The following is a 57,671-nucleotide window of genomic DNA, read 5'->3' on the forward strand; positions in this document are numbered from 1 at the left end:
CTGGCCGCCGCCATGGTCTGCACCCTGGGGCGCTACGTGAAGGATCTGGCCCACAGCCGCGCCATCCTCATCGCCATGACCATCATGCTGGTGCTGGGGCTCTGCCTCGCCATCGGCCAGGAGCTGAAGCCGGATCCGGCCCTCGCCCACCTCACCAGCGAAGCCGGCAACTGGGAAGGCAAGGAGAGTCGCTTCGGCCCCGTACTGTCCAGCATCTGGGAAGTGGCCACTACCGCCGCCTCCAACGGCTCGGTCAACGCCATGCACGACAGCTTCACCCCCCTCGGCGGCATGGTCGCCATGATCAACATGCTGCTGGGTGAAGTGGTGTTCGGCGGCGTCGGTGCCGGCATCTACGGCATGATGCTGTTCGTTCTGCTGACCGTGTTCCTGTGCGGCCTGATGGTGGGGCGCACCCCCACCTATCTGGGCAAACGGCTCGGTATCACCGAGATGAAGTGGGTGGTCGCCAGCATGCTGGTGATGCCGGTCGGGGTATTGGTGATCGGCGGCATTACCCTGCTGATGCCGGACTCCGCCACCGTCATCGGACACGATGGCCCACACGGCCTGTCACGGCTGATCTATGCCTACGCCTCGGCCGCCGGCAACAACGGCTCCGCCTTCGCCGGCTTTGCCGCCGCCGACAACTGGCAGTGCATCGCCATCGGGCTGGCCATGCTGCTCGGCCGCTTCGGCTACATCATTCCGGTGCTGGCCATCGCCGGCCAGCTGGCCCGCGCCCCGCGTCAGGAGCGAAGCGAGGGGGATTTCCCCGTCAGCGGCCCGCTCTTCATTACCCTGTTGATCGTCACCGTGCTGCTGATGGGGGGTCTCTCCTTCCTGCCGGTGCTGGCGCTGGGCCCGGTGGCGGAGCACCTGAGCCTGCTTGGAGGTGCCTTCTGATGCTGCACACTCCACTGATCTGCGTGACCAACTATTCGATGCTGGGAGCTTTCCAATGAGCAAGTCCGCTTCAATGAGCACCGACACCCTCAAGGTGAAGGGCAAGAAACAGAAATCACAGATCCTGCAGGCCATGGTGGAAGCCCTCTATCGCTTCAACCCCAGGGCGCTGCTCGGCAGCCCCATCCTGTTCACCCTCTGGCTGGCGGCCGTGATGGCGACCCTGGAGTCGCTGCTGGGGCAGCCGCTCTCCGGCGTCGCCCCTTCGCTGGCCTGGCAGCTGACCGCCTGGCTCTGGCTCACCCTATGGTTTGCCAACTTCGCCGAGACCCTGGCAGAGGGGCGCGGCAAGGCACGGGCCGACAGCCTGAAGGCCGGCATGAGCCAGCTCAAGGCACGCCGGGTCACCACCCCGCAGGATGACAAGGGCGAGTGGGTACCGGCCACCAGTCTGCGCAAGGGCGATCTGGTGCTGGTGCGCAGCGGCGAGATGATCCCGGCCGACGGCGAAGTGGTCGCCGGCATCGCCTCGGTCAACGAGGCGGCCATCACCGGCGAATCCGCCCCCGTCATCCGCGAGTCCGGCACCGACCGCAGCGGCGTGACCGGCAACACCACCGTCGTCTCCGACCAGATCTGGGTGCACATCAGCAACAACCCGGGCGAAAGCACGCTGGATCGCATGATTGCCCTAGTGGAAGGGGCCAAGCGGCAGAAGACCCCCAACGAGATGGCGCTGGACGCCCTGCTGGTGGGGCTGACCCAGATCTTCCTGCTGGTGGTGGCCACTCTGCCCTGGTTCCTCGACTACAACGGCACCCAGGTGCCCCGGCTCTATCTGCTGGCGCTGTTCATCACCCTGATCCCGACCACCATCGGCGGTCTGCTCTCCGCCATCGGCATCGCTGGCATGGACCGGCTGGTGAAGCTCAACGTGATCGCCAAGTCGGGCCGGGCGGTGGAAGCCGCCGGCGACGTGCGCACCCTGCTGCTGGACAAGACAGGCACCATTACCTTCGGCAACCGGATGGCGGACGAGCTGATCCCGGCCCCCGGCGTGGATCCCTCCCTGCTGGCCCAGGCCGCCATGCTGGCCTCGCTCGGTGACAACACGCCGGAAGGCAAATCCATCCTGACCCTGGCGGGCAAGAGCCACACCAGACCTAGCCAGCTGGAGAGCGACATCCTCATCCCCTTCAGCGCCGAGACCCGGCTGAGCGGGCTGGATCGCAACGGCCATCACTATCGCAAAGGGGCGGTAGACGCGGTGCTGCGCTACCTCTCGCTCGATCGCAAGGCGGTGCCCGAGCTCATCCTCAAATCGGTGGACAACATCGCCCGCCAGGGCGGTACCCCGCTGCTGGTCTGCACCCACGAGAAGCTGCTGGGGGTAGTGTTCCTCAAGGACATCATCAAGCCGGGCATCAAGGCACGCTTCCAGATCCTGCGCCACATGGGGATCCGCACCGTGATGATCACCGGTGACAACCCGCTGACCGCCGCCGCCATCGCCGCCGAGGCCGGGGTGGACGACTTCATCGCCGAGGCGACGCCGGAGAAGAAGCTGGCCTACATCCGTCAGGAGCAGGCCGACGGCCGGCTGGTCGCCATGTGCGGGGACGGCGCCAACGACGCCCCGGCGCTGGCCCAGGCCGACGTGGGGCTGGCCATGAACGAGGGGACCCAGGCCGCCAAGGAGGCGGGCAACCTGGTGGATCTCGACTCCAACCCCACCAAGCTGCTGGACGTGGTGCTGGTGGGCAAGCAGCTGCTGGTGACCCGTGGCGCCCTGACCACCTTCTCCATCGCCAACGACGTGGCCAAGTACTTCGCCATCCTGCCGGCCCTGTTCATCGCCGCCTATCCGCAGCTGGGGGCGCTGAACCTGATGCAGCTGGGCAGCCCGGAGAGCGCCATCCTGTCGGCCATCATCTTCAACGCCCTGATCATCGTCGCGCTGGTGCCGCTGGCCCTGCGCGGGGTCAGCCTGAAGGGAACGGCGGCCAGCCTGCTGCGCCGCAACCTGCTGATCTACGGCGTCGGCGGCCTGATAGTGCCCTTCATAGGTATCAAGCTGATCGACCTGGTCATCACCGGCCTGGGACTGGTGTGATGAAAACGCCGCGCGATGGTATCCACGGCCAGATCGTGCACCCATACATCGGCATCAAGTTGATCGACCTGGTCATCACCGGCCTGGGGCTGGTGTAACGGCATCACCGGATGCGGGGCAGGCCCGCATCCACCCAACACATTTGGAGCAAACACATCATGATCGCAATCAGAACCATGCTGACCCTGACCCTGCTGCTGGGGGGGGCATATCCGCTGGCCGTCACCGGGCTGGCCCAGCTGCTCTTCCCCTGGCAGGCCAACGGCAGCCTGCTCACCAACGCCAAGCAGCAGGTGGTCGGCAGCGCCCTGCTGGCCCAGAAATTCGAGCGGGCCGACTACTTCCACTCCCGCCCCTCCGCCAGCGATTTCGCCACCATAGGTGGCGGCGGAAGCAACCTGGGGATGAGCTCGCCGCTACGGGCCGAGTTTGCCGCAGCGGCGGCCAGGGCGCAGCCGGAAGCCAGGGTCCCCGCCCTGCTGACCCGCTCCGCCTCCGGCCTCGATCCCCATCTGCCCCTCGATGCAGCGCTGGCCCAGGTGGATAGGGTCGCCGGGCAACGGGGGCTGGATCCCGTTCAGTTGACGGAGCAGGTCAAGTCGGCGGCACAAGCTGGTATCCTTGGCCCGCAGGTGGTCAACATTCTCCAGTTGAACCTGCAACTCGATCATCAAAAGGGCGCCTGAGGGCGCTCCTTGCCGTTCGGGAAGGCTCCCTTTCGACAACGGGGACAAGCATGAGCAATGAGGTCACGGCCGCAGTTCGGCCGATGCAACGGGAGCACGGGGATGCGTGATGAAGTGAGGGCAGACGCCCTGCTGGCGAGCCTGGAGCAGGAGCACAGGGGCAAGCTGAAGGTGTTTCTCGGCGCGGCCCCCGGCGTCGGCAAGACCTACGCCATGCTGCAGGCGGTGCGGGAGCAGGCCAGGGAGGGAGTCGACATCCTGATCGGGGTGGTGGAGACCCACGGCCGCCAGGAGACCCTGGCCCTGCTCGACAAGCTCGCCATCCTGCCGCGCACACTGCACCTGCACCGCCAGCAGCGGCTGGAGGAGATGGATCTGGACGGTCTGCTGGCGCGAAAGCCCGCCATCGCCGTGGTGGACGAGCTGGCCCACAGCAACGCCCCCGGCAGCCGCCACGAGAAGCGCTGGCAGGATGTGGAGGAGCTGCTCGGTGCCGGCATCGATGTCTACACCACCCTCAACGTGCAGCACCTGGAGAGCCTCAACGATCTGGTGTGGCAGCTGACCGGGGTCAGGGTCAAGGAGACTCTGCCGGATCAGGTGCTGCTGGAGGCCGACAGCCTGGTGCTGATCGACCTCCCCCCCAAGGAGCTGCTCGGCCGTCTCAAAGAGGGCAAGGTCTATGTGCCCCACCAGGCCAAGGCCGCCCTGCAGTCCTTTTTCTCTCTGAACAACCTGACCGCTCTGCGCGAGCTGGCGATGCAGACCGCCGCCAGCCACGTGGAGGGGGATCTGCAGTTGCAGTGGCAGGCCGCCGGCAAGACCACACTGCCGCTGCGGGGCAAGCTGATGGTCTGCATCGGGGATGAGCACGGCGCCGCCCTGGTGCGTTACGGCCACCGCTTCGCCCAGCGCAGGCAACTGCCCTGGCTGGTGGTGCACATCGACAGCAAGGGGCAACGCTCCCCCGAGCTGGAGCAGGCGCTGGCGCTCGCCTCCCAGCTGGGGGCCAGGGTGCTGACCCTCTCCAGCCCGGCCGTGGCCGATGCCCTGCTGGAGACCGCCGAACAGCAGCAGGTTTCCCAATTGCTGCTCGGCAAATCCCGCAACCCGCCCTGGCGTCGATCCCTGGTACAGCATCTGCTCAAACAGGCGCAGGGATTCGAGATCACGCTGGTGGATACAGAGAAGCGCAAGCCCGGTCTGACCCTGCCAACGGCAGGCCCGGGTGAGCTTCGCCAGAGCCTGCTGGCGGTGGCCATCATGGGGGGGACCTCGGCCGCGGTCTGGGCCCTCTCCCACTGGCTGCCCCCCGCCTCCCTGCCCATGCTGTTCGTGCTGGGGGTACTGGCCACCGCGCTCACCACCAGCCTGGTCCCCGCCATCCTGGCCGCGGTGCTGGGCTTCGTTGGCCACAATCTGCTGTTCACCTTCCCCTACTTCTCCCTGAGCGTGGCCAGCCACAGCGACCTGCTCACCCTGTTCGTGCTGCTCATCGTCGGCATCGCGGCCGGGCGCCTCGCCTCCCGCCAGCGTCAGCAACTGGTCAGTCTGCGCGAGACCCAGCAACTGGGTAACGCCCTGCTCTCCCTGAGCCAGGGACTGGCCACCGCCAGCAGCCCGGTGGACGTGCTGAGACAGGGAACCCAGGCCATCGCCCTCGCCCTTGGGCAGCCCGTGTTCGCGCTCGATGGGGATTACCAGTACCGGGCCGGTGACACCCAGACCGGGCCGGGCCAGACCGACAAGGCCGCCATTGACTGGTGCCTGGCCCAGAAGCAGAGCGCTGGTGCCCATACCGCCACCCTCAACGCCGCCGAGGCCCAGTATCATCACCTCGGCGATGACCTGGTGCTGGGCATCCGGCTGGCCAGCCCGCTCACCTCCGCTGCCGAGCACCAGCTGCAGGCCCTGCTCACCGATATCCGCGCCGCCCTGGCGCGGATCGATCTCAACGAGCGGCTGGCGGACAGCCAGTTGCAGGCGGAGACCGACCGGATGCGCGCCGCCCTGCTCTCCTCGGTCTCCCACGACCTGAAGACGCCGCTGGCCACCATCATGGGGGCCGGCAGCACCCTGCTGGAATACGGGGACCGGATAAGTGCGGAGGACCGCATCGAACTGCTGCACTCGGTGCAGGACGAGGCGCGCCGCCTGCACGGCTATGTGCAAAACCTGCTGGACATGACCCGCATCGGTTCACCGGATTTCCAGCTGAAACGGGACTGGGTCGACCTGGCGGACCTGGTGGAAAGCGCCCGCCGCCGGCTCGACTCCTCCTGGCGCCAGCACAAGCTGCTGGTGCACTTCGATCAGCAGATCCCCCGGCTCTATGTGCACGGCGCCCTGATCGAGCAGGTGCTGGTCAACATCCTCGACAACGCCTCCCGCTACTCGCCGGCCGGCACCCCCATCGAGTTCAAGGTGATGCTGGCGGATCCCGACCTCATCATCGACATCATCGATATCGGGGTCGGCATCGCCGAGTCGGATCGGGACAAGATCTTCAATCTGTTCTACACCCAGCCGGTAGGCGACTGCGGCAGCCGCGGCACCGGGCTTGGCCTCGCCATTTCCCGCGCTATGATAGAGGTCCACGGCGGCCGCATCTGGGCATTCGCCGGCCCCAACGGCAACGGCACCTGCATGCGCATCTCCCTGCCGCTGGCCCTCAACGCACCGGCGGCCTGATGGTCGCCGCCCTTTTCAATCAGCAAACGGGAGGCTGAATGGCTCACATACTGGTCATCGACGACGAGGCGGCCATCCGCCGTTTTTTGCGGATCAGCCTGATCGCCGAAGGACATCAGGTGAGCGAGGCGGTCGGCGTCACCGAGGGGATGGCGCAGTATCGCCACCTCAACCCCGACCTGGTGATCCTGGATCTGGGCCTGCCGGACGGTGATGGCATCCAAATCCTGCACGCCATCCGCGAGCACCACGCCAATCCCGTGCTGGTGCTCTCGGCGCGGGACTCAGAACAGGAGAAGGTGCGGCTGCTGGATGCGGGGGCCAACGACTACATGAGCAAGCCGTTCGGCGTCGGGGAGATGATGGCCCGTATCCGGGTGCTGCTGCGCCAGCGAGTCGGTGCCACCAGCGGCGAGTGTCGACACTTCCCCCACTGTGGCCTGACCCTGGACAGCAGCAGCCACAAGGTGACCCTGCAGGGCGAGGAGATCCCCCTCTCCCGCAAGGAGTTCGCCCTGTTGCAGGCGCTGGTGTGCCACCCCGGCAAGCTGGTGCAACAGACCCAGCTGCTCATCGACATCTGGGGGCCAAGCCACAAGGAGGACACTCACTACCTGCGCATCGTCATCGCCAGTCTGCGCAAGAAGCTGGGAGATAACCCCCAGCAACCCACGCTGATCGAGACCGAATCCGGTATCGGCTACCGCTTTATCGGCAGCTGATGTTGCAGCAAGAAGCTGGGCGGCAACATTCCCAGCAACCCACCCTGCTCGAAACTGAAGCCGGCATCGGCTACCGCTTTATCGGCAGCTGATGTTTCACGTGGAACGACGCCAACCGCAGCACAAGGCCAGCAGACCGCATCCCCCGAGCAGCAGACCGAGATCCTGCAAGCTGGCTGCAATCCCCAGTCCCAGGCTGAGCAGCAGGTAGTAGCCAAGCCCAAACAGGGCCCCGGCACTGCCCGCCACCTCCCGATAGGCCAGCAGCGCCTGGCTCAGCACATTGGGGATAGCTAGCCCGAACGCCACCACCACCACCATCATGGGCAACAGGAACCAGAGCGATGCCTGACTTGCCCACACCAGCCAACTCGAACCCGACGCCAGCACGGCGGCGAGCCGTATTAACGAGGCAGGCGTCCAGCCACGGCCCAGCAGACGCTTGTTGAGCAGGCTGCCCACCAGGGTCGCCAGCGCCAGCACGATGCCGGAGTAACCAAATTCCCCCGCGCTCAGCCCCAGACCGGCAAACAGAAACGGCGCCAAGCTGTAGTAGCCGAACAGCATGGTGTTGAACAGGGCGACCAGGGCGGCGCTGCGCCACAAGCCGGTATCACGTACCATCCGGCAGGCCAGCGGCCAGAGTGCGACCCTTTGGGTGGTGGCCGGGCGGGTTTCCGGCAGTTGCCAGCAAGCCATCAGCAACAAGCCGATTGCCAGCGCCAGCAGGGCGCCGAGTACCCCTAGATAACCCAAGCCATCAGCCAGCAGGCCACCGCTCACCAGCCCCAGCGCAGGGCTCAGGGAGAGTGCGATGCCCATCACCGAAAAGACCCGCGCCAGATCGCTGCCCTGATAGCTGTCGCGCAGCATGGTCTGGGTCACCACGGAACCCACGGCGGCACCGAAGGCCGCGATGACCCGGGCCAGCAGCAGGGTTTCAAATTGAGTGGCCAGCAACGCCAGCAGGGTGCCGGCGCCATAGGTCAGCAGCCCCGCCAGCATGGCGGGACGCCGCCCGATGAGATCGCACAACCTGCCCCAGCAGACCACGCCCGCCGCAAACGCCAGAAAATAGACCGACAGGGTCTGGGACGCCTGCCCCTCGCTCACCCGAAACTCAGTGGCGATATGGGTCAGCACCGGACTGTAGATGGTCTCCACTATCTGGGGAAACATCATCAATCCGACCACCAGCCAGCGCGGTGGCAACCTGTTGTTCATGACACACCTCCTTCACAAGAGGTCGCCATTCTAGAGAGGGATAACATGTCCGATTACAATAAGGCGGACTATAAACAGCAAGAATCGGACACATGGCCTTTATTCTTCCCGATCACCCCTTTGATCCGGACCAGCACGACGGCAGCGCCATCGGTATTGCCGCCGCCCTCGGCTGGCACGACTCCGGCCGCCATCAGCACCAACGCCACCAGCTGCTGTTCGCCCAGGCAGGCTGCATGACCATAGAGCTGGACGATCAGGTCTGCCTGCTGCCGCCAACGCGAGCGGCCTGGTTGCCAGCGGGTCTGCCCCACCGGGTGTTGATGCGCGGAGTTGTGGCCTATCGCTCCCTCTACTTCCAGCCGGAGCCCGCGTTGCCAAACGAGATGGCGGTGCTGGCGGTCAACCCGCTGCTGCGGGAGATCATCGAGCGGATGGCACTCTGGCCCTGGGACAAGCCGGAAGCAGAGCAAACCTGCACACTGGCATTATTGAAAGAAGAGCTGGCGCAAGCGCCGCGGGAATCCTGGCAGTTGCCGCTGCCGTCAGACGGGCGTCTGACCGGCTGGCTGCAGGAGATAAAGCGGGGTGACACCCTGCCCGATCGGCTCAACCGGCTGGCCGAACGGGTGGGTGCCAGTGACAAGACCATAGGCCGCATCTTCATGCGGGAGACCGGCATGAGCTACCAGGCCTGGCGCCAGCAGTGGCGACTGCTGCGGGCCATGGAACTGCTGGCCGAAGCCGAGCCCATCAGCCGGGTGGCCGCTGCGCTGGAGTTCGCCAGCGACAGCGCCTTCATCGCCTTCTTCAGGCAGCACACGGGGCAGACCCCCTTGCGCTACCTCAACTCTCGGGGTGAGTCGCATCGGCCGAGCTCGCCTCCACCACCAGGGTCTCCAGGGCCAGCGGCTTGAGGTTTTGAATGGCCTCTGCCACCACGTCATGGGAGGCCTGCTGCTGCAAGGCCAGCATCTCCTGTTGCAGGGCGGCGCTGTCCAGCTCGGGTCTGGGGTTCTCGGCGGCCATGGCATTCAGGCTCAGGCTGCTGGCAATCAGGGTAGCGATCAGGATCTTCATCTGGTGTGCTCCGGTGTGGTTGAGATGACCAGATAGCTATTCCAATAGTTGTGCCAGATTTATAACAGTATGATTTTATTGATATAAATGATTTTTTGATGCTGTCACTCCCCTTCCTGAATCGAATGTTGGTTATTTTAAAACCTATAAATGGTTTTTTTTACCACCTCCATCATGGCAACCCTGTTCCACGTGAAACGCCCCGTTTTTTTGATCGACACCCGCTTTTGAAGTGAGCTATGGTGCTAGCTCCCCCCTTAACTGACTCTGGATTTGCCACCGAATGGAATTCTCCTTGTTCGGCGAGAAGTTCACTCGCCACGCCGGTATTACCCAACTCATGGACGACCTCAATCAAGGGCTGCTGAATCCCGACGCCATCATGCTGGGAGGCGGCAATCCGGCCCCCATCCCCGCCATGCTGGAACGCTTTCAGGCCGAGGCCAATACCCTGCTAGACAACGGCGAACTGATCAAGGCCATGGCCAACTACGATGGCCCCCAGGGCAAGGACAGGTTTACCAAGGCGCTGGCCGCCCTGCTCAGCAAGGAGCTGGGCTGGGAGATCTCCGCCCGCAACATCGCCCTGACCAATGGCAGCCAGAACGCCTTCTTCTATCTGTTCAACCTGCTGGCCGGCGAGTTCGCCGACGGTCGCAAGAAGAAGGTGCTGTTCCCCCTGGCCCCCGAATACATCGGCTATGCCGACTCGGCCCTCTCGGACGATCATTTCGTCGCCTACAAACCCACCATCGAGAAGCTGCCCGACGGCCAGTTCAAATACCACGTGGATTTCGAAAGCCTGCAGGTGGGCGACGACATCGGGGTGATCTGTGTCTCCCGGCCGACCAACCCCACCGGCAACGTGCTCACCGACGAGGAGATCGAGCACCTCGATCAGATCGCCCGTGACAAGGGGATCCCGCTGCTCATCGACAATGCCTACGGCGTGCCCTTCCCCGGCATCATCTTCAGCGACGCCAAGCCGTTCTGGAACGCCAACACCATCCTCTGCATGAGCCTCTCCAAGCTCGGCCTGCCGGGCACCCGTTGCGGCATCGTCATCGCCGACGAGAAGATCATCCGGGCCATCACCAACCTGAGCGGCATCATCAATCTGGCGCCGGGCAGCCTGGGTCCGGCCATCACCATTCCGATGATCGAGAGCGGTGACATCATCACCCTGAGCGAACAGGTGGTGAAACCCTTCTACCAGCAGAAAGCCACCTTCGCGGTCCAGCTGCTGCGCGAGGCCATTCCGGATCCGCGCTTCCACATCCACAAGCCGGAGGGTGCCCTCTTCCTCTGGCTCTGGTTCGAAGACCTGCCGATCCACTGCCAGGAGCTGTATGAGCGACTGAAGGCGAAGAACCTGCTGATCGTGCCCGGCCACTATTTCTTCCCCGGCATCGACGACCCCGAGTGGCGCCACAGCCAGGAGTGCATCCGCCTCAACTATGCCCAGAGCGAAGATCTGGTGCGTCGTGGCATCGCCATCCTGGCCGACGAGATCAACGCCCTATACGCCGGTTGATTCCCCCTTCGGCATGAAAAAAAGAGGCCTGCAGATGCAGGCCTCTTTTCTATCAGGTGGTCAGCGATGTTGTTTAACCGGGCAGTGCCAGCTGATCGGGTTTGCCGATGGGGATGGCGCGGGGCTTGAGCGCTTCCGGCAGCTCCCGGGCCAGCTCTATGGTCAGCAGACCGTGCTCCAGCCTGGCCCCCTGCACTTCCACGTGCTGGCTCAGCTTGAAGGCGAGCTCGAAGTCCCGCTCGGCGATCCCCTGATGGAGGAATTGGCGCTCGCCCATGGTGGCGACCTTGCGCCCCTTCACCTTGAGGGTGCCGTTTTCGGTCTCCAGCTCCAGCTCATTGCGATCGAAACCGGCCACGGCAACCGTGATGAGGTAGCTGTCGTGATCCCGCTTTTCGATGTTGTACGGGGGGTAGGCCGAGGTCTTCTGATCGAACAGGCCTTCCAGCTCGCGGGCCATCCGCTCGAAGCCGACGGCATTGGAATAGAGATGAGAAAAATCGAGGTTACGCATGATCCTATCCTTCTATAAAGCAACAGGGTTTACTCTCCACGGGCCCGCCATCGGCACCCGGGAAACATCAGCAATGCAACGAGGTCAGGCTGTCAGCCGTTGATCTCGATCTTGCGGGGCTTCATCGCCTCGGGCACTTCGCGCACCAGGTCGATGTGCAGCAGACCGTTCTTGAGGTCGGCCCCCTTCACCCGCACGTAGTCGGCCAGCTGGAAGCGACGCTCGAAGCCGCGTTCAGCAATGCCTTGGTAGAGGTAGTTGCGCTCGGTGTCGGCCTGCTTGCTGCCCTTCACCGTCAGCAGATTTTCCTGGAAGCTCAGCTCCAGCTCTTCCTGGGTAAAGCCCGCCACCGCCATGCTGATGCGGTAGTCGCTGTCACCCAGCTGCTCGATGTTGTAGGGGGGATAGCCGGCATTGCCATTGCTGGCCGCAGATTCGATGAGAGTAGCCAGACGATCGAAGCCGATGGCAGAACGATAGAGCGGAGAAAAGTCGATAGAACGCATAGTATTACCCTCTTGTGAGCGATAACGGATTGTTTGCCCTCCTGATGGACGGGCGCCTGGTCGAAACCTCTGTCGAGCGTTCCGGCCTTGTTATCTATATAGGGGCCAGCATTTGGCTTTCAAGGGGTAAAAACAAAAGAAATGCAGGCCATCAAGAATGGCCCGATTAGATCGATAATAGGCCTGCGGGCCACTCATGATCCATCCCTCATCCCTCCATACTGGCCGTGTCCCCAACGAGAAACCGGAGCACGCCATGAAGATTACCCAGGTTCGCAACGCCACCCTGCTCATCCACTACGCAGGAACCCGCTTCCTCATCGACCCCATGCTGGCCCCCAAGGGGAGCTACCCCGGCTTCGAAGGCATGGCCAACAGCCATCTTCGCAACCCCCTGGTCGAGCTGCCGCTGCCCATGGCGACCCTGCTGGAGGTGGATGCGGTGATCGTCACCCATGACCATCTGGATCACTGGGACGATGTCGCGAAAGCGAAGATCCCCAGGCACCTTCCCCTGTTCGTGCAGCATCAGAAAGATGCCGACACCATGAGGGGATGCGGCTTCGAGGATGTGCGCCTGCTGGGCGAGTTCGCCGGCATCCGCCTGCAACAGACGGAAGGCCGGCACGGCAGCGACACCATCATGGCCCTGCTGGGGGATCGCCTTGGCGAGGTCAGCGGAGTGGTCTTCTCCCATCCCGCCGAAAAGACCCTCTATCTGGCCGGCGACACCGTCTGGAATGCCCAGGTTGAACAAGCGCTGCACCGGCACCAACCCGAGGTCGTCGTCCTCAACTGCGGCGATGCCCAGGTGACGGGTCTGGGCGCCATCATCATGGGCAAGGAGGATGTGGCCGCCGTCTATCAGGCCGCCCCGCAGGCCACCCTGATCTCCAGCCACATGGAGGCGGTCAATCATGCCCTGCTGTCCCGGCGGGAGCTGCGTGACTACCTGGACAGCCAGGGGATGGCCGCCCGGGTAAGGGTGCCCGAGGATGGCGACACCATGGTGCTCTGAGCGAGAGGCCGGGCACCACATGGCTCTTCGGCTTTCTGTTGCTGCCCCGTATGATGGGGATCCGAGTGCAAAGGAGTCTGCCACCATGCCCCGTCCTCTCATCGTCGCCGTCATCACCTTCGATCGCTTCAGCCCCTTTCACTGCTCGGTGCCCTGCCTCATCTTTGGCGACAAGATGATGCCGGGCCAGTCGTTGTTCGAGCTGAGACTCTGCGCCGGGGATGACACGCGGCAACCCGCCTCCTCCCAGGGCTTTCGCATGGAGGCCGACTATGGCCTGGAGGGTCTGCTGGAGGCGGATATCATCATCATCCCCTTCTGGCGCGATCCGGCCGAGCGCCCCGCCCAACCCTTGCTCGATGCCCTGGTTGCCGCCCGGATCAGGGGAGCCCAGATCGTGGGGCTCTGTCTCGGCACCTATGTGCTGGCCTATGCTGGCCTGCTGGACGGGCGCGGTGCCGCCACCCACTGGGAATTTGAACAGGAGTTTGTCCAGTGCTTCCCCCGGGTGCGGCTCGATACCAATGCCCTCTACGTCGACGACGACGGGCTCATCACCTCGGCTGGCACCGCCGCCAGCCTGGACTGCTGCCTCTATCTGGTTCGCCAGCATCACGGCAGCCAGATTGCCAACAAGCTGGCCAGGCGGCTGGTGGTGCCTCCCCACCGGGAGGGTGGCCAGGCCCAGTTCATCGATCAGCCGGTACCCGCCTCCACCCGGGATGCCAGGATCAACCAGCTGTTCGATCACCTGCGCCTGCACCTGGCCGCGCCCCACACCCTGGACAGCCTGGCGGAACATTGCATGATGAGCCGACGCACCTTTAGCCGCCGCTTCCAGCTCGCCACCGGTCTCTCCCTCGGGGAGTGGCTGATGGCGGAGCGTCTGCGCCGCAGCCAGACGCTGCTGGAGTCCAGCTCCCACACCGTGGAACGCATCGCCGAACTGGTGGGGCTCGGATCTGCCACCATATTGCGCAAGCACTTTCGCGCCCGCTTCGGAGTGTCGCCGCGGGAGTGGCGCCGCACCTTTCGCGGTGACAGAGTCTAGGTCCCACATGTTTCACGTGGAACGCGCCCTTTTCCTTGCCCCAGAAAACAAAAAGCCGCTCACGAGGAGCGGCTTTTGATGGTTGTCGGACCGTCTGTTAGACGTCGAGGTTGGCAACCCGCAGGGCGTTGGTCTCGATAAAGTCGCGACGGGGCTCAACGGCATCACCCATCAGGGTGGAGAAGAGCTGGTCGGCGCCGACCGCATCGTCGATGGTGACACGCAGCATGCGACGGGCTTCCGGATCCATGGTGGTTTCCCACAGCTGCTCCGGGTTCATCTCCCCCAGCCCTTTATAGCGCTGGATGTAGATGCCACGCTTGCCTTCGCCCATCAGCCACTCGACCGCTTCCACGAAGCTGGCGACCGGCTTCACCTTCTCACCACGCTTGATGTAACCGCCTTCCTCGATCAGGTTGGCGATCTCCTTGCCCAGGGAGACCAGCTGACGGTACTCGGAGGATTGCAGGAAGTCATAGCTCAGCGGATATTCACGGTCGACCCCGTGCTGGCGTACCACGGCGTGGGGCACGAACAGGCTGCGCTCCTCGTCGCGGCGTACCTGCATCTGGTACTGGATACCGTGGTTGCTCTCGTTGAGCACGGCTTCCATGCTCTGGCACCAGGTCTGCAGATCGCTCTCGCTGGCCAGCAGGGTTTCGTTCAACTCAGGCTGATAGATCAGCTGGGTCAGCACGGCTTCCGGGGCGCGGCGGGACATGCGGGTGATGAGGTGAGTCACGGAGCGATGCTGGTTGACCAGACGCTCCAGCGCCTCGCCACCGATGGCCGGGGCAGATTCGTTGACGTGCAGGGTCGCACCGTCCAGCGCCATGGCGGTCTGGTACTGCAACAATGCGTCTTCGTCTTTCAGGTACTGCTCCTGCTTGCCCTTCTTCACCTTGTAGAGCGGCGGCTGGGCGATGAAGACATAGCCACGCTCGATGATTTCCGGCATCTGACGATAGAAGAAGGTCAGCAGCAGGGTACGGATGTGCGCACCATCGACGTCCGCATCCGTCATGATGATGATGTTGTGATAGCGCAGCTTGTCCGGGTTGTACTCGTCGCGACCGATGCCACAGCCCAGGGCGGTGATCAGGGTACCCACCTCCTGGGAGGAGATCATCTTGTCGAAACGGGCCTTCTCCACGTTCAGGATCTTGCCCTTGAGGGGCAGGATGGCCTGGTTCTTCCGGTTGCGACCCTGCTTGGCGGAGCCGCCAGCAGAGTCCCCTTCCACGATGTAGAGTTCGGAGAGCGCCGGGTCTTTCTCCTGACAGTCCGCCAGCTTGCCGGGCAGACCGGCGATATCCAGCGCGCCCTTGCGGCGGGTCAGTTCGCGGGCCTTACGGGCCGCTTCACGGGCACGGGCCGCATCGATGATCTTGTTGACCACGATCTTGGCGTCGCCCGGGTTTTCCAGCAGGAAGTCCGCCAGCTTCTCACCCATCGCCTGTTCCACGGCGGTCTTCACCTCGGACGAGACCAGCTTGTCCTTGGTCTGGGAGGAGAACTTGGGATCCGGCACCTTGACGGAGATGACGGCAATCAGGCCTTCACGGACGTCGTCGCCGCTGGCGGCAGACTTGGCCTTCTTGCTGTAATCCTCCTTGTCCATGTAGGAGTTCAGAGTACGGGTCAGCGCGGTACGGAAGCCCACCAGGTGGGTACCACCATCCCGCTGCGGGATGTTGTTGGTGAAGCAGTAGACCCCTTCCTGATAGGCGTCGTTCCACTGCATGGCCACTTCGACGCCGATGCCGTCCTGCTCAGTGGTGAAGTGGAACACCTTGGGATGGATCGGAGTCTTGTTCTGGTTCAGGTACTCGACGAAGGCCTTGATGCCCCCTTCGTAGCAGAAGTGCGCCTCGCGGCCGTCGCGCTCGTCCATCAGGCGGATGGAGACGCCGGAGTTGAGGAAGGAGAGCTCGCGCAGACGCTTGGCCAGGATCTCGTAGTGGAACAGGGTGTCGCTGAAGATGGTCGGGCTCGGCCAGAAGCGTACTTCGGTCCCGGTGCCGGTGCTGTCGCCGATCTGCTTGAGGGGTGCCTGCGGCTCGCCCAGGTGATAGGTCTGCTCGTAGACGTGACCGTTGCGGCGGATGGTCAGCAGCAGCTTGTCGGAGAGCGCGTTCACCACGGAGACGCCCACACCGTGCAGGCCGCCAGACACCTTGTAGGAGTTGTCGTCGAACTTGCCGCCCGCGTGCAGCACCGTCATGATGACTTCGGCGGCGGAGCGGCCCTCTTCCGGGTGGATGTCCACCGGAATGCCACGACCGTTGTCGCGCACGGAGACGGAGCCGTCGGAGTGGATCTTGACCTGGATATCGGAGCAGTAGCCAGCGAGCGCCTCGTCAATGGAGTTGTCGACGACCTCGAACACCATGTGGTGCAGACCCGATCCATCGTCCGTATCGCCGATATACATCCCCGGGCGCTTGCGGACCGCATCCAGGCCCTTCAGCACCTTGATATTCGAGGAGTCGTAAGTATTTTCACTCATAGCTTACTCTCTGCCTTCTCTAACGTTTCGGAGATCTTGCCTTGTTCCACGTGGAACAGCTTGCAGTCACTCGCATCCATCATGTCTGCGAGCTGGCCGGTATCGATGGCGGTAATGAACACCTGAGACGCACACTGCTTCAGCCTTGCGGCCAGCAGACGACGCTTGTCGACATCCAGTTCAGAGGCAAAATCATCAATTAAAAAAATACAGCCGCGGCTGCTATGTTGATTCAAATAGAGCCCTTGGGCCAGCCGCATGGCACAGACCAGCAACTTCAACTGACCCCTGGACAAAATATCTTGAGCGGGAACGCCGTTCGCCTTGAGCCGCACATCCGCCTTCTGCGGACCGACCCCAGTGTACCCCATGGCACGATCCCGTTCGAACCCCGCCTCCAGCAACTCATTGAGAGGCGTGTCTTTTTCCCAGCCTCGATAGAATCCAAGGCTGATGTCGAATTCCGGCAGGAAATCTGCCGTCATCTCCTTGATCAGGGGGGTAATGGCCTGACAATAACTGGCGCGAAAGCCCGCCAGTTCACCGCCCAGACGCACCAGCTCCTGATCCCAGAACGCCAGCTGGCGATACTGGGTGCTCTGGCGCAGCAGGGCATTGCGCTGCTTCAGCAGACGCCGTACCCGCCCCCACAGAGAGAAGAAGGTCGGCTCCTGATGGAAGACGCCCCAATCCAGCCAGGCCCGGCGTGCCTGGGGCCCGCCGGTCAGCAGGCTGAAACCATCGGGGTGGATCAGCTGCACCGGCAACAGCTCGGCCAGATCGGCCAGACGCTGAGCCTGGGCACCGGCAATCTTGAGCTGGGTCTCGCCCCCCTTGTCCTTGGCAAGCCCGATGGGCACCTGACGCCCCTCCAGCTCGCACTGGGCAAACAGGGTGAAGGCCCGCTCGCCCTGGCGGATGACCCGCCCGGTCAGGTGCGTGCGAAAAGATCGGCCGAGACCAAGGTAATGAATGGCTTCCAGCACGCTGGTCTTGCCGCTGCCGTTGCTGCCGACCAGGATGTTGAGGCCGGGCGACAGCGCGAGACTGGCGTGCTGGATGTTGCGAAAGTCGCTGAGCTGGAGTTTGACCAGAGACACGACTAGATCCGCATCGGCATCACCACATACTGGGCATCTTGGCTGTCAAAATCCTCAATAATGGCGCTGCTGATGGAATCGCTCAGGCTGATCCGGATCTGGTCACATTTTAACGTATTCAACACGTCCAGCACATAGGAGACGTTGAAGCCGATCTCCATCTCGCCGGCCTCGTATTGTACGTCAAGCAGCTCTTCCGCTTCTTCCTGTTCCGGGTTGTTGGCGGTGATGCGCAGCAGGTTTTCCTGCAGATTGAGACGCACCCCACGGAATTTTTCGTTGGAGAGGATGGCGGCGCGGGCAAAGGCCTGGCGCATGTCCTCACGACCGGCGATCAGCGCCTTGTCGCTCCCTCTGGGGATCACGCGACGCCAGTCCGGGAAGCGGCCATCCACCAGCTTGGAGGTGAAGATGAAACCGTCGAGGGCGGCACGCAGGTTGCTGCGACCGACTTGCAGGCGCACCGGCTTGTCTTCCGCCTCCAGCAGGCGTACCAGCTCCAGCACCCCCTTGCGCGGCAGGATGACCTGATGATCGGGCAGCGATTCCCCCACCACCTCGCGGCGGCAGGTGGCCAGACGGTGACCGTCGGTCGCGACCGTGCGCAGGCCGTGGCCCTCGCTCTCGAACAGCATGCCGTTCAGGTAGTAACGCACGTCCTGGCTGGCCATGGAGAACTGGGTGGCGTCGATGAGCTTCTTCAGCTCCAGCTGGCTGATGTCGAACTCGAGCACGGACTCCCAGTCCTCGATGTTCGGGTATTCGGTCGCCGGCAGGGTCGACAGGTTGAAGCGGGAACGGCCGGACCGGATGATCAGCCGCTCGCCCTCGGTATTGAGACGAATGTCCGCCCCTTCCGGCAGGCCGCGGCAGATGTCCAGCAGCTTGCGCGCCGGTACTGTGGTGCGGCCATCCTGGCTGTCGCTGTTGAGATAAACCTGTCCGATCATCTCCACTTCGAGATCGGTCCCGGTCAGCGACAACAGACCATTGCTGACATCGAGCAGGACGTTGCCGAGGATCGGCAGGGTCGGCCGGCCACCCAGGGCACCGGACACCAGTTGCAGAGGACGTAACAGGGCCTCACGGCTAATTTCGAGCTGCATCTGTGCTCTCCGTTGTTATTGGGAGGAAAGGGTTCGGATCAGGTTGGAATATCCGGGCTGCATCTGTGCGCTCCGTTCCGTTATCAGGACGAAAGTGTACGGATCAGGTTGGAATAGTCTTCCTTGATGTCGTGACTCTCCTCCTTCAGCTGCTCGATCTTGCGGCAGGCATGAAGAACAGTGGTGTGGTCACGGCCACCGAAGGCGTCCCCGATTTCCGGCAAACTGTGGTTGGTCAGCTCCTTCGCCAGGGCCATCGCCAACTGGCGCGGACGGGCAACGGAGCGGGAGCGGCGCTTGGACAGCAGATCCGCCAGCTTGATCTTGTAGTACTCCGCCACCGTCTTCTGGATGTTGTCGATGGTGACCAGCTTCTCCTGCAGGGCCAGCAAGTCTCGCAGCGCCTCGCGCACGAAGTCGATGTTGATGGCACGGCCGGTGAAGTTGGCGTTGGCGATGACCCGGTTGAGGGCCCCTTCCAGCTCACGGACGTTGGATCTCAGTCGCTTGGCGATGAAGAAGGCCACTTCGTCCGGCAGGTGGATCTGGTTCTCGTCCGCCTTGCGCATCAGGATCGCGACGCGCGTCTCCAGCTCCGGCGGCTCGATCGCCACGGTAAGGCCCCAGCCGAAGCGGGACTTGAGGCGATCCTCGACACCGTTGATCTCCTTCGGATAGCGATCCGAGGTCAGGATGATCTGCTGGTTGCCTTCGAGCAGCGCGTTGAAGGTGTGGAAGAACTCCTCTTGGGAGCGCTCCTTGTTCGCGAAGAACTGGATGTCATCGATGAGCAGGGCATCGACGCTACGGTAATAACGCTTGAACTCTTCAATGGCGTTATTCTGCAGCGCCTTCACCATGTCCTGCACGAACCGTTCGGAGTGCATGTAGATGACTTTGGCGTCTTTCTTGCGATCCTTGATGGCGTTGCCGACGGCGTGCAGCAGGTGGGTCTTGCCCAGGCCGGTGCCACCATAAAGGAACAGCGGGTTGTAGGCCCCGCCCGGATTGTCGGCAACCTGACGGGCGGCCGCACGAGCCAGCTGGTTGGACTTACCCTCGACGAAATTCTCGAAGGTATAGTTCACATTGGTGTTGCTCTTGTGGTTCGGCTCGGGCTTGGTTTCGGCCTTGCTTTCCCAGCTCTTGGGAGAGTTATTCACAGGATCGACACCGCGCGCCGGAGCCCTGGCGGCCGCGACGGGATGGGGACGATTGCCGATGTCGAAACGCAGGGTAGGCGCATCCGCTCCGCACAGCTCGTTGATGATGCCGTTGACCCGGAGCAGGTACTTGTCGCGTACCCAGTCCAGAACGAAGCGGTTCGGTGCATACAGGGTCAGAGTATTGTCACTCAACTCCGCTTGAAGCGGCCGGATCCACATGCTGAATTCTGCCGAGGGCAACTCATCTTGCAGCCGGTTAAGGCACTGCTGCCATAGCGAAGCAGTCACTCTAGACTCCCGTCAATTGATTAAGTAAAGACCGGCTATTCTACGTTTTTAGTGGCTGGATCTCCAGTTGCCGCCGCACGGATCCAGCAAATAAGATCCTTGACTTTCAAGGATCCAACGCCCCAGGATCTGATTTCATCCCCAAAGTTACCCACAGCCGGATATCGGCAATGTGGACAGAATGGCGCGCTGCGGCCATAGTTATTTTATATAACCAAATATCATTTATTTTTTATATTTTATTCCAATAACATCAGCGCCAACCCGTGATTACAACTAAAAATACAGCACTACAGAGAGAGGAATCCCCATGAAATCCACCATCAAACTGATTTCCGGCGCCGCCATTCTGCTGGCCAGCCTGTCCGGCCAGGCCATCGCCCAGGAAACCATCAAGGTCGGCATGTCCGGCAAATATTTCCCGTTCACCTTTGTCAAGCAGGACAAGCTGCAGGGCTTCGAGGTGGACATGTGGAACCAGATCGGTGAGCGCACCGGCTACAAGGTCGAGTTCGTGACCGCCAGCTTCTCCGGCCTGTTCGGCATGCTGGAAACCGGCCGCGTCGACACCATCTCCAACCAGATCACCATCACCGACGAGCGCAAGGCCAAGTACGCCTTCTCCCAGCCCTATGTCTATGACGGTGCCCAGATCGTGATCCGCAAGGGCAACAACACCATCCACGGCATCAAAGACCTGGAAGGCAAGAAAGTCGCCGTCAACCTGGGCTCCAACTTCGAAGAGCTGCTGCGCAAGAACGACCCCAACAAGAAGATCGATATCCGTACCTATGACTCCGCCTTCGAGCAGGATGTCGCCCTGGGCCGCATCGACGCCTTCGTGATGGACCGCGTCTCCACCGCCCAGCTGATCAAGGAATCCAAGCTGCCGCTGCAACAGGCCGGTGCACCGTTCGAAACCATCGAGAACGCCCTGCCCTTCCTGAAGACCCCGGAAAAGCAGGCCGTGCTGAAGAAGGTTGACGATGCCCTCACCGCCATGCGCAAAGACGGCACCCTGACCAAAATCTCCGAAAAATGGTTCGCAGCGGACATCACCAGCAAATAAATGATGGAATTTGACCTCGAGTACACGCTAGGGCTGTTTCCCATCCTGCTCAAATACCTGGGCACCACGATGGAAATGGCCCTGTGGGGATTCGTATTGGCACTCGTACTGTCGCTGATCCTGGCGATAGTACGGGTGTTTCGCGTTCCCGCACTTCACTGGCTGGCGATGCTGTATATCTCGTTCTTCCGGGGTACACCGCTGCTCGTCCAGCTGTTCCTGCTCTATTACGGGCTGCCGCAGCTCTTCCCCATCTTCGTGGGGATGGATGCCTTTACCGCCGCCATCATCGGCCTGACCCTGCACTTCGCCGCCTACATGGCAGAGTCGATCCGGGCAGCCATTCTCGGCATCCACAAGAGCCAGATGGAAGCCGCCCTCAGCATCGGCATGAGCCGGCTGCAGGCGATGCAGCGGATCATCCTGCCCCAGGCGGCCCGCATCGCGACACCATCGCTGATGAACTACTTCATCGACATGATCAAGAGCACCTCCCTGGCGTTTACCCTGGGAGTGGCGGAGATCATGGGCAAGGCCCAGATGGAAGCGGCCTCCTCCTTCAAGTTCTTCGAGAGCTTCATGGCGGTGGCGCTGATCTACTGGGTGGTGGTCATCTTCTTCACCCGCTTGCAGCATCTGCTGGAAGTGCGGCTGAACCGTGCTTATTAAAGGAGGCCTGTCATGATCAACCTAACGGGTCTCTCCAAGGCCTATGACGGAAATCAGGTGCTCAACGGCATCGATCTTGAGGTAAAGAAGGGGGAGATTGTCGTCATCATCGGCCCCTCCGGTACCGGCAAGTCGACTCTGCTGCGCTGCCTCAACCTGCTGGAAACCCCGGATGCAGGGCGGCTCGTCATCGATGACCTTGCCGTGGATCTGGCCAAGGCCAGTGACCAGCAGGCCATCGAACTGCGCAAACGCGCCTCTTTCGTGTTCCAGAACTACGCCCTGTTCTCCAACAAGACGGCGCTGGACAACATCGCCGAGGGGCTGATCACCGTCTGGAAACAGCCGAAGGCGGAGGCTCGTGCCACTGCCCTGGGCATCCTCAAGGACATCGGCCTCGCCGAGAAACAGGATGCCTACCCGGCCTCCCTCTCCGGCGGCCAGCAACAGCGCGTCGGCATCGGCCGGGCCATGGCGGCCCACTCCAAGGTGATCCTGTTTGACGAGCCCACCTCCGCCCTCGATCCCGAGTGGGTCGACGAGGTGCTGGGCCTGATGAAGCAGCTCGCCCGCCAGCACCAGACCATGGTGGTGGTGACCCACGAGATCGAGTTTGCCCGTGATGTCGCCGATCGGGTGATCTTCATGGAAGGAGGCCGGATCGTGGAGCAGGGCCCGCCGGATCAGATATTGGTCGATCCGCAGGATCCCCGTACCAGGGAGTTCCTGCGCAAAGTACTTAAATAGCTCTCTCTTTGGCGGCCTGGCCGCCTTTTTTCTTGAGGGATCCTTGTTTAACCCCGGGTTGCCAGTATAATTCGGGGCCCTTGATCCTCCGGATCCTGCCAGATTATCCCGCTCGGTCGACGAACGGGGCGAGATGGAAAGGAACGGCGGATTGACGAGAAGCTGAACTCTGTTTAGAATTCGGCCTCTTTTGCTAGTCGTCACACGCTATAGCTGGCGCGTCGGCTAAGTGTGACAATCAAAACTGTACAGAAATACGGAATCGAATCATGAAACGTACTTTTCAACCGTCCAACCTGAAGCGCAAGCGCTCTCACGGTTTCCGCGCTCGCATGGCTACTGCCAACGGCCGCAAAGTTCTGGCCGCTCGTCGTGCCAAGGGTCGTGCCCGCCTGGTAGTCTAATGCCTACCCAGCACACCTTCTCTCGGGAGTTACGTCTGTTAACTCCCGAACACTTCAAACGCGTTTTCGCCGAGCCTGTCCGGGCCGCTTCTCCGCAAATTACGCTTCTTGCTTGCCCCAACTCCCTCGAACACCCCCGTCTTGGCCTCGCCGTGCCCAAAAAGGCGCTCAAGCGTGCCGTCTGGCGCAACCGTGTAAAACGAGTGGTTCGGGAAAGTTTTCGCCTCAATCAAGCCAATCTGCCCGCTATCGACATCGTCGTGATCGCCAAGGGTGGCGTGAAGGAGATGGACAACGAAGCGCTGTTCAAGTTACTGGAAAAGCTATGGCGCACTCTGTCACGCCGTTGCAATGGGTAGCAATCAAACTGATACGTCTGTATCAGCTAATCATTAGTCCCCTGCTCGGGCCGCGCTGCCGTTTCACCCCGACTTGTTCCCAATTTGCGATAGAAGCAATCCGACTTCACGGTTTCATAAAAGGCGTTTGGTTAGCCAGCAAACGTCTATTAAAATGCCATCCCTTATCCGAGGGTGGTTATGACCCGGTTCCGCAACCAAAGCGAAGAAACTGAAGACTATGGAATCACAACGCAATTTACTCCTGATCGGTTTGCTGTTCGTGAGCTTCTTGCTCTGGCAACAGTGGGAGTCCGACAAGGCTCCGAAGCCGGCCCCGACTACCGTGGCCCAAACCGAACATTTCGTACCTGAAGCCGGTCAGACCGGTGATATTCCTCAGGTTTCCGAGCAAGCAAATGGTAACGCCGCGCGCAAGCTGATCACCGTCTCCTCCGACGTGCTCAAATTGACCCTGGACACCCAGGGCGGTGACATCGTCTCTGCCGAACTGCTGGCCCACAAGCTGGAAGAAGGCAAGGAACAGCCGTTCACCCTGCTGACCAGCCAGCCTGCCCACCTCTATGTGGCCCAGAGCGGTCTGGTCGGTCGCGATGGTCCGGACAGCCAGGCCCAGGGTCGTCCCACCTATGAAGCCGCCCAGACCAGCTATCAGCTGGCCGATGGTCAGGATCAAGTCGTCGTTCCGATGACCTGGACCGACAGCAAGGGTGTGGTCTTCACCAAGGAGTTCGTGCTCAAGCGCGGTGATTACGCCGTGGGCGTCGACTACAAGATCGACAACAAGTCTGCCGAGCCGGTCCAGGTACAGTTCTACGGTCAGCTGAAGCAGACCATGACCACGCCGAAGGATCAGGAAGGTCATGCCATGGTGGCCAGTGCCTACCGTGGTGGTGCCTTCTCCAGCGAAGACTCCCGCTACAAGAAGTACACCTTCGACGAGATGAAGGATGCCGACCTGAACAAGACCACCCAGGGTGGTTGGGTCGCCATGCTGCAGCACTACTTCGTCTCTGCCTGGGCCCCGAATGCCAACGACACCAACAGCTTCTACAGCCGCGTGATCCCGGGCAAGGACCAGGCCATCATCGGCTACAAGGCGCCGCTGGTTGACGTCGCTGCCGGCCAGCAGGCCGAAGTGAGCGGCAAGCTGTGGATCGGTCCCAAGCTGCAGGATCAGATGGCCAAGGTGGCAAACCACCTGGATCTGACCGTCGACTACGGCTGGCTCTGGTTCATCGCCCAACCGCTGCACTGGCTGCTGACCGTGTTCCACGGTTTCGTCCAGAACTGGGGTCTGGCCATCATCATGCTGACCCTGCTGGTGCGCGGCATCATGTTCCCGCTGACCAAGGCCCAGTACACCTCCATGGCCAAGATGCGCATGCTCCAGCCCAAGCTGGCTGCGCTCAAGGAACGCTTCGGTGACGATCGCCAGAAGATGTCCCAGGGCATGATGGAGCTGTACAAGAAGGAGAAGGTCAACCCGCTGGGCGGCTGCCTGCCCATCCTGGTACAGATGCCCATCTTCATCGCCCTCTACTGGGCACTGATGGAGTCTGTCGAGCTGCGCCACGCGCCGTTCGCCCTGTGGATCACCGACCTGTCGGTGAAGGACCCCTTCTTCGTGCTGCCAATCCTCATGGGTGCCTCCATGTGGTATCTGCAGAAGATGAGCCCGACCACCATCACGGACCCGATGCAGCAGAAGGTGATGCAGTTCATGCCGATCATCTTCACCTTCATGTTCCTCTGGTTCCCGGCAGGTCTGACTCTGTACTGGCTGGTGAGCAACGTCATCTCCATCATCCAGCAGACCATCATCTATCGTCAGCTGGAGAAGAAAGGCCTGCACTCACGCAACTGATGCGCAGCCCATCTTTCCTGATGACAAAAGAGGCGGCCTTCGGGCCGCCTTTTTTATTACAATGTCCCCCACCCTCTTACTCATTCAGCCAACCAGCGAGTCAAGCAAGATGACAACAGATACCATCGTGGCCCAGGCCACCGCCCCCGGCCGTGGCGGCGTCGGCATAGTCCGCGTCTCCGGCCCTGCCGCCGAGCGGGTCGCCGAGATAGTGCTCGGCAAGCTCCCCAGGGTGCGTTATGCCGAATATCTGCCGTTCAGGGACGAGCAGGGCCAGGCGCTGGATCAGGGCATCGCCCTGCTGTTCAAGGCCCCCAACAGCTTCACCGGCGAAGACGTGCTGGAGCTGCAGGGCCATGGCGGCCCCGTCATTCTCGACATGCTGATCCGCCGCATCCTGCAGATCGACGGCATCCGCCCCGCCCGCCCGGGCGAGTTCAGCGAGCGCGCCTTCCTCAACGACAAGCTGGATCTGGCCCAGGCCGAGGCCATCGCCGATCTCATCGAAGCCTCCAGCGAGCAGGCCGCCCGCAGCGCCATGCACTCCCTCCAGGGGCAGTTCTCCGGCAAGGTTCAGCAGTTGGTGGAGAGTCTCACCCGGCTGCGCATCTATGTGGAAGCGGCCATCGACTTCCCGGATGAAGAGATCGACTTTCTCTCCGACGGCAAGGTGGCGGGTGACCTCTACGCCATCATGTCCGAGCTGGACGACGTGCGCGGCGAGGCCAAGCAGGGTGCCCTGCTGCGAGAGGGGATGAAGGTGGTGATCGCCGGTCGCCCCAACGCCGGTAAATCGAGCCTGCTCAACGCCCTCGCAGGCCGCGAGTCCGCCATCGTCACCGAGATCGCCGGTACCACCCGCGACGTGCTGCGCGAGCACATCCATCTGGATGGCATGCCGCTGCACATCATCGACACCGCGGGCCTGCGCGATACCCAGGACAAGGTGGAACAGATCGGCATCGAGCGTGCCTGGGCCGAGATCGAACAGGCCGACCGGGTGCTGTTCATGGTGGACGGCACCACCACGGATGCCGTCGATCCCCACGATATCTGGCCGGAATTCGTTGATCGGTTGCCAAAAAACATCGGCCTCACCGTGGTGCGCAACAAGGCGGACCTGACCGGCGAGGATCTGGCACCGAGCCAGGAGCAGGGCCACGCCGTCTATCGCATCTCCGCCAAGACCGAGCTGGGGCTGCCCGCCCTGCGCGAGCACCTCAAGGCCTGCATGGGCTTCCAGGGCAATACCGAGGGGGGCTTCATGGCCCGCCGCCGCCACCTGGACGCACTGGAGCGCGCCGCCGAACGGCTGCTGGTAGCCAGGGAGCAGCTTGAGGTCTATGTGGCTGGCGAACTGGTAGCCGAGGAGCTGCGCCTGGCCCAGGAGTCCCTGTCCGAGATCACGGGCGAGTTCAGCTCCGACGATCTGCTGGGCCGCATCTTCTCCAGCTTCTGCATCGGCAAGTAAGTCCGCAGAGCAGGCAATGAAAAGCCCGGGTTCATCCCGGGCTTTTTTGTGCGCTTTTCATCCACCGACCTAGAGGCGGCGCAGGCACCACATGAAGTAAGCACCCCCTAACAGGGTGGAGACCAGACCGACGGGCACCTCCTGGGGAAAGAGGATCTGCTGGCCGATCCAGTCCGCCGACACCATTAGCAAAGCGCCACAGCCTGCGGCGCCGAGCAGGTGCCAGCGCGCCCTCACCAGCCCCATCAATCTGGCCAGGTGCGGCGCCAGCAGACCGGCAAAGGAGAGCGGGCCTATCACCATGGTGGCACTGGCGGTGAGCACGGCCACCAGCAGCAGGATGGTGAGCTGGGCACGGCCGAGATGGATCCCCAGAGCCGTCGCTACCGCCGGCCCCATGGGCATGAGATCGAGCCAGCGGCTCACCAGCAGGCAGGCTGCCAGCATCAGCAGCGCCAGTACCACCAGGGCAAGGGCCACCGGCTGGGTGACGTAATAGGTGGAGCCGGACATCCAGGAGAGCAGTTGCTGCACCCGCAGGTCGCCGTTGGCCAGGGCGATGGCCTGCAACGGCTCGAACAGCGCCGTGATGGCGATGCCAGACAGCAGTATCCGCTCCGGCTGGAAGCCGTTGCGCCGGTTGATAAGCACCAGCAGCAACAGGCAGGCGAAGGCGCCCACCAGCCCCCCCAGCAGCATCATGGGCAGCGGCAAGGCGGGCAGCAACAGGGCCGCCGCAATCACCCCCATGAAGGTGCCACCGCTCACCCCCAGCAGTTCGGGGCTCGCCATAGGGTTGTTGCTGACTCGCTGCAACAGGGTGCCTGCCAGCGCCAGCAACACGCCTGCGGCACCCGCTGCCAGCGTGCGCGGCAAGCGCCACTCCAGCTGGACCTGCCACCGCAGCCAGCTCGGCCAGCCCCAGCCGCCCATTCCCTGCCCAAACAACAGGGAGGCGATCACCGCCGCAGCCAGCCCCAACACCATCAGGCCGACAAGGCGAGTTGGCGCCGGATGGCGGGCCAACTGCAGGGAGGAGTTCGCCTTAGGCGCACTCTGCTTGATACCAAGACGCGGGATCAGCCAGAGCAGCAGCGGCGCCCCCAACAGGGCCGTCATGGCGCCGGTCGGGATCAGCACAGGCCAGAACCGGCTCAGGGTCTGCAGCAGCAGATCGGTGGCCGCCAGCAACAGGGCGCCGAGGATGGGCGCCCACAGCAGCCGCTGGGCCAGTTTTCTGACCCCCAGCAGCCGCACCATGGCGGGCGCCGCCAGCCCGATAAAACCGATCAGCCCCACCACGCTCACCACGCAGGCGGTGATGAAGACCGCGAGGCCGAGGCCGGCGAATCTCAGGTGCTTGAGAGAGACCCCCAGGCTGCGAGCGCTGGCATCGTCCAGCTCCAGCACTGCCAGCGGGCGCACCAGCACCGCCGCCAGCATCGCGGCCAACAGCAACCGTGGCAGCAGATAGCCGACGCCGCTCCAGCTGTTCTGGGCCAGAGATCCGCTCCCCCACACCAGCAACCCTTTGAGCTCCTCCTGGAAGAACAGCAGCAATCCCATGCTGATGGCGGCCAGATAGAGGTTTATCACCAGCCCTGCAAAAACGATGACCACGGGATTGAGCTGACGGCGCCAAGCCAGGGCGAAGACCAGCCCCATGGCCAGGCTTCCCCCGGCCATGGCGATCCACTCCCGCCCGATCAGCAGCCAGGAGGGGGCGAGCAGGGTCACCATCATCAGCGCCAGCTGGGCGCCAGAGGCCACCCCCAGGGTGGTGGGCGAGGCCAGGGGATTGCGCAGCACCTGCTGCATCAGGGTACCGGCGAGCCCGAGGGCGGCACCGGCCAGCAGGCAGATGGCAAGGCGCGGCAGCCAGCTGAAATGGACTACCGCCTGGCGGGCATCGTCCAGCTCGGGGGAGAACAGGGCCTGCCACCAGAGCGCCCCCGGCAGTTGACGCGACAGCTCGGCGCAAGCCAGCCCCAGTGTCAGCACCAACAGGCAGAGACCCGGGCGCAGCAGGGGCGAAGAAAGAGAAGAGCTCATTGATTTGATCCCCCGGTTGCTCTGTGGACAGCCTGCTCCCGCAAGGCACCGTCCAGCAGGGTGGCGAAGCGGCGGGCCGCCAATATGCCACCAAAACTCCATGTCGCAGGCAGATGGATCACTGGATTGTTCTGTACCAGCGGGAGATGCTGCCACAATCCAGGCTCCTGAAGTTTTTCACCAACTCCTACGGGCACGGGGTCCACCACCACCAGCCTGGCATCCGGCATCCCGAGAAACTGCTCCAGGCTCGCGACCGAGAATCCCCAGGCATTGGTCTCTCCCTGCCAGGCGTTGCGAAGACCGAGGCGCTGCATCACAGCCTCGAACAGGCTGCCATGGCCAAACACCCGCACATGGCGCTCATCGATGAATTGCACCACCAGCAAGGGGGGCATATCGGCGGGCTGCGCCGCCTGCATCTGTGCCAGATCCTGCTCCAGCGCGGCGAGCTGGCGTTCGGCCTCCGCGGTCTTGCCCACCAGGGCGGCGATGGTCAGGGTCGCTTCCCGCAGTCGCTGCCACAGATCGGTGCCCGGTTCATACAGAGCGATGGAGTGCACCGGCGCGATGCGGGAGAGGGTCGGCGCCAGGGGGGCCGCCAGCGGCGAGATGAGAATAAGATCCGGTTTGAGCTCCGCCAGCAGTTCCCGGTTGGGTTGGGCACGCAGCCCGATATCGATCACCCCGGCAGGAAGCTGGGGTTCACCGACCCAGGCGCGATAGGGGGCCACATCCCCCACCGCCATCGGTGTCACTCCGAGCGCCAGCAGGGTTTCGGCTATGGTCCAGTCCACGGTGGCGATGCGGGGCGTGGCGCTGGTGACGGTGACAAGCTGCCCGGCCTCCCCTGCCAGGGGCAGCAGCAGACTGAGCAAACAGGGCGCCATCTTCAATAAACGGTTCAAGAGCGGCCCCCGGTCAGACGATGGCGATGGCGTGGTCATGGGCCGGATGGCGAATGACCTCCATGGGGATGCCATAGATGGCGTTCAGGGTCTCCCCTGTCATGATCTGTTCGGGCTCGCCGTGGGTCAGCAGACGGCCGGAGTGCAGCGCCACCAGCCGATCGCAGAAACGGGAGGCCATGTTGATGTCGTGAATGACGATGATGACCCCGAGGTTGAGCTGGCGGCTGAGCTGCTTGACGAGCGTGAGCACCTCCACCTGATGGGCCACGTCCAGGGCGGCCAGCGGCTCGTCCAGCAGGATGAAACGGCTCTCCTGAGCCAGCAGCATGGCGAGCCAGACTCGCCCCCGCTCACCGCCGGAGAGGGTATCCACCAGCCGATCGGCAAAGCGTTCGGTGTGGGTCAGGGCGATGGCACGCTCCACCTGACGGTGATCTTCCGCTCCCATCCGGCCCAGCAGTCCGCGCCAGGGGTAGCGCCCCATCTCCACCAGCTCGCGGCCGAGCAGGTTTTCGGCACTCGGCAGGTGCTGGGGCAGATAGGCCACCTGACGGGCAAACTCCCGGTTGCCCCAGGCAGACAACGGCTGGTCATCGAACAGGATCTCCCCGCCGCTGTGGGGTTGCTGGCGCGCCAGCAGCTTGATCAGGGTCGATTTTCCCGACCCGTTGTGGCCGATGAGGCCATAGACCCGACCTTGCTCGAAGCGAAGGCTGGTGGGGTGCAGCAGCGTGCGGTCATTGACCGCGAAGCTGGCGGATTTCATCTCGAACATAAGCAATTCCTGTGCTGGCTTGCTGCCAGTCTCATCGGTGCCAGCATCAGGTCGGCACCTTGCCATCCAGATGGGCGACCGCATCCCGGCTCACCTGCTCGCGCTGCTCGCCGGTCAGTTCGGTGAGGCGGCCCTGGCGCATCTCCAGCAGGCGATCGGCCAGAGAGAAGTAGTGATCGTCGTGGCTGATGGCGATCACCGTCTTGCCCATCTCCTTGAGACGCGGCAACAGCACCTGATAGAAGATGCGGCGGAACTGGGGATCCTGATCCGCGGCCCACTCGTCGAACAGCATGATCTCGCGCTGCTCTGCCAGGGCCAGCAGCAGGGCGACCCGCTTGCGCTGGCCCTGGGAGAGGTCGATATCGGCGATGAAGCCATCCTCGATGGCAAGCTTGCTGCCCATCTGCAACCGCTCAAGCCACTCGGCGACCAGCGCCTCTTTCGGCTCGGGCCCCAGCAAATGCTGGAACAGGTGGTAGTCGGTGAAGATGGCGGAGAAGAGCCCCAGATAGCCGTTGCGATCGGTGACCGGCTCCCCATCCAGCAGGATCCGGCCAGAGACCGGTTGATAGAGCCCGGTCAGCAGCATGGCCACGGTCGACTTGCCGGAGCCATTGCCACCGATGAGGAATATCTGCTCCCCCCGCTCGATCACCAGATTGATGGGGCCCACGGAGAAACCGCCCTCCCCCTGGTAGTGAAAGCTCACCTGATCCAGCTCGATGCGCTGCCAGGGGCGAGGCGCAGGCGGCAACGGGAACGCTTCGTCCGGCTCTGCCAGATTGAGGGCAGCTATCTTGTCGAACGCCACCTGGGCGGCGATCAGGGTCGGCAGGGCTCCGATGCCTTGCAGCAAGGGAGTGCGCAGGAACAACAGGGTCAGGGCGAAGGTGGCGGCCACATTGGTGTTGGCCCAGCCCAACCCGTTGGCCAGGAAGAAGACCAGGCCGATGGCACCCAGCATCATGATGTTCGACCAGTTCACCGCGCTCAGGTGGTAGGTATCGGCGCGGATGATCTGCTCCCGGTAGTCCCGGGCATTCTGCTCATAGAGCTGGTGGTAGACGAAGTGGGCACGCTCGCGGTTGAGCGCCAGCTCCTTGCACCCGGCGATGATGGACTGGTAGTTCTGGTAGAGCCTGTCTTCGGCCTGGCGCATGTGCGCCAGGTGGCGATAGACCCGGTTCACCAGCAGCCAGCCCACCACCATGGTCACGGTGACCCAGAGGGCGGTAACACCGAGCAAGGCGGGAGAGAGCAGGCCAAGGTAGATGATGGAGCCCAGGGTGAGCACCAGACCCTGTACCAGTTCCGGCAGGCGCACGAAGGCGATGGTGATCTGACCGATGTCGCTGGAAAGGGAGGCCAGGAGCGGCCCCTGCCCTATTTGACGCAGACGGGCGACGTCGGTATCCAGCAGTTGCTTGAGCAGGCGGCCACGCAACCGGTAGACGAAATGGTGACCCAGGGTGGTCAGGGCCAGTTGGGATCCGAGCGTGATCACCAGCAGCAGCAAGACCAGGCCGACAAGCTGACCCAGGATCGGCAGCGGATCCCCGACTGATTCGATAAGTGATTGATTGATGAAGGCAATGACGCCTATCCCGCTGACAGCACTCAGCAGGCTGAGCAGGCTAATGGCGATGAAGGGCCAACGGTATTGGCGATAAACCAGTGACAAGAGTTCCATGACAGGCCTGTAGATGAATGGAAGGAGGGCGGGAGCCTTCGCCCCCGCCCGGCCTGTCGCTTACCAGCGGTAGTTGACGGTGCCGACTATGCTGCGCGGCTCGCCGTAGTAGCAGTAGTAGTCGCAGCTCGCCACATAGGTGTCGTTCAGCAGGTTGTTGACGTTGATCTGGGCACGCCAGTTCTTGGCAAAGTCATACCCGATCATCGCATCCCATACGGTGTGTGCCGGTACCTGGGCGGAACCATAGATGGGGGTGTAGTCCGCATTCACCGCGCCGATGCCGACGCTGGAACCCACATAGCGCACGCCGGAACCCAGCTCAAGACCGGATACCGGGCCCTGCTGCACCTTGTAGTTGCCCCAGAAGGAGGCCTGGTGGCGCGGGATCAGGCTCGCACGACGATCGCCGTTGCCGGTGTCGTTGGTCTTGGCATCGGTATAGGTATAGGCAGCGGTCAGGCGCAACGCCTCGGTGGCCTGCACGCTCCCTTCCAGCTCGACCCCCTGAGAGGTCACTTCACCGGCCTGGGTCTGCTGGCCGGAGCCGGTAGAGACCAGGGAGTTGGTCTGCTCCAGATCGAACAGCGCCAGGTTGATGTAGCCATCGAGGAAGCTGGGTGCGTACTTGACCCCGGTCTCGTAGAGCTTGCCTTCCAGCGGCTTGTAGGAGTTGCCGGTGTTGGGGTCTATCCCCGGCAGCACTTCGAAGGATTCCGCATAGGCGAAGTAAGGGGAGAGACCGTTGTCGGCCAGGTACATCAGGCTGCCGGAGAGAGAGAGGTTGTCGTCGTACTGTTTCTCGTTCTTGCTCTTGGCTTCGCTGATGTTGTGGGTTTCCACGTAATCGAAACGACCGCCCGCGGTCAGCAGCCAGCGATCATCCCAGCGGATCTGGTGCTGGGCATAGAGGCCGCTCTGACCCTTGGTGCTCTTCTGGTGGGTCGCGGTGGATTCATCAAAACCGGGGAAACCGCTGTAATCCGGGTTCATGGTGTTGATGGCGCCCATGCCATAGTTGTCGGCTTCCTGACCTTCATTTACATGGCGCTGCAGATCCACCCCCAGCAGCAGGGTCTGCTCCGTGCTGTCGGTGTTCCAGTAACCCACCATCTGGTTGTCCATGGTGGCGCTCTTGGTATCCCCATCCCGGTAGACCAGGCCGCGGTAGGCGGTGGTGCCTTCATAGGTCGGAAAGATATAGGTCTGGCGCAGCAGCAGATCGTTGTAATTGAAGCGAACGTTCTGCTTGAACTCCCAGGTCTGGTTGAGCTGGTGGGCCAGCTCGTACCCGGCGGAGATCTGGGTATTGCGATTGCGATCGTAATCCGGCTGGCTCAGGTTGGTGGAGGGATCGATCTGGCCGCCGGAGGTATTCAGGGTGCCATAGACCGGGAAGAAGCCGTTGGTCGGCACCCCTTCATCGTGCTTGAAGCTGGAGAGCAGCGTCAGCGTGGTGCGATCCGAAATATCCAGGGTCACGCTCGGCGCCAGATAGGCGCGCTCGTTGTAGGTGCCGTCCAGCACGCCGTCCCGCTCGTTGTAGAGGGCCACCAGACGATACCGGCTGTTGTCGGTAAGGGTGTCGGAGACATCCACCCCGACCTGGCGCAGATCCCGGTTGCCCAGTTGCAGGTTCACCAGTCCCTGCGGGGTCGCGGTCGGACGCTTGCTGATGGCGTTGATGACGCCTCCGGGAGGGGCTTCGCCATACAGAATGGAGGCCGGGCCTTTGAGCACTTCCACGCTCTCAAGGCCGAAGGGCTCCGGGGTCCAGACATAGTAACCGGTGCTGAACAGGCGGTTGCCATCCAGGTAAGAAGCCGCATCGAAGCCGCGCACCTTGAACCAGTCAGCATCCGTATCCGAACCATAGGACTGGGACAGGACGCCGGAGCGATAGCGCAGGGACTCGTCTAGCTTGAGTACGGCGTGCTGGTCCAGCTCTTCGCGATTGACCACGGAAACGGCACGGGGGGTCTCTGCCATGGGGACCTCGACCTTCATGGCGGTCCCGGTCACGACCATGGTTTCGCCCGCCTTGGGCAACTCTTTATCCGCCTGTTCCGCCGCCAACACGGGCAGGGACGCCAGCAGACAGGAGAGCGGCAGCAGCTGTGCGCCTCTCTTTCGCATCACGGCATTCGGGGTATTTTTTTGCGCAATCATATAAGTGTCTCAAATATCAATAAGTTATGTTTGATTTCTTATTATGGGTGCCCAATTGGACCGGTCAGCCCGGCGCCTCAGGCGAATAAAGCAGCGCCATGCTACTACAGGTGCTGTGATCGAATCGATTCAATAATTGCTAATCATTTGCATCTGCATTGTTAATTGATGTTTTGAAGTGTCGTTTGACAACGAAAGGTGCGATGAGGTCGCAACAGGCGGAAAGAAGGCGCCACGACGGCCACGAGACCGGTTTTGGCTGCAAAAAAGTGGACAGGATCCTTATCCCCAAGCTTTATCCATATTTATCCACATGCTTTGGCGGTAAGATCCCCCCTCTTCACTTTTTCGATGACATCAGGATCCATTCCATGGCCAAACTCAACCTCGTCGTCGGCTCCATGCTGGGGGCCTCCGAATATGTCGCAGATCATGTGGTCGGCCTGCTTGAACAGGCGGGCCACCAGGCGGAGATCCACAACCCCGCCAGCCTGGCCAGGATCCTGACCGAGCCAGAAGCCATCGTGCTGGTGGTCACTTCCACCCATGGAGCGGGGGATGTACCCGACAATCTGCAGCCCTTTGCCCGGGAGCTTGCCGAACAGCAGCCGGATCTCGCCGCCTTCAAGTACGGAGTGATCGCCCTGGGGGATCGCAGTTATGACACCTTCTGCCAGGGCGGCAAGACGCTGGATCGGCTGCTGGCCGGGTGCGGTGCCAGCCGACTGGGGGATCTCCTGGAAATAGACGTGACCCAGCACGAGATCCCCGAAGATGCCGCAGAAACCTGGATCCACGACTGGATGACCTTGATCGGCTGATCAGGGCCAGGGAGATCCGGTCACGACCTCCGATCTCCCTGGTTATCCCCAGATCCCTATCCACCAGGTTATTAACAGGGGGATCCGGATAAGTTTTTCCCGAGAGCTCCCCACATGAGCTCGGATAATTGTGTATAACTTAGGTGCTAAGCTCTGCAAAACCTATAGTTATTCATGTATTAGATCTTTAAGACCATGTGTCTGTGTATAAAAACCCATGTTATCCCCCCGTTCGCCCCCTCTGGATCCAAGCTTTTCCACAAGCAGCGATCGACCTTAACCGAATGATCTTTATGATCAAAAATGCCTTATCAACAGAAGTCTCGGATCCTAATAAAAGATCCAATAAAAGATCGATCTAAAGATCCTTAAGATCTATTTAACCGATCCCTGATCCATACTGATCCTGAAGTAGACGTTCCCCTCCGGATGCTAAACAGATAGAATGATCCGCCCTTCAGACCAGGCAAACAAAGATCTTCAGGCGTGCAGATCAAGGTGATCCCCAATGCAATACCATGAACAATTTGATGTGATCGTCGTCGGTGGCGGTCATGCAGGAACCGAAGCAGCAACAGCGGCAGCCCGAATGGGTCTCAATACCCTGTTGCTCACCCACAACATAGATACGCTGGGGCATATGTCCTGCAATCCGGCGATCGGCGGGATCGGCAAGGGACACCTGGTCAAGGAAGTCGACGCCCTTGGCGGGATCATGGCGCAGGCCATCGATCTCGGCGGGATCCAGTTCCGCACGCTCAACTCTTCCAAGGGCCCTGCGGTGCGGGCTACTCGTGCCCAGGCTGATCGCCTGCTGTACAAGGCTGTGGTGCGTCAGACCCTGGAGAACTACCCGAACCTGAAGATCTTCCAGCAGGCCTGTGACGATCTGGTCATGGACGGGGATCGCGTCGCCGGGGTCGTTACCCAGAGCGGGATCCGCATCAGCGGCAAGACGGTCGTACTGACCGTTGGCACTTTCCTCAATGGTCTGATCCACATCGGCATGGAGAACTACAAAGGGGGCCGCGCCGGGGATCCTCCCTCAATTGCCCTCGCCCAGCGCCTGCGTGAAATGCCGCTGCGCATCGATCGCCTCAAAACGGGCACGCCACCACGCATCGATGCACGCACCGTCGATTTTTCTGTGATGCAGCAGCAACATGGTGACGATCCTCGCCCGGTCTTCTCCTTCATTGGCAACGCCAGCCAGCATCCGCGCCAGATGCCTTGCTACGTGACCCATACCAATGAGCAAACCCACGAGGTGATCCGCAACAACCTGGATCGCAGCCCCATGTACGCCGGGGTGATCGAGGGGATAGGTCCGCGCTACTGTCCGTCGATCGAGGACAAGATCACCCGCTTTGCCGACAAGACGGCGCACCAGATCTTTGTGGAACCGGAAGGCCTGACCACCCACGAGCTCTACCCGAACGGGATCTCCACCAGCCTGCCGTTCGACGTGCAGGTGCAGATCGTCCGCTCGATCCGTGGCTTCGAGAATGCCCATATCACTCGCCCTGGCTACGCCATCGAGTACGATTTCTTCGATCCGCGGGATCTCAAGGCCAACATGGAGAGCAAGTGCATCGAGAACCTCTTCTTCGCCGGCCAGATCAACGGCACCACCGGCTATGAAGAGGCCGCTGCCCAGGGTCTGATGGCCGGTCTGAACGCGGGCTTGCGCGCCCAGGGCAAGGAAGCCTGGCACCCACGCCGGGATCAGGCCTACATGGGCGTGATGATGGACGATCTCTCCACACTGGGGACCCGCGAACCCTATCGCATGTTCACCAGCCGTGCCGAATATCGCCTGCTGCTGCGGGAAGACAACGCGGATCTGCGCCTGACCGCCATCGGCCGCGAGCTGGGTCTGGTGGACGATCATCGCTGGAGCCTGTTCAATGCCAAGGTGGAACAGGTGGAGCAGGAACGTCAGCGCATGCGCTCGACCTGGATCCATCCACAGCATCCGTCTCTGGAGGCCGTCAACGCCCTGGTCAACACTCCCCTGACCCGGGAGCAGAGCCTGGAAGAGCTGTTGCGTCGCCCCGAGGTGACCTACGATGCCCTGATGGCCATCGAGGGTGTGGGGCCTGCATTGACCGATGCGGCTGCCGCGGATCAGGTGGAGATCCAGATCAAGTACGCCGGTTATATCGAGCGTCAGCACGACGAGGTGGAGAAACAGCTGCGCAACGAAAACACCCTGCTGCCGTTGGATATGAACTACCGCGACGTGAACGGTCTCTCCAACGAGGTGATCGCCAAGCTCAACGATGCCAAGCCAGAGACCATTGGTCAGGCGTCCCGCATCTCCGGCATCACCCCTGCCGCCATCTCCATCTTGCTGGTGCACTTGAAGAAACACGGCCTGCTGCGTAAAACCGCCTGAGGAATTCCCCGTTGGACAACATGCTGCAAAGATTGAACGGCCTGCTCATGCAGGCCGGAATTGTTATCACCGAAACCCAGAAGACCCAGTTGGTGCAGTTGGTCGAGTTGCTGCACAAGTGGAACAAGGCTTACAATCTCACCTCGGTGCGAGATCCGGACGCCATGCTGGTCAAGCATATCCTCGACAGCCTGGTGGTGAGTCCTCACCTGCACGGTGAACGCTTCATCGATGTGGGAACGGGTCCGGGTCTGCCCGGACTGCCGCTGGCCATCATCAATCCGGACAAACAGTTCGTGCTGCTCGACAGCCTGGGCAAGCGGATCAACTTCATCCGCCAGGTGATCCTGGAGCTGGGGTTGACCAATGTGACCCCCGTCAAATCCCGGGTGGAGGAGTATCAACCCGAGACCGGATTTGATGGTGTACTGAGCCGGGCTTTCGCCTCCCTGGAGGACATGCTGAGCTGGTGTCATCATCTGCCGTCACCCGAGGGCAGCTTCCTGGCGCTCAAGGGACAATACCCCGAGCAGGAGCTGGCACAGTTGCCTGACAGCATTCGTCTGGTTGCCACCCACAAGCTGGTGGTGCCGGAACTGGAAGGTGAACGCCATCTGCTGGAGTTTAAAGCCATCCAGCCCGAATAGGGCCGCCGCATTCATTTAGGGGACAGTGTGGGAAAAGTCATTGCCATAGCCAACCAGAAGGGTGGAGTGGGTAAAACCACCACCTGTGTGAATCTGGCCGCCTCCATGGCCGCTACCCGGCGCAAGGTGCTGGTGATCGATCTGGATCCGCAGGGCAATGCCACCATGGGCAGTGGCGTCGACAAGTACGATGTCGAACGCACTGCCTATGAACTGCTGATCGAAGATGCCCCCATCGGCGAGGTGATCATCCCCGAAACCTCGGGAGGCTATCACCTGATTGCCGCCAATGCCGACGTGACCGCGGCAGAAATCCGCCTGATGGAGTTTTTTGCCCGCGAGATCCGCCTGCGCAACGCCCTGGCCTCGGTCAGGGACAAGTACGACTACGTCTTCATCGACTGCCCGCCTTCTCTCAACATGCTGACGGTGAACGCCATGGCCGCCGCTGACTCCGTGCTGGTGCCCATGCAGTGCGAATACTATGCGCTGGAAGGGCTGACCGCCCTGGTGGACACCATCAGCAAGCTGGCAGCCGTGGTCAATCCGGAGCTGAAGATCGAAGGGGTGCTGCGCACCATGTTCGATCATCGCAACCGGCTGGCCAATGATGTGTCCGATCAGCTGAAACAGCATTTCGGGGACAAGGTCTATCGCACCATCATTCCCCGCAACGTAAGACTGGCGGAGGCGCCGAGCTTTGGCGCGCCAGCCATGCACTATGACAAATCATCGGTGGGGGCCAAGGCCTATCTGGCCCTGGCTGGCGAGATCCTGCGCCGCCAGGAGCAGGAGTCCCAGCCGCTCACCGCAGATCGAGAGAGCATATGACGCCGAAGAAACGTGGGCTGGGCAAGGGGCTGGACGCCCTGCTCAGCACCAGCACGGCCGCCCGCCAGAAACAGGTGATGAGCGACCAGCGCACCGAACAGGCCATGGCCCCGACCAATCAGGGGGAATTGCGCAAGCTGCCGGTGGAGTGGCTGCAGTCCGGCAAATACCAACCGCGCAAGGATATGTCCCAGGATGCGCTGGAGGAGCTGGCCAACTCCATCCGTGCACAAGGGGTGATCCAGCCCATCGTGGTTCGCTCCATCGGTGAAAACCGTTTCGAAATCATTGCTGGTGAACGCCGCTGGCGCGCCTCCCAGCTGGCCCGTCTCGAAGTGGTGCCCTGCCTGGTCAAGGATGTCGCCGACGAGGCGGCCGTCGCCATCGCACTCATCGAGAACATCCAGCGTGAAGATCTCAACGCCATCGAGGAGGCCGTCGCCCTTCAGCGCCTGCTGACGGAGTTCGAACTGACTCACCAGCAGGTTGCCGAGGCGGTAGGCAAGTCCCGCACCACGGTCACCAACCTGCTGCGTCTCAACCAGCTCAACGAGGACGTGAAGCGCTTCGTGGAACACGGCGACCTCGACATGGGGCATGCCCGTGCCCTGCTGGCCCTGAGCGGCCAGGCCCAGTCAGAGCTGGCCAAACTGGTGGCCCAGAAGGGGCTGACAGTGCGAGATACCGAGAAGCTGGTGCAAAAAGCACTGGAACCGGCAAAAACCAGGGTTGAACCCGTCCGCGATCCGCAGTTTGGTTATCTCGAGCGCCAGATTTCTGAAAAAATTGGCAATCAGGTGCAACTTCAGCCGGGTAAGAAAGATAGCGGCAAGTTAGTAATAAGTTACGATAACTTGGCAGATTTGGACCGGGTATTGGGCTATTTTGGCCTGTCAGAATCGTGATTTTTACGCTTTTTGTAGTAATAAAACATCCATTACTTTCGATATGAACATAACCTTAATTTCGCGCGGAAAGCCGCAAAAATTAAGGATTTTTGCCATGTTGCAATAGCCGTCTTCACGGGTATAATTTGACCGGCTTTTCGAGCTGTGAACCTGGGGTCTTCGGATCCCGATTTTTTACAGTTCTGTAATGTTCAGGGGTAGGTTGGTGAAGCAGAAAATAGCCTTGGAAGGTTTGACGCTGGCCTTGGCTATGCTCGTTTGTCAGCTGGTCCTGATCCTGGCGATCGCCACCGTCTGGTTTTATCAGGCGGGAGAGTTCGCCGGACAATCCTCTCTCTACGGAGGGGGGATGTACTGGGTTCCTCAAGCCCTGTTCACGCTCTGGGTTCTGCGCCGCAAGGTGACGAAAGAGAGCGTAGGCCTGGTTTTGCGGGACTTTTATGGTGGGGCAGGGATTAAGCTCATTACTACAACAGGACTTTTCGCCCTGCTGTTTGGCGCCGGGATTGAGGTCGACACCGCCTCGTTCTTCGCCACTTATATCCTCGCCCTCGTTGTACAGTGGATAGTTTCATTCACGCTTAACAACCACTATTAGGAAAACTCATGTCTGCAACCGGAGAAGTCCTGACTCCTCAGGGATATATCTCCCACCACCTGACCCACCTGCAGGTAGGGTCCGGGTTCTGGACGGTGAATATCGATTCCATGATATTTTCCGTCGTGCTAGGCGCCCTGTTTATCTGGTTGTTCCGCAAGGTTGCCGTCAAGGCCACCAGCGGTGTGCCCGGTAAGCTGCAGTGCTTTGTGGAGATGCTGGTCGAGTTTGTGAATGGTAACGTCAAGGACATCTTTCATGGTCGTAACAAGGTCATCGCACCTTTGGCCCTGACGGTGTTCGTGTGGATCTTCCTGATGAACTTCATGGACCTGATCCCCGTTGACTTTATCCCTCACGCTGCACAGTTGATGGGTGTTCCCTATCTGCGTGTGGTTCCCTCTGCTGACGTTAACATCACCATGTCCATGGCTTTGGGCGTGTTCTTCTTGATCCTGTACTACAGCATCAAGGTCAAGGGTATCAGCGGGTTCGTGAAGGAGCTGACGCTTCAGCCTTTCAATCACCCTGCTGCCATCCCGGTTAACTTCATCCTTGAAACCGTCACGTTGATTTCCAAGCCTGTTTCATTGGGTCTGCGACTGTTCGGCAACATGTATGCTGGCGAACTGATCTTCATCCTGATTGCGGGTTTGTTACCCTGGTGGTCACAGTGGATCCTGTCCGTGCCTTGGGCAATCTTCCACATCCTGATCATCACTTTGCAGGCGTTTATCTTCATGGTTCTGACCATCGTCTATCTGTCGATGGCGCAGGAAGACCATGGTTGATGCAACTCAAATAATCCTTTTTATACAATCAATTACATCTAAATAAATGGAGATCCTCATGGAAAACTTGAACATGGACCTGCTGTACATCGCTGCTGCAATGATGATGGGTCTGGCGGCTATCGGCGCCTCCATCGGTATCGGTATCCTGGGTGGCAAGTTCCTGGAAGGTGCAGCTCGTCAACCTGACCTGATCCCTGTTCTGCGTACCCAGTTCTTCATCGTGATGGGTCTGGTGGATGCGATCCCGATGATCGCCGTTGGTCTGGGTCTGTATGTGATGTTTGCGGTTGCCTAAGTCATTACGACTCACGCAGAACCCATTAACTAACTAAAGAGGACATCGGCTGTGAATATCAACGCCACCCTCCTCGGCCAAGCAGTTGCTTTTTTCATCTTCGTAGTGTTTTGCATGAAGTACGTATGGCCGCCGCTGATGGCTGCCATCGAAGCCCGTCAGAAAGAAATCGCTGACGGCCTCTCTTCTGCAGAGCGTGCCAAGAAAGATCTGGAGCTGGCCAAGGCCAACGCCACCGATCAGCTGAAAGAAGCCAAGCTTCAGGCTGCTGAAATCATCGATCAGGCCAACAAACGCAAGGCCCAGATCATTGATGAGGCCGCTGTCGGAGCCCAAGCTGAGCGGGAGAAAATCCTGGCTCAGGGCCGTGCAGAGATCGAAGCTGAACGTCATCGTGCCAAAGAAGAACTGCGCAAGCAGGTTGCTGCTCTTGCCATCGCGGGTGCAGAGAAGATCCTGGCACGCCAAATCGACCAGGCTGCCAACAGCGACATCGTCGACAAACTGGTAGCAGAACTGTAACGGGAACGGGGCTATGTCTGAACTGACTACAATCGCTCGCCCCTACGCCAAGGCTGCTTTCGAGTTTGCCGTTGAGCACAAGGCGGTTGACCAATGGCTGGAGATGCTCGATTTCGCCGCTCAGGTGGCAGAAAACGAGACCATGCACAGCCTGGTAAACGGCTCCGTTGCTGCCGAAGAACTGGCAAAGCTGTTTGTCGGTGTCTGCGGTGAGCAGCTCAACGAGCACGGTCAGAACCTGATCCGGGTGATGGCCGAGAATGGTCGCTTGGGTGTGCTGCCGGCGGTCGTTGCCGAATTCGTCGCGCTCAAGGCTGAACTGGACAAAGAAGTTCAGGCTGACGTGATTTCGGCGATCGAACTGACCGACCAGCAGAAAGCCAATATTCAGGCTTCTCTGGAACAACGTCTCGCGCGCAAAGTGAAGCTGAATTGCAGCACAGATGCGTCCTTGATGGCCGGGGTGCTCATCAAGGCCGGTGATCTCGTTATCGACGGCACGGTCCGCGGTAAGCTGGATCGCATGGCCGATGCGCTGCAATCTTGATTGGGGTATTAGAGCATGCAACTGAATTCCACTGAAATCGCCGAGCTGATCAAGCAGCGCATTGCGCAGTTTGATGTCAAAAGCGAAGCGCGTAACGAAGGTACCATCGTTTCTGTAAGCGACGGTATCATTCGTATCCACGGTCTGGCCGATGCCATGCAGGGTGAGATGATCGAGCTGCCGGGCAACCGCTTCGCTCTGGCATTGAACCTGGAGCGTGACTCCGTTGGTGCCGTAGTAATGGGTCCCTATGCCGATCTGGCCGAAGGGATGAAGGTAAAGGGTACCGGCCGCATTCTGGAAGTGCCGGTCGGTCGTGGTCTGTTGGGCCGGGTGGTCAACACCCTGGGTCAGCCGATCGACGGTAAGGGTCCGGTAGACAACGACGGCTTCTCGCCGATCGAAGTGATCGCCCCGGGCGTTATCGAGCGTAAGTCTGTTGACCAGCCAGTCCAGACCGGTCTGAAAGCCATCGATGCCATGATCCCTATCGGTCGTGGCCAGCGTGAGCTGATCATCGGTGACCGCCAGGTTGGTAAGACCGCCATCGCCATCGACACCATCATCAACCAGAAAGATTCCGGCATTAAGTGCGTCTACGTTGCGATCGGCCAGAAGGCCTCCACCATCGCCAACGTGGTGCGCAAGCTGGAAGAGCACGGCGCCCTGGCCAACACCATCGTGGTCGTGGCTTCTGCCTCCGAAGCGGCTGCTCTGCAGTATCTGGCTCCCTACGCCGGTTGCTCCATGGGCGAGTATTTCCGTGACCGCGGCGAAGACGCACTGATCATCTATGATGACCTGTCCAAGCAGGCCGTTGCCTATCGCCAGATCTCCCTGCTGCTGCGCCGTCCGCCTGGACGTGAAGCTTACCCGGGTGACGTCTTCTATCTGCACTCCCGTCTGCTGGAGCGTGCTGCTCGCGTCAACGCCGAGTACGTAGAGAAGTTCACCAACGGTGCCGTGAAAGGCCAGACCGGTTCCCTGACCGCCCTGCCGATCATCGAAACCCAGGCCGGTGACGTCTCCGCGTTCGTTCCGACCAACGTGATCTCCATCACCGACGGCCAGATCTTCCTGACCTCCCAGCTGTTCAACTCCGGTATTCGTCCGGCGGTTGACCCGGGTATCTCCGTATCCCGTGTGGGCGGTGCTGCTCAGACCAAGATCGTCAAGAAGCTGTCCGGTGGTATCCGTACCGCGCTGGCCCAGTACCGCGAACTGGCGGCATTTGCCCAGTTCTCTTCCGACCTGGACGATGCTACTCGCAAGCAGCTGGATCACGGTCAGAAAGTCACCGAGCTGATGAAGCAGAAGCAGTACTCTCCGATGAGCGTGGCCCAGCAGTCCCTGGTGCTGTTCGCCGCCGAGAAGGGTTATCTCGCCGATGTCGAACTGAGCAAGATCGTCGACTTCGAAGCCGCTCTGCTCTCTTACGCCAATACCCAGCATGCCGAGCTGATGGCTGAAATCAATGCCAAGGCCGACTACAACGACGCGATCGTTGGCAAGCTGACTGCGTTGCTGGATGACTTCAAGGCAACCCAGACCTGGTAAGCGTGTGTGGCAGCGCAAGCTGCCACCTGATGGAGAGAAGAGATGGCCGGCGCAAAAGAGATACGTAACAAGATCGGGAGTGTGAAGAACACTCAGAAGATCACCAGCGCTATGGAAATGGTGGCAGCGAGCAAGATGCGCCGTGCGCAGGAACGCATGTCTGCCAGCCGTCCGTACGCTGAAACCATGCGCAAGGTGATCGGCCATATCGCTCAGGGGAACTTGGAATACAAGCACCCCTACCTCATCGAACGTGAGGTGAAGCGAGTGGGTTACATCGTCGTCTCCACCGACCGTGGCCTGTGTGGTGGTCTGAACATCAACCTGTTCAAGGCTGCCCTCAATGATATGAAGCAATGGAGCGCGAAAGGTGCCAAGGTTGACCTGGCATTGATCGGTAACAAGGCCTCCAACTTCTTTGAACGGCACGGCGCCAAGGTGAAAGCCCACGTCTCCGGACTGGGTGACAACCCGAGCGTCAATGACCTGATCGGTTCAGTGAAGGTCATGCTGAAGGCTTACGACAACGGTGAGATTGACAGGCTGTATCTGGTGTACAACAAGTTCGTCAACACCATGGTTCAGCAACCAAAAGTCGATCAACTGCTGCCTTTGCCCGTAACAGAAGACAGCAAGCTCGCCAAGAAGCACCACTGGGACTACCTCTATGAGCCGGATCCCAAGCAACTGCTGGATACCCTGCTGATTCGCTACGTCGAATCCCAGGTCTACCAGGGTGTGGTAGAAAACTTGGCAAGTGAACAGGCAGCCCGAATGGTTGCCATGCAAGCCGCGACTGACAACGCCGGCAACCTGATTAACGATCTGCAACTGGTATACAACAAGGCCCGTCAGGCCAGTATTACCCAGGAGCTCACTGAGATCGTTTCCGGTGCTGCAGCGGTGTAAGGCAAGGGTTATCAAAGGTTTAGAGGATTTGACATGAGTAACGGTTTCATCGTCCAAATCATCGGCGCTGTGGTGGACATCGAGTTCCCGCAGAATGCCGTGCCCCAGGTGTACGATGCACTGAAGGTTGTCAGCGAAGGCCAAGGCCAGGGTCTGGTACTGGAAGTTCAGCAACAGATCGGCGGCGGCGTCGTGCGTTGCATCACCATGGGTTCCTCCGACGGTCTGCGTCGTGGGTTGGAAGTAGTTAACAGCGGCAAGGCCATCCAGGTACCGGTCGGTACCTCGACCCTGGGCCGTATCATGAACGTACTGGGCGACCCCATCGACGAGAAGGGTCCGATCGGCGAAGAAGAGCGTTGGTCCATCCACCGCGAAGCCCCCAGCTACGAAGATCAGTCCAACAGCACCGAGCTGCTGGAGACCGGCATCAAGGTTATCGACCTGGTATGTCCGTTCGCCAAGGGTGGTAAGGTTGGTCTGTTCGGCGGCGCCGGCGTAGGCAAGACCGTCAACATGATGGAGCTGATTCGTAACATCGCGATCGAGCACAGCGGTTACTCCGTGTTCGCCGGTGTAGGTGAGCGTACCCGTGAGGGTAACGACTTCTACCACGAGATGATGGAGTCCAACGTACTGGACAAAGTATCTCTGGTTTACGGTCAGATGAACGAGCCGCCCGGAAACCGTCTGCGCGTGGCGCTGACCGGCCTGACCATGGCCGAGAAGTTCCGTGACGAAGGTCGTGACGTGCTGTTCTTCGTGGACAACATCTACCGTTACACCCTGGCCGGTACCGAAGTATCCGCACTGCTGGGCCGTATGCCCTCCGCAGTAGGTTACCAGCCGACCCTGGCCGAGGAGATGGGTGTTCTGCAAGAGCGCATCACCTCCACCAAGACTGGTTCCATCACCTCCGTACAGGCCGTTTACGTGCCTGCGGATGACTTGACCGACCCGTCTCCGGCGACCACCTTCGCCCACCTGGATGCGACCGTCGTACTGTCCCGTCAGATCGCGGCTCTGGGTATCTACCCGGCCGTTGACCCGCTGGACTCCACCTCCCGTCAGCTGGATCCGCTGGTGGTTGGCAAGGAGCACTACGAGACCGCTCGTGGCGTTCAGACCGTACTGCAGCGCTACAAGGAGCTGAAGGACATCATCGCCATCCTGGGTATGGATGAACTGTCAGAAGAAGACAAACTGACCGTAGCCCGTGCCCGTAAGATCGAGCGTTTCCTGTCCCAGCCGTTCTTCGTGGCCGAAGTATTTACCGGTTCTCCGGGCAAATACGTGCCGCTGAAGGAAACCATCCGTGGCTTCCAGGGCATCCTGAAGGGCGAGTATGACGATCTGCCGGAGCAGGCGTTCTACATGGTTGGCGGCATCGACGAAGTCGTCGAGAAGTCCAAGAAACTGTAAGCCTCGATAGGAGGGCCCATGGCTGAGATGATCTCCTTTCACCTGGATGTGGTGAGCGCCGAAGGAAAACTGTTTTCCGGTCGCGTGCAATCTGCCCAGGTATCAGGCTCCGAAGGTGAGCTGGGTCTCCGCCACGGTCATGCTCCGTTGCTGACTGCCATCAAGCCGGGCCTGGTCCGCTTGATCAAGCAAAATGGTAGCGAAGAGGTGCTGTACATCTCCGGCGGCATGCTGGAAGTACAACCCGAAGCCGTGACCGTGCTGGCCGATACCGCCATTCGCGCCGACGATCTGGATGAGGCGAAAGCCCAGGAAGCCAAGCGTCGTGCCGAAGAGCGGATCAACAGCTCCCATGGTGATATCGACTATGCTCAGGCGTCTGCCGAGCTGGCCAAAGCGATGGCCCAGTTGCGGGTTATCGATATCGTCAAAAAGAATTACCGTTAATCACGGTGATGCAAAAAGCGACCTTCGGGTCGCTTTTTTTTTGCCCGTTGGATAGACTCCGCCCAGCATTTCCACCTGTTTCAAAGGCTAGCTATGTCTCTCAACGTCGTGATCCTGGCTGCGGGCAAAGGCACCCGCATGCGTTCCTCCCTGCCCAAGGTGCTGCACCCCGTGGCCAACAAGCCCATGGTCTCCCATGTGATCGATACCGCTCGCCAGATTGGTGCCGAACAGTTGCACCTGGTCTATGGCCACGGTGCCGAGCTGCTCAAGGAGCGGATCGTCGCGGAAGATGTGAACTGGGTGCTGCAGGCCCAGCAACTGGGGACCGGCCATGCCGTCGCCCAGGCCATTCCGTTCTGGCATGACGAAGACGACGTGCTGGTGCTCTACGGCGATACCCCGCTGATCCAGCCCGAGACCCTGCAACGGCTGCTGGCCGCCAAGGCCGACGATGGCATGGCGCTGCTGACCGTGGTACTGGACAACCCGACCGGCTATGGCCGCATCGTGCGGGAACATGGTCAGGTGGTCGGCATTGTCGAGCAGAAGGATGCCAACGCCGAGCAACTTGCCATCCGCGAAGTGAACACCGGCGTGTTGGTGGCCAACGGTGGTCAGCTGCGTAGCTGGCTCTCCCGCCTGGACAACAAGAATGCCCAGGGCGAGTTCTATCTGACTGACGTCATCGCCATGGCCCATGGGGATGGTTGTGCCATCGCCGCCGTCCACCCTGACAGCGCCATGGAAGTGGAAGGGGCCAACAACCGGGTGCAGCTGGCTGCGCTTGAGCGCAGCTACCAGCAAATGCAGGCCGAGAAGCTGATGATCGCTGGCGCTACCCTGATCGATCCGGCACGTTTCGATCTGCGCGGCACCCTGGAAATCGGGGAGGAGGTGGTGATCGACGTCAACGTCATCATCGAAGGCAAGGTGGTGCTGGGTAATCACGTGCGCATCGGTGCCGGCAGCGTGCTGAAGGATTGCGTCATCGGCGACCACACCGAGGTGAAACCCTACTCCGTCATCGAAGGTGCGCAAATTGCCGACCAGTGCTCGGTCGGGCCCTTTACCCGCCTGCGCCCGGGTGCCGTGCTGGAGCAGGATGCCCATGTCGGCAACTTCGTCGAGATGAAGAAGGCCCGGCTGGGGGTTGGCTCGAAGTGCGGTCATCTGACCTATCTGGGGGATGCGGACGTCGGCGCCAAGGTGAACATCGGTGCTGGCACCATCACCTGCAATTACGACGGGGTGAACAAGTTCCAGACCATCATCGAGGACGATGTCTTCGTCGGCTCCGATACCCAGCTGGTGGCGCCGGTGCGCATCGGCAAGGGGGCGACCCTGGGGGCGGGTTCCACCATCACCAAGGATGTGGCGGAAAACGAGCTGGTGATCACCCGGGTGCCCCAGCGCCACATTCCCAACTGGCCCCGTCCGGTCAAGAAGAAGTGATGCCCGATCAATGAAATGCAAACCGGCGCCCGAGGGCGCCGGTTTTTTTTGCTTATGGCTGATGTCTGGTGTCACTGGTCGATGGCTGGGGGGCCGCCCATGCGGTGGCGGAGGGACTGTTCTCCATCACCTGATACCAGTCGAGCTTGCGAGTCAGCCCCATGACCAGCGCCAGGGTGGCGAACAGCAGCAGGGCGCCGAGCAACAGGGCTGTCTCCTCGGCCTGCAGTAGCCCGAACAGGGTGGCGTAGACCAGCCCCAGCAGGGCGGCGAATCCCATGCCCTGTTTCAGGCCGCCCAGCACATGACTCAGGTAAAAGCCGTTGAGGGCCACACTGGCCAGGGCGGCAATGAGATAGGCCCAAGCAAAGCCGAGATGCTCGGTCAGCGCCAGCAGCACCAGATAGAAGATGGCCAGCCCCATGCCCACCAGCGCGTACTGGATGGGGTGTACCCGCAGTCCCTTGAGCAGCTCGAACATGAAGAAGCTGATGAAGGTGAGGCCGATGAACAGCAGGGCATATTTGGCGGCCCGCTCGTTCAGCTGATAGTGATCCACCGGTTGCACCAGGCTGACGCTGAATGACGGCAGTTTGGTGCCCGCTCCCTTCATCATGCGGTTGAAGCGGCTCTCCATGTCGGTGGCGAACCAGCTGGTCTGCCAGCTTGCCTCGAACCCTTGATCCGCAAGAGTGCGTTCACCGGGCAGAAAGTCGCCGAGAAAATTGGGATGGGGCCAGTTGCCGCTCAGGTGAAACCGGCTGTCCTGTCCGAGCGGCACCACTTCCAGCGCATTCATGCCTTGCAGATCGAGCTCGATGTGAAAGCGGCCATCTTCGTCTGGCAAGGCGTTGAGCGGGGCATGGATCCCCACTCGCCCGTCCCCCAGCTGGGCACCAGGGGCAAACGGGATGCGTTGCTCCCCCCATTGCAGTTCGGGTACGCGGCTGATGCCCCGGGCATCGGAGAGGATCAGGCTGAGATAGGGTTTGCCCGGCACCAGGGCGGGATCCGCCGGGTCGAAGCTCAGGTTCGGGTTACCGGCCACCAGCCCCTTGTCAGCCAGGCTGGTGGGCATCAGGCCGGAGAGTGAGAGGCGACTGTGATAAATCTGGGCCTGATAGATACCGAGCTTGCGCGGGGTCACCTCCATGCTGGCCCGCACGTCCAGCCTCTGGGGCAGCAGGTAGCGATAGACCTGCTCCTTGCGAACGAAATGTTTGCCATCCTGCTCGACGGTGACGGTCCGGGTATAGGGCTGTACCAGTACGGGCCCCATCAGGCGCTGGGGCCCGCTGTGGCTGGCCATGATGCTGTGAATGGCCTGACTGCGATAAGCCTGGCGCTCCCGATTCAGCTCCATGATGGCGTGAACCGGGATCATCATCAGCAGGCAGAGCAACAGCAGCAGGGCGATCTTGTGGGTGAAAATCTGTTTGACCATGACACGTCTCCTTGTTGTTGAACGGGAGTGTGCCGGGGTCGCGTGAAGGGAGGATGGGGCAGTGTGAAGTGGTGGTGAAGGGGGATAAAAAAACCGGCGCCAGGCGCCGGTGTTGCTGGCATCAGAGTGTCTTCAACCGAGCCGGCAGGGCGGCGAACACCTCCTCCCTGGCCCTGAGGGAAGCGAACTGCTTGCCCGGCTTCTGGATAACGGTGTGGACGAAGATGAGCGTCTTGTCCTGTTTGCTGGCCCAGCCGACGAACCAGCCGATCTGCTGCTCCCTGTCCAGGCTGCCATCCAGCAGCTTGGGGTAGCCCATGCCGGTCTTGCCGTGGATCTGCCAACCGTCGATGTCGGGCTGACGCATCAGGTTGGCGGTATGGCGCAGGGTCTGGGCGGAGACCGGCAGCTTGCCGCTCACCATCTTGCCAAGGAAGCGGGCTTGCTCCTGGGGGCTGATGGCGAGGCTGGCGCTGAGCCAGGCCTGGGTCAGACCGTCGTGCTTGCCTGGGTTGCCTTCGAGATCCCGGTTGCCGTAGTCGAAGCTGTCCACGTAGTGCTGGAAGCGAGCCTCTCCCAGCCACTCGGTGAGGCGCTGCGAGTACCAGATGACAGAGAATTGCATCCAGCTGCTCGGGGTGGTGGTCTGTTTCCACTCCGGCAGGAAGTCAGGGTCACCGGCCTTGAACGGCAGGGCCGGCAGTTGTTCATCCACCAGAAAGCCGCTGTCATAGCCCATCAGTGCCAGCGGGATCTTGAAGGTGGAGGCCGGGGTCAACTGGGCGGCACAGTCCCCCTGGGTGCTGACGGGTTTGCCGGTGCCGTCGGCAAACAGCATGCAGCCAGAAGCGGCGCTGGCAGGCAGTGCACAGAAGAGGCCAGCAGCAAGCAGACCGGACAACAGCATACGGGGCATATCTATCTCCTTGATTAATATGAATGCGCATCGATGGGGAAGGTCGTCATCGAGGAGGTGCAGCTTAGCCCGGCTCTGTGTGCTTGGTGTGAAGTGTCCTCAGTTGCCGGGCAGCCAGAGTGTGGCCAGCACCCCCCCATCCGGCTGATTGGCAAGAGCAAGATGGCCGCCATGCTGGCGTGCCACCTCCATGGCAAAACTGAGCCCGAGGCCGCTGCTTTTTCCCTTGTCTGGCCTTGGCAGGGAGTAGAAACGCTCGAAAATCCTGGGCAGCGCAAAGTCGGGAATGCCTGGACCCTGATCCCGCACCCGGTAGCAGTAACCCCCCTCCTCCATGGCGCCGCTCAGCACCAGGGTGCTGCCGGCGGGGGCGAAATCGAGGGCGTTGTCCAGCAGGTTGCCAAGGGCCTGCTCCACCAGCAGGGGATCCCACTTCTGCTTCTGACTTTCCCCCAGCTCGGCGTGCAGGGCGATCTGGCGGCGCTGGGCCTGGATCTGGCGGGCGTCGAGCACCCGTCTGCCCAGCCGGGCCGGCTCAACGGATTGTCTGTCCAGCCCCTGCCCTGATTCGAGGCGGGCGAGTTGCAGCATGCGTTCGATCAGCTGCTGCATGCGAGCCGTCTCCAGATTGATGTTGCCGATAAAGCGCTTTGCGATGTCCGGCGGCGGCGCCTCGGCCAGGATCTCCCCCGCCCCGCGAATTGCCGCCAGCGGGCTTTTGAGCTCGTGGGTCAGGCTGTGGACATAGGCCTCGATATAGGCCTTGCCGTCCAGTTGGCGGCGCATGGTTTCCAGGGAGTGGCCTAGCCTGTCCAGTTCGGGGCTGTAGAGGCGCGGCAGGCTGGCGGGCTGACCCTGGCTGATTGCATCCGCATAGTGCACCAGCTTGCCGATGGCGCGGTTGAGCCACCACACCAGCAAGGCGCCGATGAGCAGCGAGATGAACAGCAGCAGGGCCGCCCCTTTCAGCAACTGGTGTTCGCTGCGCTCTATCATGGGCTGCAGGGTGCTGTTGGGCTTGGCGACGGTGAGGGAGCCGATGATCTCGGCTCCTTCCCGCAGCGGAGCTGCCACATACATGGTCGAGCTGGCAGCATCGTCGGGATCGGTGCGGGTGCTGCGGGCGCCATATTCGCCACGCAGGGTCAGGTAGACGTCGTTCCAGCGCGAGTAGTCCTTGCCCAGATCCACCCCGTCCGAGTCGTAGACCACCCTGCCTTTTGCGTCGGTCACATAGATGCGGTACTCCGCCTGCTGCTTGAGGTGGCCATCGATGAGGGCATTGATGGGACTCTGGTTCAGGCGGGAGAAGGCGCTGGCCAGCCGGCCATTCGCCATCTTTCCTTCCTGCATGTCGTCCAGGGCCAGGGGGGCCAGCATCTGCGCCATGTCTACCAGGGTATCTTCGGTGGCGCTGCGTACCCCGGGCTTGATCTCTTCGACAAAGATCTCCAGCACGAACCAGGCGGCCAGGGCGAAGATCAGCACCAGGCCGCACAGCAGTTGCAATCCGATTCTCATCTCATCCCCCTGCCGATGCCCGGCCACCCTGAGTTCATGCCAGCTCCAGACTGTAGCCCAGCCCGCGGTGGGTCAGGATCAGGTTGGCGTCAGGGTCTCGCTCCCGCAGCTTGGCTCTCAGGGTCTTGATGTGGGTGTCGACGGTGCGATCCAGACTCTCTTCCGCATCCTGCCACACCAGATCCATCAGCTGCTGGCGGGAGTAGACCCGACCCGGCGCCAGCATCAGGGTCTTGAGCAGCAGGTACTCATAGCGGGTGAGCGTCAGGGGTTGGCCCAGGAAGCAGATTCGTGCCCGCTCTTCGTCCAGGGCGAGTGGCTGTATCGGCTGGGAGGGGGCGGGCTGGCTGCGGCGCAGGATGACCCGCACCCGGGCGCACACCTCACGGGGCGAGAAGGGTTTGGCCACATAGTCGTCTGCCCCTATCTCCAGCCCGATCAGCCTGTCTATCTCCTCGCTGCGAGCGGTGAGAAACATCAGGGGAATATCGGTCAGTGCCCGCACCCGCTTGCACAGTTCGAAACCGCTGATGTCCGGCAGCCCCACATCCAGGATCAAAAAATCCGGTCGCGTCTGTTCCAGTCGCGCCAGCAACGGCTGACCGAGGGGAAACCACTCCACTTCGAAACCATCGGTCTGCAGGGCATAGATCAGGGTATCGGCAATGCTGGCTTCATCTTCCACCAGCCAGATGAGTCGTTTTTGCATGGCATCCTCGTCGCAAATCAGCTGCCCCATTCTGGCATCGAACCAAATCGGATCCTATTTGCCGTTTGATTTTTCCCGAAAAGGCATTAATATTTCGCCATTCTTTCGAATCGAAACTTATAAATGACCAAACGCAACACACAGCAGCGCCGTCACACCATAGTGAGTCTGGTGCAGGAGCAGGGGGAAGTCAGCGTCGATGCCCTGGCCAAACACTTCGCCACTTCCGAGGTGACCATCCGCAAAGATCTGGCGGTACTGGAGACCGGTGGCCTGTTGCTGCGTCGCTACGGCGGTGCCGTTCCCCTCCCCAGCGAGATGGTGGTGGACAGCAACCCGGAACAAGTTTCGAATCGAAAGCTGGCCATTGCCCGCGCCGCCGCCGAGCGGATCCGCGATCACAACCGCGTCATCATCGACAGCGGCAGCACCACCAGCGCCATGATCCCCATGCTGGGCAACAAGCGCGGCCTCATCGTCATGACCAACTCCCTCAATGTGGCCGGTGCCCTGCGCGAGCTGGAAAACGAGCCCACCCTGCTGATGACTGGCGGGACCTGGGATCCCCATTCCGAATCATTCCAGGGTCAGGTGGCGGAGCAGGTGCTGCGCTCCTATGACTTCGACCAGCTCTTCATCGGCGCCGACGGCATCGACCCGGAGCGGGGCACCACCACCTTCAACGAGCTGGTGGGCCTCTCCCGGGTCATGGCCGAAGTGTCACGGGAGGTCATCGTCATGGTGGAGTCGGAAAAGATCGGCCGAAAGATCCCCAATCTCGAGCTGCCCTGGTCCGGCATCCATACCCTGGTGACCGACGAGGGGCTGAGCAATGCGGCCAGAGAACAGATTCAGGCCAGGGGGATCACGTTGATTTGCGCTCCCGTGGCCGTGTGATTTGAACAAACCATTATCCAACCAAATTAACGTCTTACGTTTCAAGGAGAAGTCTATGTGTGGCATCGTCGGGGCCGTCGCCCAACGTGATGTGGCTGAAATCCTGGTAGAGGGCCTGCGCCGTCTGGAATACCGTGGCTACGATTCGGCCGGTGTCGCCGTGTTCAGCGCCAACCAGCCGCTGCAGCGGGTGCGTCGCCTCGGCAAAGTGGCCGAACTGGCCAAGGCACTGGAAGAGCAGTCCGTCCACGGTGGTACCGGCATTGCCCACACCCGCTGGGCTACCCATGGCGAGCCGTCCGAGCGCAATGCTCACCCCCATGTCTCCGAGCATATCGTAGTGGTGCACAACGGCATCATCGAGAACCACGAAGAGCTGCGCGAAGAGCTCAAGGCGCTGGGCTATGTGTTCAGCTCCGACACCGACACCGAAGTGATCGCCCACCTGGTGCACCACGAGCTGAAATCCGCTCCCAGCCTGCTGGCGGCCATGCAGGTCGCGGTGAAGCAACTGCGCGGCGCCTACGGCACAGTCGTGATGGACAGCCGTGACGACAGCCGCGTGGTGGTGGCTCGTTCCGGCTCCCCCCTGGTGATCGGCCGCGGCATCGGCGAAAACTTCATCGCCTCCGACCAGATGGCCCTGCTGCCGGTGACCCGCCGCTTCATCTTCCTGGAAGAGGGCGATGTGGCCGAAGTGACCCGCCGCGACGTGCACATCTTCGATACCGACGGCGAGGCCGTGGTGCGCGAAGAGCTGGAGTCAGAGCTGTCCCACGATGCCGGTGACAAGGGTGAATACCGCCACTACATGCTCAAGGAAATCTATGAGCAGCCAAAGGCCATCACCAACACCCTGGAAGGCCGCCTGGGCAGCGATCACGTGGTGGTCGAGTCCTTCGGCAACGGCGCCCGTGCCATTTTCGACAAGGTCGAGCACGTCCAGATCGTCGCCTGCGGCACCTCCTACAACTCCGGCATGGTGGCGCGCTACTGGTTCGAAGAGATCGCCGGCGTCTCCTGCGACGTGGAGATCGCCTCCGAGTTCCGCTATCGCAAGTCGGTGGTACGCCCCAACAGCCTGCTGGTGACTCTTTCCCAGAGCGGAGAAACCGCCGATACCCTGGCAGCCCTGCGTCTGGCCAAGGAATCCGGTTACATGAGCTCCCTGGCCATCTGCAACGTACCGGGCTCCTCCCTGGTGCGCGAATCCGACCTGGCCTTCATGACCCGGGCTGGTGCCGAGATCGGGGTGGCGTCCACCAAGGCGTTCACCACCCAGCTGGCCGGTCTGCTGATGCTGGTGGCCTCCGTCGGTCACTGCCGTGGCAACCTGAGCGCCGCCGCCGAGGCCGAACTGGTCAAGGCGCTGCAAGCCCTGCCTGTGCGTATCAAGGAGAGCCTGGCCCTGGCCAAGCAGATCGAGACTCTGGCCGAAGAGTTTGCCGACAAGCACCACAGCCTGTTCCTCGGTCGTGGCAGCCAGTACCCCATCGCCATGGAAGGGGCGCTCAAACTCAAGGAGATCTCCTACATCCACGCCGAGGCCTATGCCGCCGGTGAGTTGAAGCATGGCCCTCTGGCGCTGATCGATGCCGAGATGCCCATCATCGTCGTGGCGCCGAACAACGATCTGCTGGAGAAGCTCAAGTCCAACGTGGAAGAGGTGCGTGCCCGTGGCGGTATCCTCTATGTGTTCGCCGATGCGGACGCCGGTTTCAAGAGCGACGAGACCATGCGGGTGATGAGCCTGAACCACGTGGAAGAGATGATCGCGCCGATCGTCTATACCGTGCCGCTGCAGCTGCTCTCCTACCACGTTGCCCTCATCAAGGGCACCGACGTGGATCAGCCGCGCAACCTGGCGAAATCCGTGACCGTGGAATAAGTCGTCGCTGGAAATGAAAAAAGAGCCGCATTGCGGCTCTTTTTGTTTTGGCAAAACAGGCTACGACAGCCGCAGGTTGGTGATGGTCACGTCGTCCAGGGAAGGCACAATGATGCCGCTGGAGATGCTCTTGGCAATCGCCTGGTTGCGGTTGCGCGAGTCCGTCTTGTTGGTGACCTGATTGAGGTGGAAGTTCACGGTTCGCTCGCTGATGCCGAGGATGGTGGCGATCTCCCAGGAGGTCTTGCCCTCGCTGGCCCAGAACAGGCACTCCTTCTCCCGATCCGACAGCTCGGCCAGGTATTTCATCAGGTCTGGCCTGGCCTTGATGAGGGTCAGGGCCGAGTTGAAGATGTAGCTGGCACAGAATGACAGCAGGGGAACGTTTTCAAACATCAGATCGGAATTGGACTTCTCCTTGCTGATGAAAGAGAGGATGCCGTGTTCCCCCTGCGGCGTGTGCAGCGGGAAGGAGACGCCGTTCCTCACCCCGAAGTCGGCGGCTAGGTTCATCACCTCCCTGCTGGCGCTGGGCAACCAGGGGGCATCACAATCGAGCTTGTTCCAGAAGATGGGCTGGGTCTGCTTCAGTCCCAGGAAGACGACCGGATCCTGGGTCAGGTAGTGCCGTTCCGAATAGGCATCAAACCAGCTGGTGGGGCAGTTGTTGAACAAGGCCACATGGGATTTCTGCATACTGATGGGGAAAATAATCAGCAAACGGAAGTAATCAAACCCCATCTGATGACTGAAGCGCTCCAGTTGTTGCTGGATCTCTCTGGTCTTCTTCGCCTTGGTGAACCGATCTATGTGTTCCCAGATCGCATCGTTAAACATGTAAGTCTCCTTTTTCGATCACTTATCTTGCTGATCGAAAAGACATTTTTTAGTTATTTAAAATGGTGTTGCGACTACCAACGCCAGTTATTCCCGTACTTGTCTAAAAAGTATCCTGTTTTTTCGGCCAGAGGCCAAGAAAATCATCTGATTGCCAGTGACCCTACTCTTTGAGACAATGAGAATAGTTATCATTGTTAAGATTTATATCATGAACAAGTTTTGGGGTCTGGCCTTGTTACCCATGGCCGTTCATTGCGTCGTGTCCGCCGACGAGGTGGTTGCGCCAGCATTGAAGAACAGCATCGCCGCCGGGAAAGCCTCCCAGCTGCGTGTGGAGAAAGCCGCCGATGGCGCCGTCGCCGCCAGGATTGAGCTGCAAAATGCCCAACTACAACTGCGGGATCTGGAAGCCTACAACCGCTACATGCAGTCTCTGGTGGCCGATCAGCAAAACGAGCTGGGCAAGCTGAACCAGCAGTTGGAGGCGGTACAGGAGACCAGACAGGGGCTTGTCCCCCTGATGCTGCAGATGCAAGCCGATCTGGAACAGCTGGTACAGGATGACATCCCGCTGCGCAGGGAGGATCGTCTGGCGCGGGTTGCTGCCTTGAAAGCGACGCTGGCCAGAGCCGATGTGAGCGAGGCGGAGAAGTTCCGCCAGCTATTGCAGGCCTATCAGATTGAAGCCGAATACGGCAGCAGGCTGGACCATTATTCCGCCGAGCTGGTGCTGGATGGCGCACCGCGCCGGGTCGACGTGCTGGCACTGGGCCGGGTCTCCCTGCTGGCGATGACCGCCGATCGCTCCCAGGCGTGGCGCTGGTCTGCCGAGCACAAGCAGTGGCAAGCCCTCGACGGCCAGTGGCTCTCCCCCATCGCCGAGGCGTTGGAAATGGCTGCCGATA

53 protein-coding genes (2 of these 53 only partly in view) are annotated in these 57,671 nt (G+C 61.2%); 35 read left to right on the top strand and 18 right to left on the bottom strand.

The annotated features are described in order from the left end of the window. The 5 genes from kdpA to I6L48_RS03635 all read left to right on the top strand — a co-directional run. On the top strand, positions 1-906 hold the 3' portion of the coding sequence (kdpA, locus tag I6L48_RS03615; protein ID WP_113069332.1) for a potassium-transporting ATPase subunit KdpA. 777 nt of this gene lie to the left of the window's left edge; only the last 906 of its 1,683 coding nucleotides appear in the window; its start codon lies off the left edge, out of view; its stop codon occupies positions 904-906. A 55-nt stretch (positions 907-961) separates the two neighbouring features. Further along, a complete protein-coding gene (gene kdpB / locus I6L48_RS03620; protein ID WP_216987777.1) occupies positions 962-3,019 on the top strand; it encodes a potassium-transporting ATPase subunit KdpB in 2,058 nt (685 codons plus the stop codon). Between the two features lie 158 nt (positions 3,020-3,177). Continuing rightward, complete coding sequence (locus I6L48_RS03625; RefSeq protein WP_216987778.1) at positions 3,178-3,705, top strand: potassium-transporting ATPase subunit C; 528 nt, start codon at positions 3,178-3,180, stop codon at positions 3,703-3,705. Positions 3,706-3,807: 102 nt separating this feature from the next. Next, complete coding sequence (locus I6L48_RS03630; RefSeq protein ID WP_041214193.1) at positions 3,808-6,396, top strand: sensor histidine kinase KdpD; 2,589 nt, start codon at positions 3,808-3,810, stop codon at positions 6,394-6,396. A 38-nt stretch (positions 6,397-6,434) separates the two neighbouring features. Further along, a complete protein-coding gene (locus tag I6L48_RS03635) occupies positions 6,435-7,118 on the top strand; it encodes a response regulator (protein ID WP_010672297.1) in 684 nt (227 codons plus the stop codon). A 96-nt stretch (positions 7,119-7,214) separates the two neighbouring features. Here I6L48_RS03635 and I6L48_RS03640 read toward each other — a convergent pair whose 3' ends face one another. Further along, positions 7,215-8,342, bottom strand: coding sequence for a multidrug effflux MFS transporter (locus I6L48_RS03640; protein WP_113069326.1), 1,128 nt, complete (start codon positions 8,340-8,342; stop codon positions 7,215-7,217). Between the two features lie 92 nt (positions 8,343-8,434). On the opposite strand from I6L48_RS03640, the gene I6L48_RS03645 reads away from it, so the two are divergent. Then, the gene (locus I6L48_RS03645) at positions 8,435-9,259 is read left to right on the top strand and encodes a helix-turn-helix transcriptional regulator (RefSeq protein WP_113069324.1); all 825 of its coding nucleotides are present in this window, start codon (positions 8,435-8,437) and stop codon (positions 9,257-9,259) included. Here the strand turns inward: I6L48_RS03645 and I6L48_RS03650 are convergent. After that, positions 9,189-9,422, bottom strand: a complete 234-nt coding sequence (locus tag I6L48_RS03650) for a hypothetical protein (protein ID WP_041212072.1) — start codon at positions 9,420-9,422, stop codon at positions 9,189-9,191. The genes I6L48_RS03645 and I6L48_RS03650 overlap by 71 nt on opposite strands. A 283-nt stretch (positions 9,423-9,705) precedes the next feature. Between I6L48_RS03650 and I6L48_RS03655 the strand changes: the two genes are divergently transcribed. Continuing rightward, a complete protein-coding gene (locus I6L48_RS03655) occupies positions 9,706-10,956 on the top strand; it encodes a valine--pyruvate transaminase (RefSeq protein WP_042864675.1) in 1,251 nt (416 codons plus the stop codon). Between the two features lie 73 nt (positions 10,957-11,029). Here the strand turns inward: I6L48_RS03655 and I6L48_RS03660 are convergent, their stop codons facing one another. Both I6L48_RS03660 and I6L48_RS03665 read right to left on the bottom strand, forming a co-directional pair. Next, positions 11,030-11,470: an Hsp20 family protein gene (locus I6L48_RS03660; RefSeq protein WP_010672292.1), complete on the bottom strand. Its 441-nt coding sequence runs from the start codon at positions 11,468-11,470 to the stop codon at positions 11,030-11,032. A gap of 92 nt (positions 11,471-11,562) precedes the next feature. Beyond that, the gene (locus tag I6L48_RS03665) at positions 11,563-11,976 is read right to left on the bottom strand and encodes an Hsp20 family protein (RefSeq protein WP_010672291.1); all 414 of its coding nucleotides are present in this window, start codon (positions 11,974-11,976) and stop codon (positions 11,563-11,565) included. Between the two features lie 256 nt (positions 11,977-12,232). Here I6L48_RS03665 and I6L48_RS03670 point away from each other — a divergent pair, with 256 nt between their 5' ends. Continuing rightward, on the top strand, positions 12,233-12,994 hold the full coding sequence (locus I6L48_RS03670) for an MBL fold metallo-hydrolase (protein WP_216987779.1): 762 nt from the start codon (positions 12,233-12,235) through the stop codon (positions 12,992-12,994). Between the two features lie 85 nt (positions 12,995-13,079). After that, the gene (locus I6L48_RS03675) at positions 13,080-14,045 is read left to right on the top strand and encodes a GlxA family transcriptional regulator (RefSeq protein ID WP_216987780.1); all 966 of its coding nucleotides are present in this window, start codon (positions 13,080-13,082) and stop codon (positions 14,043-14,045) included. 97 nt (positions 14,046-14,142) lie between these two features. On the opposite strand, the gene gyrB is transcribed toward I6L48_RS03675, so the two are convergent. The 4 genes from gyrB to dnaA form a co-directional block, all read right to left on the bottom strand. Then, entirely contained in the window at positions 14,143-16,554 is a 2,412-nt protein-coding gene (gene gyrB / locus I6L48_RS03680) for a DNA topoisomerase (ATP-hydrolyzing) subunit B (RefSeq protein ID WP_216987781.1), read from the bottom strand. Further along, positions 16,551-17,654 carry a DNA replication/repair protein RecF gene (recF, locus tag I6L48_RS03685; RefSeq protein WP_134695585.1) on the bottom strand — a complete coding sequence of 368 codons (1,104 nt, stop codon included), beginning with the start codon at positions 17,652-17,654 and terminating at the stop codon, positions 16,551-16,553. The genes gyrB and recF overlap by 4 nt, the downstream gene beginning before the upstream one ends. Before the next feature lie 2 nt (positions 17,655-17,656). Next, positions 17,657-18,760 (bottom strand): DNA polymerase III subunit beta, encoded by a 1,104-nt coding sequence (gene dnaN / locus I6L48_RS03690; protein WP_216987782.1) that lies wholly within the window; start codon positions 18,758-18,760, stop codon positions 17,657-17,659. A gap of 83 nt (positions 18,761-18,843) precedes the next feature. Beyond that, on the bottom strand, positions 18,844-20,214 hold the full coding sequence (gene dnaA, locus I6L48_RS03695) for a chromosomal replication initiator protein DnaA (RefSeq protein WP_216987783.1): 1,371 nt from the start codon (positions 20,212-20,214) through the stop codon (positions 18,844-18,846). A 310-nt stretch (positions 20,215-20,524) separates the two neighbouring features. Between dnaA and I6L48_RS03700 the strand changes: the two genes are divergently transcribed. The 8 genes from I6L48_RS03700 to mnmE all read left to right on the top strand — a co-directional run bounded on the left by I6L48_RS03700 (position 20,525) and on the right by mnmE (position 26,800). Further along, positions 20,525-21,283: an amino acid ABC transporter substrate-binding protein gene (locus I6L48_RS03700; protein ID WP_113069319.1), complete on the top strand. Its 759-nt coding sequence runs from the start codon at positions 20,525-20,527 to the stop codon at positions 21,281-21,283. After that, on the top strand, positions 21,284-21,952 hold the full coding sequence (locus I6L48_RS03705; RefSeq protein WP_010672283.1) for an amino acid ABC transporter permease: 669 nt from the start codon (positions 21,284-21,286) through the stop codon (positions 21,950-21,952). 12 nt (positions 21,953-21,964) lie between these two features. Next, a complete protein-coding gene (locus I6L48_RS03710) occupies positions 21,965-22,699 on the top strand; it encodes an amino acid ABC transporter ATP-binding protein (RefSeq protein ID WP_113069317.1) in 735 nt (244 codons plus the stop codon). A gap of 269 nt (positions 22,700-22,968) precedes the next feature. Then, complete coding sequence (gene rpmH / locus I6L48_RS03715) at positions 22,969-23,103, top strand: 50S ribosomal protein L34 (RefSeq protein WP_005307156.1); 135 nt, start codon at positions 22,969-22,971, stop codon at positions 23,101-23,103. After that, the gene (gene rnpA / locus I6L48_RS03720) at positions 23,103-23,462 is read left to right on the top strand and encodes a ribonuclease P protein component (RefSeq protein ID WP_010672281.1); all 360 of its coding nucleotides are present in this window, start codon (positions 23,103-23,105) and stop codon (positions 23,460-23,462) included. The genes rpmH and rnpA overlap by 1 nt, the downstream gene beginning before the upstream one ends. After that, positions 23,429-23,677: a membrane protein insertion efficiency factor YidD gene (yidD, locus tag I6L48_RS03725; RefSeq protein ID WP_010672280.1), complete on the top strand. Its 249-nt coding sequence runs from the start codon at positions 23,429-23,431 to the stop codon at positions 23,675-23,677. Before rnpA ends, yidD begins: the two co-directional genes overlap by 34 nt. A gap of 5 nt (positions 23,678-23,682) precedes the next feature. Further along, entirely contained in the window at positions 23,683-25,329 is a 1,647-nt protein-coding gene (gene yidC, locus I6L48_RS03730) for a membrane protein insertase YidC (protein ID WP_041214180.1), read from the top strand. A gap of 109 nt (positions 25,330-25,438) precedes the next feature. Beyond that, on the top strand, positions 25,439-26,800 hold the full coding sequence (mnmE, locus tag I6L48_RS03735) for a tRNA uridine-5-carboxymethylaminomethyl(34) synthesis GTPase MnmE (RefSeq protein WP_010672278.1): 1,362 nt from the start codon (positions 25,439-25,441) through the stop codon (positions 26,798-26,800). 69 nt (positions 26,801-26,869) lie between these two features. On the opposite strand, the gene fhuB is transcribed toward mnmE, so the two are convergent. The 5 genes from fhuB to I6L48_RS03760 are packed head-to-tail and all read right to left on the bottom strand — an operon-like array spanning position 26,870 to position 34,400. Beyond that, a complete protein-coding gene (gene fhuB / locus I6L48_RS03740; RefSeq protein ID WP_143238273.1) occupies positions 26,870-28,852 on the bottom strand; it encodes a Fe(3+)-hydroxamate ABC transporter permease FhuB in 1,983 nt (660 codons plus the stop codon). Continuing rightward, positions 28,849-29,742, bottom strand: a complete 894-nt coding sequence (locus tag I6L48_RS03745; protein ID WP_053288975.1) for an ABC transporter substrate-binding protein — start codon at positions 29,740-29,742, stop codon at positions 28,849-28,851. Before I6L48_RS03745 ends, fhuB begins: the two co-directional genes overlap by 4 nt. A gap of 31 nt (positions 29,743-29,773) precedes the next feature. Beyond that, positions 29,774-30,538 (bottom strand): ATP-binding cassette domain-containing protein, encoded by a 765-nt coding sequence (locus I6L48_RS03750; RefSeq protein ID WP_010672275.1) that lies wholly within the window; start codon positions 30,536-30,538, stop codon positions 29,774-29,776. Positions 30,539-30,584: 46 nt separating this feature from the next. After that, positions 30,585-32,231, bottom strand: a complete 1,647-nt coding sequence (locus I6L48_RS03755) for a multidrug ABC transporter permease/ATP-binding protein (RefSeq protein ID WP_104455017.1) — start codon at positions 32,229-32,231, stop codon at positions 30,585-30,587. A 60-nt stretch (positions 32,232-32,291) separates the two neighbouring features. Beyond that, complete coding sequence (locus tag I6L48_RS03760; protein ID WP_029313364.1) at positions 32,292-34,400, bottom strand: TonB-dependent siderophore receptor; 2,109 nt, start codon at positions 34,398-34,400, stop codon at positions 32,292-32,294. 371 nt (positions 34,401-34,771) lie between these two features. On the opposite strand from I6L48_RS03760, the gene mioC reads away from it, so the two are divergent. The 15 genes from mioC to glmU all read left to right on the top strand — a co-directional run bounded on the left by mioC (position 34,772) and on the right by glmU (position 48,551). Further along, complete coding sequence (mioC, locus tag I6L48_RS03765) at positions 34,772-35,221, top strand: FMN-binding protein MioC (protein ID WP_210538032.1); 450 nt, start codon at positions 34,772-34,774, stop codon at positions 35,219-35,221. A gap of 508 nt (positions 35,222-35,729) precedes the next feature. After that, entirely contained in the window at positions 35,730-37,619 is a 1,890-nt protein-coding gene (gene mnmG / locus I6L48_RS03770) for a tRNA uridine-5-carboxymethylaminomethyl(34) synthesis enzyme MnmG (protein ID WP_010672271.1), read from the top strand. Between the two features lie 20 nt (positions 37,620-37,639). Further along, entirely contained in the window at positions 37,640-38,266 is a 627-nt protein-coding gene (gene rsmG, locus I6L48_RS03775) for a 16S rRNA (guanine(527)-N(7))-methyltransferase RsmG (protein WP_010672270.1), read from the top strand. Between the two features lie 27 nt (positions 38,267-38,293). Further along, positions 38,294-39,097 (top strand): ParA family protein, encoded by an 804-nt coding sequence (locus I6L48_RS03780; protein WP_029313362.1) that lies wholly within the window; start codon positions 38,294-38,296, stop codon positions 39,095-39,097. Further along, complete coding sequence (locus tag I6L48_RS03785) at positions 39,094-40,002, top strand: ParB/RepB/Spo0J family partition protein (RefSeq protein ID WP_010672268.1); 909 nt, start codon at positions 39,094-39,096, stop codon at positions 40,000-40,002. Before I6L48_RS03780 ends, I6L48_RS03785 begins: the two co-directional genes overlap by 4 nt. A 190-nt stretch (positions 40,003-40,192) precedes the next feature. Beyond that, positions 40,193-40,603: an ATP synthase subunit I gene (locus I6L48_RS03790; RefSeq protein ID WP_010672267.1), complete on the top strand. Its 411-nt coding sequence runs from the start codon at positions 40,193-40,195 to the stop codon at positions 40,601-40,603. A gap of 8 nt (positions 40,604-40,611) precedes the next feature. Continuing rightward, positions 40,612-41,394 (top strand): F0F1 ATP synthase subunit A, encoded by a 783-nt coding sequence (gene atpB / locus I6L48_RS03795; RefSeq protein ID WP_010672266.1) that lies wholly within the window; start codon positions 40,612-40,614, stop codon positions 41,392-41,394. Positions 41,395-41,452: 58 nt separating this feature from the next. Next, a complete protein-coding gene (atpE, locus tag I6L48_RS03800; protein ID WP_010672265.1) occupies positions 41,453-41,692 on the top strand; it encodes a F0F1 ATP synthase subunit C in 240 nt (79 codons plus the stop codon). Between the two features lie 51 nt (positions 41,693-41,743). Then, positions 41,744-42,214, top strand: coding sequence for a F0F1 ATP synthase subunit B (gene atpF, locus I6L48_RS03805; protein WP_010672264.1), 471 nt, complete (start codon positions 41,744-41,746; stop codon positions 42,212-42,214). Between the two features lie 13 nt (positions 42,215-42,227). Further along, a complete protein-coding gene (gene atpH, locus I6L48_RS03810; protein WP_010672263.1) occupies positions 42,228-42,761 on the top strand; it encodes a F0F1 ATP synthase subunit delta in 534 nt (177 codons plus the stop codon). 15 nt (positions 42,762-42,776) lie between these two features. Next, complete coding sequence (gene atpA, locus I6L48_RS03815; RefSeq protein ID WP_010672262.1) at positions 42,777-44,318, top strand: F0F1 ATP synthase subunit alpha; 1,542 nt, start codon at positions 42,777-42,779, stop codon at positions 44,316-44,318. 42 nt (positions 44,319-44,360) lie between these two features. Next, positions 44,361-45,227 (top strand): F0F1 ATP synthase subunit gamma, encoded by an 867-nt coding sequence (gene atpG / locus I6L48_RS03820; protein ID WP_010672261.1) that lies wholly within the window; start codon positions 44,361-44,363, stop codon positions 45,225-45,227. Positions 45,228-45,260: 33 nt separating this feature from the next. Continuing rightward, the gene (gene atpD, locus I6L48_RS03825) at positions 45,261-46,649 is read left to right on the top strand and encodes a F0F1 ATP synthase subunit beta (RefSeq protein WP_010672260.1); all 1,389 of its coding nucleotides are present in this window, start codon (positions 45,261-45,263) and stop codon (positions 46,647-46,649) included. Positions 46,650-46,667: 18 nt separating this feature from the next. Then, positions 46,668-47,096, top strand: a complete 429-nt coding sequence (locus I6L48_RS03830) for a F0F1 ATP synthase subunit epsilon (protein WP_010672259.1) — start codon at positions 46,668-46,670, stop codon at positions 47,094-47,096. 93 nt (positions 47,097-47,189) lie between these two features. Continuing rightward, positions 47,190-48,551, top strand: coding sequence for a bifunctional UDP-N-acetylglucosamine diphosphorylase/glucosamine-1-phosphate N-acetyltransferase GlmU (gene glmU, locus I6L48_RS03835; protein WP_113069300.1), 1,362 nt, complete (start codon positions 47,190-47,192; stop codon positions 48,549-48,551). Between the two features lie 52 nt (positions 48,552-48,603). Here the strand turns inward: glmU and creD are convergent, their stop codons facing one another. From creD to blrA, 4 genes are all read right to left on the bottom strand, one after another. Further along, positions 48,604-49,995 carry a cell envelope integrity protein CreD gene (creD, locus tag I6L48_RS03840; protein WP_113069298.1) on the bottom strand — a complete coding sequence of 464 codons (1,392 nt, stop codon included), beginning with the start codon at positions 49,993-49,995 and terminating at the stop codon, positions 48,604-48,606. Positions 49,996-50,116: 121 nt separating this feature from the next. Continuing rightward, positions 50,117-50,911 (bottom strand): class D beta-lactamase OXA-1163, encoded by a 795-nt coding sequence (locus I6L48_RS03845; RefSeq protein ID WP_042016119.1) that lies wholly within the window; start codon positions 50,909-50,911, stop codon positions 50,117-50,119. Positions 50,912-51,010: 99 nt separating this feature from the next. Then, a complete protein-coding gene (gene blrB / locus I6L48_RS03850) occupies positions 51,011-52,432 on the bottom strand; it encodes a beta-lactam sensor histidine kinase BlrB (protein WP_113070595.1) in 1,422 nt (473 codons plus the stop codon). Between the two features lie 34 nt (positions 52,433-52,466). Next, entirely contained in the window at positions 52,467-53,141 is a 675-nt protein-coding gene (blrA, locus tag I6L48_RS03855; RefSeq protein ID WP_010672254.1) for a beta-lactam response regulator transcription factor BlrA, read from the bottom strand. A gap of 123 nt (positions 53,142-53,264) precedes the next feature. Between blrA and I6L48_RS03860 the strand changes: the two genes are divergently transcribed. Both I6L48_RS03860 and glmS read left to right on the top strand, forming a co-directional pair. Further along, a complete protein-coding gene (locus I6L48_RS03860; RefSeq protein ID WP_010672253.1) occupies positions 53,265-54,038 on the top strand; it encodes a DeoR/GlpR family DNA-binding transcription regulator in 774 nt (257 codons plus the stop codon). A 55-nt stretch (positions 54,039-54,093) separates the two neighbouring features. Further along, positions 54,094-55,926, top strand: coding sequence for a glutamine--fructose-6-phosphate transaminase (isomerizing) (gene glmS, locus I6L48_RS03865; protein ID WP_041212058.1), 1,833 nt, complete (start codon positions 54,094-54,096; stop codon positions 55,924-55,926). A 60-nt stretch (positions 55,927-55,986) separates the two neighbouring features. Here glmS and I6L48_RS03870 read toward each other — a convergent pair whose 3' ends face one another. Then, entirely contained in the window at positions 55,987-56,763 is a 777-nt protein-coding gene (locus I6L48_RS03870) for a LuxR family transcriptional regulator (protein ID WP_102948977.1), read from the bottom strand. A 211-nt stretch (positions 56,764-56,974) separates the two neighbouring features. On the opposite strand from I6L48_RS03870, the gene I6L48_RS03875 reads away from it, so the two are divergent. After that, positions 56,975-57,671, top strand: the 5' portion of a protein-coding gene (locus I6L48_RS03875) for a DUF3450 domain-containing protein (protein WP_216987784.1). It continues 65 nt past the right edge of the window; the window shows 697 of its 762 coding nt (coding positions 1-697); it begins with the start codon at positions 56,975-56,977; its stop codon lies off the right edge, out of view.

Source organism: Aeromonas sp. FDAARGOS 1418 (assembly GCF_019048585.1).
Lineage (GTDB): Bacteria > Pseudomonadota > Gammaproteobacteria > Enterobacterales > Aeromonadaceae > Aeromonas > Aeromonas caviae.

Coding starts and splice junctions, on each gene's coding strand:
- kdpB (WP_216987777.1), top strand. CDS start 962: ATGAGCAAGTCCGCTTCAATGAGCACCGACACCCTCAAGGTGAAGGGC.
- I6L48_RS03625 (WP_216987778.1), top strand. CDS start 3,178: ATGATCGCAATCAGAACCATGCTGACCCTGACCCTGCTGCTGGGGGGG.
- I6L48_RS03630 (WP_041214193.1), top strand. CDS start 3,808: ATGCGTGATGAAGTGAGGGCAGACGCCCTGCTGGCGAGCCTGGAGCAG.
- I6L48_RS03635 (WP_010672297.1), top strand. CDS start 6,435: ATGGCTCACATACTGGTCATCGACGACGAGGCGGCCATCCGCCGTTTT.
- I6L48_RS03640 (WP_113069326.1), bottom strand. CDS start 8,342: ATGAACAACAGGTTGCCACCGCGCTGGCTGGTGGTCGGATTGATGATG.
- I6L48_RS03645 (WP_113069324.1), top strand. CDS start 8,435: ATGGCCTTTATTCTTCCCGATCACCCCTTTGATCCGGACCAGCACGAC.
- I6L48_RS03650 (WP_041212072.1), bottom strand. CDS start 9,422: ATGAAGATCCTGATCGCTACCCTGATTGCCAGCAGCCTGAGCCTGAAT.
- I6L48_RS03655 (WP_042864675.1), top strand. CDS start 9,706: ATGGAATTCTCCTTGTTCGGCGAGAAGTTCACTCGCCACGCCGGTATT.
- I6L48_RS03660 (WP_010672292.1), bottom strand. CDS start 11,470: ATGCGTAACCTCGATTTTTCTCATCTCTATTCCAATGCCGTCGGCTTC.
- I6L48_RS03665 (WP_010672291.1), bottom strand. CDS start 11,976: ATGCGTTCTATCGACTTTTCTCCGCTCTATCGTTCTGCCATCGGCTTC.
- I6L48_RS03670 (WP_216987779.1), top strand. CDS start 12,233: ATGAAGATTACCCAGGTTCGCAACGCCACCCTGCTCATCCACTACGCA.
- I6L48_RS03675 (WP_216987780.1), top strand. CDS start 13,080: ATGCCCCGTCCTCTCATCGTCGCCGTCATCACCTTCGATCGCTTCAGC.
- gyrB (WP_216987781.1), bottom strand. CDS start 16,554: ATGAGTGAAAATACTTACGACTCCTCGAATATCAAGGTGCTGAAGGGC.
- dnaN (WP_216987782.1), bottom strand. CDS start 18,760: ATGCAGCTCGAAATTAGCCGTGAGGCCCTGTTACGTCCTCTGCAACTG.
- I6L48_RS03700 (WP_113069319.1), top strand. CDS start 20,525: ATGAAATCCACCATCAAACTGATTTCCGGCGCCGCCATTCTGCTGGCC.
- I6L48_RS03705 (WP_010672283.1), top strand. CDS start 21,284: ATGATGGAATTTGACCTCGAGTACACGCTAGGGCTGTTTCCCATCCTG.
- I6L48_RS03710 (WP_113069317.1), top strand. CDS start 21,965: ATGATCAACCTAACGGGTCTCTCCAAGGCCTATGACGGAAATCAGGTG.
- rpmH (WP_005307156.1), top strand. CDS start 22,969: ATGAAACGTACTTTTCAACCGTCCAACCTGAAGCGCAAGCGCTCTCAC.
- rnpA (WP_010672281.1), top strand. CDS start 23,103: ATGCCTACCCAGCACACCTTCTCTCGGGAGTTACGTCTGTTAACTCCC.
- yidD (WP_010672280.1), top strand. CDS start 23,429: ATGGCGCACTCTGTCACGCCGTTGCAATGGGTAGCAATCAAACTGATA.
- yidC (WP_041214180.1), top strand. CDS start 23,683: ATGGAATCACAACGCAATTTACTCCTGATCGGTTTGCTGTTCGTGAGC.
- mnmE (WP_010672278.1), top strand. CDS start 25,439: ATGACAACAGATACCATCGTGGCCCAGGCCACCGCCCCCGGCCGTGGC.
- fhuB (WP_143238273.1), bottom strand. CDS start 28,852: ATGAGCTCTTCTCTTTCTTCGCCCCTGCTGCGCCCGGGTCTCTGCCTG.
- I6L48_RS03745 (WP_053288975.1), bottom strand. CDS start 29,742: ATGGCGCCCTGTTTGCTCAGTCTGCTGCTGCCCCTGGCAGGGGAGGCC.
- I6L48_RS03750 (WP_010672275.1), bottom strand. CDS start 30,538: ATGTTCGAGATGAAATCCGCCAGCTTCGCGGTCAATGACCGCACGCTG.
- I6L48_RS03755 (WP_104455017.1), bottom strand. CDS start 32,231: ATGGAACTCTTGTCACTGGTTTATCGCCAATACCGTTGGCCCTTCATC.
- I6L48_RS03760 (WP_029313364.1), bottom strand. CDS start 34,400: ATGATTGCGCAAAAAAATACCCCGAATGCCGTGATGCGAAAGAGAGGC.
- mioC (WP_210538032.1), top strand. CDS start 34,772: ATGGCCAAACTCAACCTCGTCGTCGGCTCCATGCTGGGGGCCTCCGAA.
- mnmG (WP_010672271.1), top strand. CDS start 35,730: ATGCAATACCATGAACAATTTGATGTGATCGTCGTCGGTGGCGGTCAT.
- rsmG (WP_010672270.1), top strand. CDS start 37,640: ATGCTGCAAAGATTGAACGGCCTGCTCATGCAGGCCGGAATTGTTATC.
- I6L48_RS03785 (WP_010672268.1), top strand. CDS start 39,094: ATGACGCCGAAGAAACGTGGGCTGGGCAAGGGGCTGGACGCCCTGCTC.
- I6L48_RS03790 (WP_010672267.1), top strand. CDS start 40,193: ATGTTCAGGGGTAGGTTGGTGAAGCAGAAAATAGCCTTGGAAGGTTTG.
- atpB (WP_010672266.1), top strand. CDS start 40,612: ATGTCTGCAACCGGAGAAGTCCTGACTCCTCAGGGATATATCTCCCAC.
- atpE (WP_010672265.1), top strand. CDS start 41,453: ATGGAAAACTTGAACATGGACCTGCTGTACATCGCTGCTGCAATGATG.
- atpH (WP_010672263.1), top strand. CDS start 42,228: ATGTCTGAACTGACTACAATCGCTCGCCCCTACGCCAAGGCTGCTTTC.
- atpA (WP_010672262.1), top strand. CDS start 42,777: ATGCAACTGAATTCCACTGAAATCGCCGAGCTGATCAAGCAGCGCATT.
- atpG (WP_010672261.1), top strand. CDS start 44,361: ATGGCCGGCGCAAAAGAGATACGTAACAAGATCGGGAGTGTGAAGAAC.
- atpD (WP_010672260.1), top strand. CDS start 45,261: ATGAGTAACGGTTTCATCGTCCAAATCATCGGCGCTGTGGTGGACATC.
- I6L48_RS03830 (WP_010672259.1), top strand. CDS start 46,668: ATGGCTGAGATGATCTCCTTTCACCTGGATGTGGTGAGCGCCGAAGGA.
- glmU (WP_113069300.1), top strand. CDS start 47,190: ATGTCTCTCAACGTCGTGATCCTGGCTGCGGGCAAAGGCACCCGCATG.
- creD (WP_113069298.1), bottom strand. CDS start 49,995: ATGGTCAAACAGATTTTCACCCACAAGATCGCCCTGCTGCTGTTGCTC.
- I6L48_RS03845 (WP_042016119.1), bottom strand. CDS start 50,911: ATGCCCCGTATGCTGTTGTCCGGTCTGCTTGCTGCTGGCCTCTTCTGT.
- blrB (WP_113070595.1), bottom strand. CDS start 52,432: ATGAGAATCGGATTGCAACTGCTGTGCGGCCTGGTGCTGATCTTCGCC.
- blrA (WP_010672254.1), bottom strand. CDS start 53,141: ATGCAAAAACGACTCATCTGGCTGGTGGAAGATGAAGCCAGCATTGCC.
- I6L48_RS03860 (WP_010672253.1), top strand. CDS start 53,265: ATGACCAAACGCAACACACAGCAGCGCCGTCACACCATAGTGAGTCTG.
- glmS (WP_041212058.1), top strand. CDS start 54,094: ATGTGTGGCATCGTCGGGGCCGTCGCCCAACGTGATGTGGCTGAAATC.
- I6L48_RS03870 (WP_102948977.1), bottom strand. CDS start 56,763: ATGTTTAACGATGCGATCTGGGAACACATAGATCGGTTCACCAAGGCG.